Origin of the sequence: Actinoplanes sp. NBC_00393, assembly GCF_036053395.1 — a bacterium.
Classification (GTDB): domain Bacteria; phylum Actinomycetota; class Actinomycetes; order Mycobacteriales; family Micromonosporaceae; genus Actinoplanes.
This window is the reverse complement of record NZ_CP107942.1, coordinates 11,058,601-11,116,271: the sequence shown is the minus strand read 5'-3', so window position 1 is coordinate 11,116,271 and position 57,671 is coordinate 11,058,601. Positions and strand designations below refer to the sequence as shown.

General features: G+C 70.7%; 47 protein-coding genes and 1 pseudogene (2 of these 48 only partly in view). 22 read left to right on the top strand and 26 right to left on the bottom strand.

The window, feature by feature from the left end:
• Positions 1-743 carry the 5' portion of a cytochrome P450 gene (locus tag OHA21_RS51360; protein WP_328468286.1) on the bottom strand. Its footprint begins 478 nt before the window's first position, so only the first 743 of its 1,221 coding nucleotides appear in the window; its start codon is at positions 741-743; its stop codon lies beyond the left edge, outside the window.
• A 103-nt stretch (positions 744-846) separates the two neighbouring features.
• Between OHA21_RS51360 and OHA21_RS51355 the strand changes: the two genes are divergently transcribed.
• From OHA21_RS51355 to OHA21_RS51335, 5 genes are all read left to right on the top strand, one after another.
• Positions 847-1,335, top strand: a complete 489-nt coding sequence (locus OHA21_RS51355) for a MarR family winged helix-turn-helix transcriptional regulator (RefSeq protein ID WP_328468284.1) — start codon at positions 847-849, stop codon at positions 1,333-1,335.
• 81 nt (positions 1,336-1,416) lie between these two features.
• Entirely contained in the window at positions 1,417-2,844 is a 1,428-nt protein-coding gene (locus tag OHA21_RS51350; RefSeq protein ID WP_328468282.1) for an MFS transporter, read from the top strand.
• Positions 2,845-2,892: 48 nt separating this feature from the next.
• Complete coding sequence (locus OHA21_RS51345) at positions 2,893-4,137, top strand: ATP-binding protein (RefSeq protein WP_328468280.1); 1,245 nt, start codon at positions 2,893-2,895, stop codon at positions 4,135-4,137.
• Positions 4,138-4,146: 9 nt separating this feature from the next.
• Complete coding sequence (locus OHA21_RS51340) at positions 4,147-5,517, top strand: LuxR C-terminal-related transcriptional regulator (RefSeq protein WP_328468278.1); 1,371 nt, start codon at positions 4,147-4,149, stop codon at positions 5,515-5,517.
• 75 nt (positions 5,518-5,592) lie between these two features.
• Positions 5,593-6,495 carry a GNAT family N-acetyltransferase gene (locus tag OHA21_RS51335; protein WP_328468276.1) on the top strand — a complete coding sequence of 301 codons (903 nt, stop codon included), beginning with the start codon at positions 5,593-5,595 and terminating at the stop codon, positions 6,493-6,495.
• Here the strand turns inward: OHA21_RS51335 and OHA21_RS51330 are convergent.
• Entirely contained in the window at positions 6,458-7,363 is a 906-nt protein-coding gene (locus OHA21_RS51330) for a winged helix-turn-helix transcriptional regulator (RefSeq protein WP_328468274.1), read from the bottom strand. The two genes, OHA21_RS51335 and OHA21_RS51330, sit on opposite strands and share 38 nt — an antisense overlap.
• A 25-nt stretch (positions 7,364-7,388) precedes the next feature.
• On the opposite strand from OHA21_RS51330, the gene OHA21_RS51325 reads away from it, so the two are divergent.
• Genes OHA21_RS51325 through tuf form a run of 3 tightly spaced genes read left to right on the top strand, consistent with a single transcriptional unit; the run spans position 7,389 to position 10,540 of the window.
• Positions 7,389-8,633 (top strand): MFS transporter, encoded by a 1,245-nt coding sequence (locus OHA21_RS51325; RefSeq protein ID WP_328468272.1) that lies wholly within the window; start codon positions 7,389-7,391, stop codon positions 8,631-8,633.
• A 15-nt stretch (positions 8,634-8,648) separates the two neighbouring features.
• Positions 8,649-9,431 (top strand): caspase family protein, encoded by a 783-nt coding sequence (locus OHA21_RS51320; RefSeq protein WP_328479061.1) that lies wholly within the window; start codon positions 8,649-8,651, stop codon positions 9,429-9,431.
• Positions 9,353-10,540, top strand: a complete 1,188-nt coding sequence (gene tuf / locus OHA21_RS51315; RefSeq protein ID WP_328468270.1) for an elongation factor Tu — start codon at positions 9,353-9,355, stop codon at positions 10,538-10,540. The genes OHA21_RS51320 and tuf overlap by 79 nt, the downstream gene beginning before the upstream one ends.
• 4 nt (positions 10,541-10,544) lie before the next feature.
• Here tuf and OHA21_RS51310 read toward each other — a convergent pair whose 3' ends face one another.
• Entirely contained in the window at positions 10,545-11,000 is a 456-nt protein-coding gene (locus tag OHA21_RS51310) for an acyl-CoA thioesterase (RefSeq protein ID WP_328468268.1), read from the bottom strand.
• On the bottom strand, positions 10,997-11,632 hold the full coding sequence (locus OHA21_RS51305) for a TetR/AcrR family transcriptional regulator (RefSeq protein WP_328468266.1): 636 nt from the start codon (positions 11,630-11,632) through the stop codon (positions 10,997-10,999). Before OHA21_RS51305 ends, OHA21_RS51310 begins: the two co-directional genes overlap by 4 nt.
• A gap of 201 nt (positions 11,633-11,833) precedes the next feature.
• Between OHA21_RS51305 and OHA21_RS51300 the strand changes: the two genes are divergently transcribed.
• Positions 11,834-12,724 carry a sulfotransferase domain-containing protein gene (locus OHA21_RS51300; RefSeq protein ID WP_328468264.1) on the top strand — a complete coding sequence of 297 codons (891 nt, stop codon included), beginning with the start codon at positions 11,834-11,836 and terminating at the stop codon, positions 12,722-12,724.
• Between the two features lie 36 nt (positions 12,725-12,760).
• Positions 12,761-13,249 (top strand): hypothetical protein, encoded by a 489-nt coding sequence (locus OHA21_RS51295; RefSeq protein ID WP_328468262.1) that lies wholly within the window; start codon positions 12,761-12,763, stop codon positions 13,247-13,249.
• Between the two features lie 3 nt (positions 13,250-13,252).
• On the opposite strand, the gene OHA21_RS51290 is transcribed toward OHA21_RS51295, so the two are convergent.
• Both OHA21_RS51290 and OHA21_RS51285 read right to left on the bottom strand, forming a co-directional pair.
• Positions 13,253-14,512, bottom strand: a complete 1,260-nt coding sequence (locus OHA21_RS51290) for a hypothetical protein (RefSeq protein WP_328468260.1) — start codon at positions 14,510-14,512, stop codon at positions 13,253-13,255.
• Entirely contained in the window at positions 14,512-14,793 is a 282-nt protein-coding gene (locus OHA21_RS51285; protein ID WP_328468258.1) for a hypothetical protein, read from the bottom strand. The genes OHA21_RS51290 and OHA21_RS51285 overlap by 1 nt, the downstream gene beginning before the upstream one ends.
• Positions 14,794-14,913: 120 nt before the next feature.
• Here OHA21_RS51285 and OHA21_RS51280 point away from each other — a divergent pair, with 120 nt between their 5' ends.
• From OHA21_RS51280 to OHA21_RS51250, 7 genes are all read left to right on the top strand, one after another.
• Positions 14,914-15,876, top strand: coding sequence for an NAD(P)-dependent alcohol dehydrogenase (locus OHA21_RS51280; protein WP_328468256.1), 963 nt, complete (start codon positions 14,914-14,916; stop codon positions 15,874-15,876).
• A 72-nt stretch (positions 15,877-15,948) separates the two neighbouring features.
• Positions 15,949-16,419: a hypothetical protein gene (locus OHA21_RS51275; RefSeq protein ID WP_328468254.1), complete on the top strand. Its 471-nt coding sequence runs from the start codon at positions 15,949-15,951 to the stop codon at positions 16,417-16,419.
• Positions 16,416-16,727, top strand: coding sequence for a winged helix-turn-helix domain-containing protein (locus tag OHA21_RS51270; protein WP_328468252.1), 312 nt, complete (start codon positions 16,416-16,418; stop codon positions 16,725-16,727). Before OHA21_RS51275 ends, OHA21_RS51270 begins: the two co-directional genes overlap by 4 nt.
• A 327-nt stretch (positions 16,728-17,054) precedes the next feature.
• Positions 17,055-17,882, top strand: coding sequence for a hypothetical protein (locus OHA21_RS51265; protein WP_328468250.1), 828 nt, complete (start codon positions 17,055-17,057; stop codon positions 17,880-17,882).
• A 69-nt stretch (positions 17,883-17,951) separates the two neighbouring features.
• A complete protein-coding gene (locus OHA21_RS51260) occupies positions 17,952-20,390 on the top strand; it encodes a glycoside hydrolase family 127 protein (RefSeq protein ID WP_328468248.1) in 2,439 nt (812 codons plus the stop codon).
• Between the two features lie 10 nt (positions 20,391-20,400).
• The gene (locus tag OHA21_RS51255) at positions 20,401-21,792 is read left to right on the top strand and encodes a glycoside hydrolase family 43 protein (RefSeq protein WP_328468246.1); all 1,392 of its coding nucleotides are present in this window, start codon (positions 20,401-20,403) and stop codon (positions 21,790-21,792) included.
• The gene (locus OHA21_RS51250; RefSeq protein ID WP_328468244.1) at positions 21,789-25,046 is read left to right on the top strand and encodes a discoidin domain-containing protein; all 3,258 of its coding nucleotides are present in this window, start codon (positions 21,789-21,791) and stop codon (positions 25,044-25,046) included. Before OHA21_RS51255 ends, OHA21_RS51250 begins: the two co-directional genes overlap by 4 nt.
• 74 nt (positions 25,047-25,120) lie before the next feature.
• Here the strand turns inward: OHA21_RS51250 and OHA21_RS51245 are convergent, their stop codons facing one another.
• The 4 genes from OHA21_RS51245 to OHA21_RS51230 form a co-directional block, all read right to left on the bottom strand.
• Positions 25,121-25,582: a nitroreductase/quinone reductase family protein gene (locus OHA21_RS51245; RefSeq protein ID WP_328468242.1), complete on the bottom strand. Its 462-nt coding sequence runs from the start codon at positions 25,580-25,582 to the stop codon at positions 25,121-25,123.
• Positions 25,583-25,741: 159 nt separating this feature from the next.
• The gene (locus OHA21_RS51240; RefSeq protein ID WP_328468240.1) at positions 25,742-26,560 is read right to left on the bottom strand and encodes a MerR family transcriptional regulator; all 819 of its coding nucleotides are present in this window, start codon (positions 26,558-26,560) and stop codon (positions 25,742-25,744) included.
• A gap of 121 nt (positions 26,561-26,681) precedes the next feature.
• The gene (locus tag OHA21_RS51235; protein ID WP_328468238.1) at positions 26,682-28,499 is read right to left on the bottom strand and encodes a family 16 glycoside hydrolase; all 1,818 of its coding nucleotides are present in this window, start codon (positions 28,497-28,499) and stop codon (positions 26,682-26,684) included.
• Positions 28,500-28,731: 232 nt separating this feature from the next.
• Positions 28,732-29,742 (bottom strand): aldo/keto reductase, encoded by a 1,011-nt coding sequence (locus OHA21_RS51230; RefSeq protein WP_328468236.1) that lies wholly within the window; start codon positions 29,740-29,742, stop codon positions 28,732-28,734.
• Between the two features lie 127 nt (positions 29,743-29,869).
• Between OHA21_RS51230 and OHA21_RS51225 the strand changes: the two genes are divergently transcribed.
• The gene (locus tag OHA21_RS51225) at positions 29,870-30,724 is read left to right on the top strand and encodes an IS5 family transposase (protein ID WP_328468234.1); all 855 of its coding nucleotides are present in this window, start codon (positions 29,870-29,872) and stop codon (positions 30,722-30,724) included.
• A 169-nt stretch (positions 30,725-30,893) separates the two neighbouring features.
• Here OHA21_RS51225 and OHA21_RS51220 read toward each other — a convergent pair whose 3' ends face one another.
• From OHA21_RS51220 to OHA21_RS51200, 5 genes are all read right to left on the bottom strand, one after another.
• Positions 30,894-31,613 (bottom strand): ABC transporter ATP-binding protein, encoded by a 720-nt coding sequence (locus OHA21_RS51220; protein ID WP_328479059.1) that lies wholly within the window; start codon positions 31,611-31,613, stop codon positions 30,894-30,896.
• Positions 31,610-32,356: an ABC transporter permease gene (locus OHA21_RS51215; RefSeq protein WP_328468231.1), complete on the bottom strand. Its 747-nt coding sequence runs from the start codon at positions 32,354-32,356 to the stop codon at positions 31,610-31,612. Before OHA21_RS51215 ends, OHA21_RS51220 begins: the two co-directional genes overlap by 4 nt.
• Positions 32,353-33,138, bottom strand: coding sequence for a methyltransferase domain-containing protein (locus OHA21_RS51210; protein ID WP_328468229.1), 786 nt, complete (start codon positions 33,136-33,138; stop codon positions 32,353-32,355). Before OHA21_RS51210 ends, OHA21_RS51215 begins: the two co-directional genes overlap by 4 nt.
• Positions 33,135-34,130, bottom strand: a complete 996-nt coding sequence (locus OHA21_RS51205) for an ABC transporter substrate-binding protein (protein WP_328468227.1) — start codon at positions 34,128-34,130, stop codon at positions 33,135-33,137. The genes OHA21_RS51210 and OHA21_RS51205 overlap by 4 nt, the downstream gene beginning before the upstream one ends.
• A 72-nt stretch (positions 34,131-34,202) precedes the next feature.
• Positions 34,203-36,125 (bottom strand): putative bifunctional diguanylate cyclase/phosphodiesterase, encoded by a 1,923-nt coding sequence (locus OHA21_RS51200; protein ID WP_328468222.1) that lies wholly within the window; start codon positions 36,123-36,125, stop codon positions 34,203-34,205.
• A gap of 106 nt (positions 36,126-36,231) precedes the next feature.
• On the opposite strand from OHA21_RS51200, the gene OHA21_RS51195 reads away from it, so the two are divergent.
• Positions 36,232-37,464 (top strand): serine hydrolase domain-containing protein, encoded by a 1,233-nt coding sequence (locus OHA21_RS51195; protein WP_328468221.1) that lies wholly within the window; start codon positions 36,232-36,234, stop codon positions 37,462-37,464.
• Between the two features lie 13 nt (positions 37,465-37,477).
• On the opposite strand, the gene OHA21_RS51190 is transcribed toward OHA21_RS51195, so the two are convergent.
• Positions 37,478-40,411: a M36 family metallopeptidase gene (locus OHA21_RS51190; RefSeq protein ID WP_328468219.1), complete on the bottom strand. Its 2,934-nt coding sequence runs from the start codon at positions 40,409-40,411 to the stop codon at positions 37,478-37,480.
• 184 nt (positions 40,412-40,595) lie between these two features.
• Entirely contained in the window at positions 40,596-41,102 is a 507-nt protein-coding gene (locus OHA21_RS51185; protein WP_328468217.1) for a hypothetical protein, read from the bottom strand.
• A 172-nt stretch (positions 41,103-41,274) separates the two neighbouring features.
• Between OHA21_RS51185 and OHA21_RS51180 the strand changes: the two are divergent.
• Positions 41,275-41,475: pseudogene (locus OHA21_RS51180) on the top strand (hypothetical protein); the annotation flags it as partial.
• Positions 41,476-41,571: 96 nt separating this feature from the next.
• Here the strand turns inward: OHA21_RS51180 and OHA21_RS51175 are convergent.
• The 7 genes from OHA21_RS51175 to OHA21_RS51145 all read right to left on the bottom strand — a co-directional run bounded on the left by OHA21_RS51175 (position 41,572) and on the right by OHA21_RS51145 (position 51,718).
• Complete coding sequence (locus OHA21_RS51175; protein ID WP_328468215.1) at positions 41,572-43,761, bottom strand: molybdopterin oxidoreductase family protein; 2,190 nt, start codon at positions 43,759-43,761, stop codon at positions 41,572-41,574.
• A 461-nt stretch (positions 43,762-44,222) separates the two neighbouring features.
• On the bottom strand, positions 44,223-45,602 hold the full coding sequence (locus OHA21_RS51170; protein ID WP_328468213.1) for a cellulase family glycosylhydrolase: 1,380 nt from the start codon (positions 45,600-45,602) through the stop codon (positions 44,223-44,225).
• Positions 45,603-45,839: 237 nt separating this feature from the next.
• On the bottom strand, positions 45,840-47,390 hold the full coding sequence (locus tag OHA21_RS51165) for a glycoside hydrolase family 13 protein (RefSeq protein WP_328468211.1): 1,551 nt from the start codon (positions 47,388-47,390) through the stop codon (positions 45,840-45,842).
• On the bottom strand, positions 47,380-48,612 hold the full coding sequence (locus OHA21_RS51160) for an ABC transporter ATP-binding protein (RefSeq protein WP_328468209.1): 1,233 nt from the start codon (positions 48,610-48,612) through the stop codon (positions 47,380-47,382). Before OHA21_RS51160 ends, OHA21_RS51165 begins: the two co-directional genes overlap by 11 nt.
• Positions 48,613-48,624: 12 nt before the next feature.
• Positions 48,625-49,455, bottom strand: a complete 831-nt coding sequence (locus tag OHA21_RS51155; protein ID WP_328468207.1) for a carbohydrate ABC transporter permease — start codon at positions 49,453-49,455, stop codon at positions 48,625-48,627.
• Positions 49,452-50,411 carry a carbohydrate ABC transporter permease gene (locus OHA21_RS51150; RefSeq protein WP_328468205.1) on the bottom strand — a complete coding sequence of 320 codons (960 nt, stop codon included), beginning with the start codon at positions 50,409-50,411 and terminating at the stop codon, positions 49,452-49,454. The genes OHA21_RS51155 and OHA21_RS51150 overlap by 4 nt, the downstream gene beginning before the upstream one ends.
• Positions 50,412-50,419: 8 nt before the next feature.
• Positions 50,420-51,718, bottom strand: coding sequence for an extracellular solute-binding protein (locus OHA21_RS51145; protein ID WP_328468203.1), 1,299 nt, complete (start codon positions 51,716-51,718; stop codon positions 50,420-50,422).
• A gap of 167 nt (positions 51,719-51,885) precedes the next feature.
• Here OHA21_RS51145 and OHA21_RS51140 point away from each other — a divergent pair, with 167 nt between their 5' ends.
• Positions 51,886-52,908 (top strand): LacI family DNA-binding transcriptional regulator, encoded by a 1,023-nt coding sequence (locus OHA21_RS51140; RefSeq protein ID WP_328468201.1) that lies wholly within the window; start codon positions 51,886-51,888, stop codon positions 52,906-52,908.
• Between the two features lie 1,104 nt (positions 52,909-54,012).
• Here OHA21_RS51140 and OHA21_RS51135 read toward each other — a convergent pair.
• Positions 54,013-55,098: a substrate-binding domain-containing protein gene (locus OHA21_RS51135; protein WP_328468199.1), complete on the bottom strand. Its 1,086-nt coding sequence runs from the start codon at positions 55,096-55,098 to the stop codon at positions 54,013-54,015.
• Positions 55,095-56,927 (bottom strand): heparinase II/III family protein, encoded by a 1,833-nt coding sequence (locus OHA21_RS51130; protein ID WP_328468197.1) that lies wholly within the window; start codon positions 56,925-56,927, stop codon positions 55,095-55,097. Before OHA21_RS51130 ends, OHA21_RS51135 begins: the two co-directional genes overlap by 4 nt.
• Before the next feature lie 227 nt (positions 56,928-57,154).
• Here OHA21_RS51130 and OHA21_RS51125 point away from each other — a divergent pair, with 227 nt between their 5' ends.
• On the top strand, positions 57,155-57,671 hold the 5' end (the start) of the coding sequence (locus OHA21_RS51125; protein ID WP_328468195.1) for a DUF2264 domain-containing protein. Its footprint extends 1,430 nt past the window's final position; only the first 517 of its 1,947 coding nucleotides appear in the window; the start codon lies at positions 57,155-57,157; its stop codon lies beyond the right edge, outside the window.

Below are 57,671 nucleotides of genomic sequence, written 5' to 3'. Positions count from 1 at the left end.
GTCGTCTCGTGCCCGGCGCCGAGCAGGACGACGGCCATGTCGGTGAGCTGGGTGTCGGTGAGCGGCGGGTCGGCGTCGTGGATGAGCCCGGACAGGATGTCGTCGCCCGGGTCGGCCAGTTTCACGGCGACCAGCTCGCGGATGAACCGGTACAGCTCGCCGGCGGCGCGTCTCCGCTCGTCGGGCGGGGTGGAGGAGTTGAGCGCCACGGCGGTGCGCTGCTGGAACTCGGCGCGGTCGGCGTAGTCCACCCCGAGCAGTTCGCAGATCACCAGGGAGGGGATCGGCTGCGCGTACGCCGGGACCAGGTCGGCCTCGGTGCCGGCTGCCGTCATCGCCTCGATGTGCCGGACCGCGATGTCGCTGATGTGCGACTCCAGGGCCCGCATCCGCCGTACGGTGAACTGGCCGGTCAGCAGTTTGCGCAGCCGGGTGTGCTCGGGCGGGTCCATGAACACGAAGGTGCCGTCGGTTCGTTCGCCCGCCGGTGGCGCGGGGGCGGCCGGCTGGGTGGCGTCGGGATGGCGGACCCGGTCGGAGCTGAACCGGAGGTCGCCGAGCACCGCGCGGGCCTCCTCGAGGCCGGTGACCAGCCAGGCGGACGCGCCGTTGGCCAGGGTCAGCGGCTGGACGGCGCCCCGGCCGCGCAGGTCACGCAGTCCGGCCGGCGGGTCGAAGGGGCGGGCGCCCCGCTCGACCATGTCCGACGGGATGAGCCGCTGCAACGCGACGGGAGTAGTCATCGCTACCTCGATCATCGACGAGCATCACTGCATGGCACCTTAGCCGCCGCCGACGACGAGACGGTTGGTCGCAGATTATCCGTAGCGGAACTACGCTGGTCACATGACCGCGATGGCACCGACCCGCACCGAGACCGACCTGTCCTTCCTGCTGGATCACACCAGCCACGTGCTCCGCACCAGGATGACCGCGGCGCTCGCCGAGATCGGCCTGACCCCGCGCATGCACTGCGTGCTGGTGCACGCCCTGGAGGAGGAGCGGACCCAGATCCAGCTGGCCGAGCTGGGCGACATGGACAAGACCACCATGGTGGTCACGGTCGATGCCCTGGAGAAGGCGGGGTACGCGGTACGCCGCCCGTCGAGCACCGACCGGCGGGCCCGGATCATCGCCGTCACCGAGACCGGCACCCGGATCGCCGAGCGCAGCCAGGAGATCGTCGACGGCGTGCACCGCGACGCGCTGGGCTCGCTGCCCGAGGACGAGCGCGAGGTGCTGGTCCGGGCACTGAACCGCCTGGCCACCGGGCACCTGGCCACCCCAGCGGAGAGCGCCCAGCCGGCCCGCCGCCCACGGGAGCGCACAAAGTAGGTCCGAAAAATATAGTCTACTACGGGACTATCTGTTAGCGTCTCTCCTCAAGAGCGATCTCGTTCCTGGGGAGGAACACTCATGTCGAACTCACGCTGGACCGCGCTCGGCGTACTCTCGGCCGCCGGCCTGATGACCATCCTCGACGGCAGCATCGTCACCGTCGCCATGCCCGCGATTCAGCAGGACGTCGGCTTCACCCCGGCCGGGCTCAGCTGGATGGTCAACGCGTACCTGATCCCGTTCGGCGGTCTTCTGCTGCTGGCCGGCCGGCTCGGCGACCTGCTCGGCCGGCGCGCCATGTTCCTCGCCGGCAACGTGATCTTCACGCTCGCGTCGGTGCTGGCCGGCTTCGCCACCGGCCCGGGCCTGCTGATCGCCGCCCGGTTCCTGCAGGGCGTCGGTAGCGCGCTGGCCGCGGCCGTGGTCCTGGGCATCCTCGTCACCCTCTTCACCGACCCGGCCGAACGCGCCAAGGCCATCGCGATCTTCAGCTTCACCGGGGCCGTCGGCGCCTCCCTCGGCCAGGTCCTCGGCGGTGTCCTCACCGATGCCTTGAGCTGGCCCTGGATCTTCTTCATCAACGTGCCGATCGGGGTCGCCACCGTCGCCCTGGCCCTGGTGGCGCTGCCCCGCGACCGCGGCACGGGCCGGTCCGCCGGGGCCGACGTACTCGGCGCGGTGCTGGTCACCGCCGGCCTGATGCTGGGCATCTACACCGTCGTCAAGGTCGAGCAGTACGGCTGGCTCGCCGCACACACCCTCGGCCTCGGCGCCGTGTCCGTCGCCCTGCTCACCGCGTTCGTGATCCGCCAGGCCACCGCCGCGACCCCGCTCATGCCGTTGCGGATCCTGCGCTCGCGCAATGTGGCCGGCGCCAACCTGGCCCAGATGCTGGCGCTGTCCGGGATGTTCGCCTTCCAGGTCCTGGTCGCGCTCCACATGCAGAAGGTGCTCGGCTACGGCGCCCTGGAGACCGGCCTGGCGATGCTCCCGGCCGCGGTCAGCATCGGCGTGATCTCGCTGTTCGTCTCGGCCCGGCTCACCGCCCGCTTCGGCGCCCGTACCGTGCTGCTGGCCGGCCTGCTCCTGCTGATCGCGGCGATGGGCCTGCTCAGCCGGATCCCGGTGCGGGCCGGCTACGTCACCGACCTGCTCCCGGTGATGCTGCTGATCTCCGGTGGCGGCCTGGTGCTGCCGGCGCTGGCCAACCTGGGCATGTCCGGCGCGCGGGAGAGCGACGCCGGGCTGGCGTCCGGGCTGTTCAACACCACCCAGCAGGTCGGCATGGCGATCGGCGTCGCGGTGCTCGCCACCCTGGCAGCCGGGCGCACCGAGCATCTGCTCGCCGCCGGCCAGGACCAGGCGAGCGCGCTGACCGGCGGCTACCGGCTGGCGTTCACCGTCTCGGCCGGGCTGCTGGCGGCGGCCTTCCTGGTCGGTGTGCTGGTCCTGCGCCGGCCGGCCACGACCCCGGCCGCGGACCGCGAGGCCGCCACTGCCGCCTGATCAAGATCCGGGTCGATACCATCCGGATCGACGCGGACAGGAGACGACATGGCGAGCGGGCAGAGTCTTCCACTGGTCGGGCGCGACGACGAACAGATCGTCCTGACCGGACTGCTCGACGAGGACTCCGCCCGCGCCCTCCTGCTCCGCGGCGCCGCCGGCGCCGGCAAGAGCGCCCTGCTCGACATGCTGGTCACCGAGGCCGGGGCAGCCGGATTCCGCACGCTGCGGGCGACCGGTGTGCCGGCCGAGAGCACCATCGCGTACGCCGGACTGCACCAACTCCTGCACCCCCTGCTCGCCCTGACCGCCGGGATGGACCCCGCACACCGCGGCATTCTCGACGCCGTCCTCGGCGGCGCCCCGCACCAGCCGCCGTCGGTGATGGCGCTCGGCGTCGCCGTCCTCGACCTGCTCGCCCTGGTCGCCGCGAAACGGCCGCTGCTGCTGGTCCTCGACGACGGCCAGTGGCTCGACTCGCCGAGCGCGCAGGTGTCAGCCTTCGTCGCGCGCCGCATCGGCGACCTCCCGCTCCGGCTCGTGGTGGCGGTCCGGGACACCGAGCGGTCCGGCTTCGACGACGCCGGCCTGGACGAACTGGCCGTCACCCCGCTCTCCCCCGCCGCCGCTGCCGACCTGCTCGACAGCCGGTTCCCGGGCCTCGCCCCGGACCTGCGGCGGCTCACCCTGGAACACGCGAGCGGCAACCCGCTGGCCCTGGTCGAACTCCCGCCCAGCCTGACCGGGCGGGACGGCCAGGATCCCCGCCCGCTGGAACAGATCTTCACCGACCGGATCCGTGCGCTGCCCGGGCCGGAACGCGCCGACCTGCTGCGGATGGCCCTGGACGGCGCCGGCCGGCGCTCGTTCGGCACGCACTACGTCCCCCGCCGGATCACGACGGCCCGGGAGACCGGGCTGGTCGAGCCGGTACTGCTGCAGTTCCGCCATCCGCTGGTCGCCTCGGCGGTCGTCGAGGTGGCCTCGCTGAACGACCGCCGGGCCGCGCACGCCGACCTGGCCCGGCTGCACGCGGCCGACCCCGAGCGGCGGGCGATGCACCTGGCCGCGGCGACCGTCGACCCGGACCCCGAGGTCGCCGCGGCGCTGGAGCAGGGGGCCGGCTTGACGGTTCGGCGCGGCGGCGCCGCGACCGCGGTGCAGTGGCTGACGCGCGCGGCGGAGCTGAACCCGCGGCCCCGCGACCGGGCCCGGTTGCTGGCCGACGCCGCCTTCGTTGCCGGGCAGGCGGGACTGCTCGAGCGGGCCGAGACGCTGGTGGCCGCCGCCTAGCCGGACGCGGTGCTGACCGCCGCGTACGTGGCGCTCTACCGGCACGGGGACGTGTCGGTGCACGGCACGGTCGCCGACGCGATCCGGGCCCGGCACGACACGGTCGACGACGCGATACTGGCCCGGCTGGTGAACCTGTTGCTCGCGATCAGCCAGTTCGCTGCTGATCCGGGCACCTGGGCGATCACCGACGAGCTGGTCGACCGGGTCCGCGACCGGCTGCCCGCCGAGGTGCTGCTGTGCCGTGATGCCGGGAGCGACGTGGTCCGGCGCGGCGCCGGCCTGGGCGGACGGCTGCGCCAAGCGGTGGCTGCCACCGGCACGACCCAGCCGTGGGATCTGATGCGCCTCGGCGTCGCCGCGTTCCACGTGGACACGCTCGCCGATCTCCGGCCCTACCTGGAGCGCATGGTCGAGCGGGAACGCGGCATCGGCGCCGCGACCTCGCTGATGACCATGCTGCAGCTGGTGATGCTCGACCACATCGCCGCCGGGCGCTGGGACGAGGCGGTCCGCGCCGGCGAGCAGGGGCTCGCCCTCACCACCGAGCACGGGTACGAGCTGTTCGGTCACCAGTTCCGCGTCTTCCTCGCGGTGGTCGCCGCCGGACGGGGCGAAACCGATCGTGCGGCCGAGCTGCAGACGGCTGTCGACGCCTGGGCCCGGCCGCGCCGGGTCGGCTTCCTGCTGCGGTTCGCCGAGGAGGTCGGCCTGCTGGCCGCGCTGAGCAGCGGGGACTACGAAACCGCCTGGGCGTACGCGGTGGGCGTCACCACGCCGGGGACGTTCCCACCGTACGCGCAGCACGCCCCGCGCACCCTGCTCGACCTGGTGGAAGCCGCGCTGCACACCGGTCGGGACGACTTGGCGCGTACCCATGCAGAAGCTGCGGAGCGGGCGCGGCTCGCCGAGGTCTCCCCGCGCCTGGCCCTGCTCACCGCCGGCGCGCTGGCCATGACCGCACCCTCGGAGGCCGCGTTCCAGGCCGCGGCGGAGCATCCGGCCGGGACCGCCTTCCCGTTCGAACGCGCCCGGATCCGGCTCGCCGAAGGCGCCTGGCTGCGCCGCCACCACAGCATCACCGAGGCGCGGGCGGCGCTGACCGATGCGCTCGGCACGTTCCAGCGGCTCGGCGCGCACCGCTGGGCCGACCGCGCCGAGCACGAGCTGCGTTCCGGGAGGCCCGGCGACGGCCGCGACCTCGCGTCGCTGACCGCGCAGGAGCGGCAGATCGCGGAACTGGCCGCGGGCGGCCTGAGCAACCAGCAGATCGCCGCCCAGCTGAACCTGTCGCCGCGGACCGTCGGCGCCCACCTGTACCGGATCTTCCCGAAACTGGGCATCACCTCGCGGGCGGCGCTGCGCGACGCGCTGCGGTAGCGTGGGCCCGGTACCGCACGGTAGCGGGTCGTCCAGTGGAGTGCGCGCACAGCGCCCGCGTGGAAGGTCCGTCTCATGCCGACCCAGATCAGGCCGTTCCGGCGCGGTGACCGTGATCAGGTCACCGCTCTCGTCAACGCGCACGTCGCCGCCGTGGTGCCGGGTGTCTCCGTCTCCGTCCAGGCCCTGCTGAGCCAGCTCGAACGGGAGGCCGGCGAGTTCATCGTCGACCGGTGGGTGCGCGAGCGGGTCACCCTGGTCGCCGAGCAGCGCGGCCGGGTGGTGGCCGCCGCCCACCTGCTGCGGTACGCGGACGACGACGACACCGGCGAGGAGTACCGCAACGCCGGCGAGATCCGCTGGCTGGTGTGCTGGCCGGACGCGCCGTACTGGCCGGACGCCTCGCAGGCCGGTCAGGCCCTCGCGGTCGCCTGCCACGCCCAGTTCACCCGGTGGTCGGTCACCCGCCGGTTCGCCGAGGGCGCGCTGCCGGTGCCGGGCGTCTACGGGGTGCCGGAGCAGTGGCCGCACATCCGGGAGCTCTATGAACGGATGGGTTTCCGGCGCGAGGGGCGTACCGAGATCGTGCTGGTCGCCGTGGTCGGCGACCTCGCCCGGCCGGCCGCGCCGCTGCCCGGGCTCGGCGTCCGCCGCACGCTCGGCATCAACGGCACCCGGTTCACGGCCACCCTGGACGGTGCGGACGTCGGCTGGATCGAGGTGGACACCAATCTGGACTCCGGTCCGCGGGTCTCCCGGGTGGGCGCCTGGGCCGACATCGGCAACCTGTGGGTCGACCCGGAGCAGCAGCGCCGCGGCATCGGCACCTGGCTGCTCGGGCAGGCCGCCGCGTGGCTGGACCTGGGCGGCGCGACCCGTCTGCTCGATTACGCCGACGAGGACGAGGACGCGTACACCAAGTTCCTGATCGCGTCCGGATTCACCGAGCTGACCCGGACGGTCCGGCAGATGCGGTGATCCGCCGGTCGCGGACCAGGCGCAGCATCTCGTCGACCGAGCCGGCCGGGTCAGTGATCGGGAACTGCACCGCGCGGACCGTGGCGGCCGGGTCGATCAGCAGGGTGAGCCGCTTGAACCGGTCCACCCCGGCGGCCCGGAAGGTGGGCAGCAGCAGACCGGCGGCGAGTTTCTGATCCTGGTCGGAGAGCAGCGGGAACGGCAGGCCGGCGTGCTCGGCGAAGGCGGCCAGCTGGTCGGGGCGCTGGGTGCTGACACCGCGGACGCGGGCGCCGGCCTCGGTGAAGTCGGTGGCGCCGGACGCGTACGTCATCGACTCCAGCGTGCAGCCGGCCGCCCCGGGGATGTCGGTCCAGCGCGGCGGGTAACCCTGTGCGTCCGGGACGAACGCGCCGGGGAAGCAGTAGAGCACGGTCCACGCGTCCCGGAACCCTTCGGTCTGCTCGTCCTGCCGGGTCAGGGTGATCTCCGGCAGCACGCGGCCGACCAGGGCGTGCACCCGCCGGGACTCGGCGGAGCCGGAGGACGCGGTGGCAGTGAGCGAGCCGTCGCCGATCAGGTGCCGGTCGCCCCACTCCTGCAGCGCGATCAGCACCGGGAGCAGGCCCTCACCTTTCGGGGTCAGCAGGTAGTCGTAGCGCGGCGGCCGGTCGGTGTAGCGGCGCCGGTGCAGCACGCCGGCCTCGACCAGCTCGCCGAGGCGCTCGGTGAGGGCGCGCCGGCTCATCCCGAGGGCGCGTTGCAGGGCGTCGAAGCGGGTCACTCCCCCGGCGATGTCGCGGATCACCAGGAACGTCCACCAATCACCCAGCACGCCGACGGCCTGGGCGATTCCGCAGTCCGCGTCGGCGAGGTCGACTCGTCTCACGTGAGCGACTATAGTCCGTTCCAATATGAAACTCACTGTGTTCTGGCGCTGGTGGACGGCCGGCACGGCCAGCGGGCTCGGCACCGCGGTCGGCGGCGTCGCCCTGCCCCTGACCGCGCTGACCGTGCTGCACGCCTCCGCGCTCGAGATGGGCCTGATCACGGCGGCCGGCTATCTGGCGTACCTCCTGATCAGCCTGCCCGCCGGAGTGATCGTGCAGCGCCTGCCCCTGCGCGGCACGCAGGTCGGCGCGGACCTGGTCCGCGCCCTCGCGGTGGTCTCCATCCCCCTCGCCTGGTGGTGGGACGTGCTCACCGTGCCGCAGCTGATCGTGGTGGCGCTGGTGATCAGCTTCGCCGACGTGCTCTTCGACGTGGCGAACCAGACCTTCCTGCCGGAGATCGTCCCGGCCGGGCAACTGCAGGCCCGCAACAGCCTCAACTCCGGCACGCACGCGGCGACGCAACTCGGCGGGCCGTCGCTGGGCGGCCTGGCGGTGCAGGTGCTCGGCTCGGTGCCGACCCTGCTGATCGACGTGGCCAGCTACCTGATCTCGGCGGTTCTGTTGCGGACGCTCCCGGCGCGGCGCGTGCAGAGACCCACCATCCGTACGCCGATGGCCGCCCTCATCCGCGAGGGCTGGCACTACGTGACCCGGCACCCGGTGATGGGCCCCGGCATGTGGGCCGCCACCGCGGTCAACTTCGTCTGCGGCGCCCAGCACGCGCTCTTCGTCTTCTACCTGGTCCGCGAGTTGCACGCCTCGCCCGGCATGGTCGGCCTGCTGCTGGCCGCCGACGGTCTGGGCACGCTGATCGGCGCGGCGCTGACCACCCGGTTCACCGGCCGGATCGGCACCGCCCGCGGCCTCATCGTCGCCGGTTTCGCCGGTGTCGGCGGCGCCCTGCTCATCCCGTGGGGCACCGGGGCCGCCGGCTACCTGGCGTTCGCCCTCGGCAACCTGATCTTCGCCGGTTCGGTGGTGGTGCTCAGCGTGACCACCCGGACCTACCGGATGCTCGCCAGCCCGCCGGAGCTGCTCTCCCGGGTGATCGCCACGGTCAAGTTCGTCTCCTGGGGAGCGATCCCGATCGGCGGGCTCGTCGCCGGCGTCCTCGCCGGACCGCTCGGTGCCCGCACCACCCTGCTGCTCTTCGGCGTGATCACCCTGTGCGCGCCGCTGATCTGGGTGGTCTCGCCGGTCCGCGGGCTGCGCGACCTGCCGATGCCGTCCACTGCGGAGAGCGCGCCGGCGGCCGCGGGCCGATAGCCGCGGGTCGGCGGGCTGCTCAAGGCCGCGGCGCAGGACGCGGAGGACGTCCTGTTCGTCTACTACACCGGCCACGGCTGCCTGGAGTACGACCGTAACGTCCTGCACCTGGCCGGCCCGGAGACCGATCCGGAGATGCCGGAGTTCGGCGGGATCTCCATCGACACCCTGCGCGGCGTTCTGCGCAAGAGCCCGGCGGCCCGCAAGGTTCTCGTCCTGGACTGCTGCTTCTCCGGCCGGGCGACCGCCTCGCTCAGCAGCCAGTCCGACATCGTCCGGGCCCAGATCGACATCGCCGGCACGCTGACCCTGGCCGCCTCCCCGGGCACCCAGGTCTCGGTGGTGCTGCCGGGCGAGCGGAACACCGCGTTCACCGGGCGGCTGTTGCAGCTGCTCCGGGACGGAGTGCCGGGCGGGCCGCCCCACCTCGACGTCGACACTCTGTACGCGACCCTCCATCGCCGGATGCGCGACGCGGGCCTGCACGAGCCGCAGCGGCTCTCCGCCGGGCACATCGACCGGCTCGTCCTGGCGCCGAATCGCGCTTGGCGGCCCGCGCCGGCACAGGCCCGCGAGCCCGTGCCGGCACAGGTTCGAGAGCCCGCGCCATGCCCGCGCCGGCACAGGCCCGCGAGCCTGTGCCCATGCATGTGCCGCCCGCGGCCCGGCCGCAGCCGCAACCGCAGGCCCCACCTCCGCAGCCGCGGGCTCAAGGCCCGGTGGCCCGGTTCCAGCGGACCAAGCCGCACCTCAACATCGGCACGCTCGGTCACATCGACCACGGTAAGACCACGCTGACCGCCGCCATCACCAAGGTCCTGCACGACGAGTTCCCGGACCTGAACCCGTACACCCCGTTCGACCGGATCGACCGGGCCGCGGAGGAGAAGGCCCGCGGCATCACGATCTCGATCGCGCACGTGGAGTACCAGACCGCGGCCCGTCACTACGCGCACGTGGACTGCCCCGGCCACGCCGACTACATCAAGAACATGATCACCGGTGCTGCTCAGATGGACGGCGCGATCCTGGTCGTGGCGGCCACCGACGGCCCGATGCCGCAGACCAGGGAACAGGTGCTGCTGGCCCGGCAGATCGGCGTGCCGTACTTCGTGGTCGCCCTGAACAAGTGCGACCTGGTCGACGACGAGGAGCTGCTGGAACTCATCGAGCTGGAGGCCCGGGAGCTGCTGAGCACCTACGACTATCCCGGTGACGATCTGCCGGTGGTGCGGGTCTCGGCGCTCAGGGCGCTGCACGGCGACCCCCGGTGGGCCGGCAACCTGCTGGAGCTGATGAACGCGGTCGACACCGCGATCCCCGAGCCGAAGCGGATGACCAGCGAGCCGTTCCTGATGCCGATCGAGGACGTCTTCACGATCACCGGCCGCGGCACCGTGGTCACCGGCCGGGTGGAACGCGGCACGCTCGCCGTGAACGAGGAGGTCGAGATCGCCGGCCTCCGGGAACACTCCACCCGGACCGTCTGCGTCGGCATCGAGATGTTCCGCAAGCTGCTCGACGAGGCCCGCGCCGGCGAGAACGTGGGCCTGCTGCTGCGCGGCATCAAGCGGGAGGACGTCGACCGCGGCATGGTCGTCGTGCGGCCGGGCACCGTCAGCCTGCACACCGAGTTCGAAGCGGTCACCTACATCCTCAGCAAGGAGGAGGGCGGCCGGCACACCCCGTTCTTCCAGAATTACCGGCCCCAGTTCTACTTCCGCACCACGGACGTCACCGGTGTCGTCACGCTGCCCGAGGGCACCGAGCTCGTCATGCCGGGCGACTCGACGGCGATGTCGGTGAAACTGATCCAGCCGATGGCTCTCGAGCCGGGCCTGAAATTCGCGATCCGGGAGGGTGGCCGCACCGTCGGGGCCGGCACGGCCACCCGCATCCAGCGATAGACCCCTATTTGGTACGCACCAGAGCACCCGCGATGACCCGGGCCTGCTCGGTCCACGGCTCCGGGCGCATCGTCGCCGGGTCCAGCCGGACGTTGACCCGGCGGCCCTCCGCGTACACCGTCGCGCCGTCGGTCGAGGTGACCCGGAACCGGTAGTCGGCGCTGGTCGTGCCGAGCCGGTCGAGCCAGAAGTGCACGTTCACCTCGCCGGTGCCGCGGACCGGCCGGTGGAAGGTGATCGCATACTCCCGGACCACGTTGAAGGCGTCCGGCGTGGTCGGGCGGCCGCCGGTGAAGGAGACGCCACGCTCGGTCCACCAGAGTGTCAGCGCCCGCTCCACCAGCACCGCGTAGCGGGAGTTGTGCAGCACGCCCATGGCGTCGAGGTCGTCGAAGTGCACGGGCATGGGCACCACATCGCCGTACTCAACAGCGGGGGCTTCTTCGGTGGTGATGGTCATGTCAGCTCCGGGAGAGTCGTCGGATCGGTGGCCAGTGCGCGCAGGTGGCCGAGCAGAGCCCGGCGTGCCTGGTGGAAGGTCGGTGCGGCGCCGAGCACCGGGGCCTGCATGACCGCACAGACTCCGAGGGCCTCGGTCTGGTAGGCGAGCCCGGCCGGATCGACGTCGGCCGCGACGTCACCGACCGCCACGGCATCGGCGGCCACGCCGGTCAGGAACCGCATCCAGTCGGCCATCTCGGTGGCGAGCCGGTCCCGGATCACGCCGGGCCGCGCGTTGAACTCGAAGTGGGCGTTGGCGAAGAAGCAGCCGCCGGGCAGGACCTCCGCCTCGTAGAACGCCAGCCGATGGTCGTGCACCGCCCACAACCGGCGCAGGCCGGCCGGCTCGGCGACCGCGGGCCGGATCACCCGGTCGGTCCACTGCGCCCGCGCGTGGTCGATCACGGCGAGTTGCAGCGCCCCCTTGGAGCGCCAGTGCGCGAACAGCCCGGACTTGCTCACCGAGAGCGCGTCGGCGACCTGGCTCAGCGACAGGCCGTCGAGGCCGGCCACGGTCGCGAGCAGCAGCGCCTGGTCGAGCACCGCGGTGCGGGTGCGCTCGCCGCGGAGGAGCCTGCCGTCCTGGGTCATGCCGCTCAGCCTACAAACCGACCGACCGGTCGTAAAGATAACCGGCGTCACACCCTGGCGAAACTGTGAACTCCCTGAATATCTAATTGCGGTCCCGTCGACCGCCTTGATCATCTGTAGTAACTCAGTCGAAATTGTTGTAAACTCCGGCCACGTTCGACCGGACCGGTAGCGTGCCCCCGACTGCGCAGGTAAAGGACGATGTTCAACCGCACTGTGATGTTCGCCAAGCAGAACGCGCCTGAATCCATTCGCGTCGTGACGCGCCGGACTCTACTCAGAGCGCACAACGCCCGGCTGCGGCTCACCGTTCCGGTGGTCACCCGGAACGAATTCACGAACATTTATCACTGCGCAGTGCGCAAAACCGCGAGCCAGTGGATCAAAGAGTTGTTCAGCGATCCCATCGTGTACCGCCACTCCGGTCTGTTCACCTACGACCCGCGGTTCTACAACTGGAGCGACCCTCGGGTGTGCCCGCCGGACCGCATCGCGCTGTCGCTGTTCTTCCACCGCAAACGGTTCGACAAGATTCCCAAACCGGACAGGTACCGGGCGTTCTTCGTCATGCGCGACCCGCGCGACATGCTGGTCTCCAGCTACTTCTCCACCCGCAACTCACACGCGCCGATGGGTGACGTGCTGGAGGTTCGCAAGGTCCTCCAGGAATTGCCACGCAAAGAAGGCATGCTGCACCTCATCGACGATTTCGCCGCCAAGGGCAGATTCAAGGCCCTCCGGTCGTGGGCCGTGGCGCCGGCTTCCGAGGAGGTCCGCCTGTTCCGCTATGAGGACCTGGTCGGCGACAACCAGGCGAACGAGGTCGATCAACTGATGCGGCACTGCGGAATCACTATTCCGCCGCCCGAGTTGGCCACCCTGCTGTCCCGATACAGCTTTGCAAACATGAACGAGCGCAAGAGCGCCGGAACGGTGTCGCACTATCGAAAGGGCCAGCCCGGCGACTGGCGTAATCACTTCGACGACGACATCACCGAGGCCTTCGAGCGAGCCACCGGGAACCTGGTCGAGCGCCTGGGCTACCCGGCGTACGAGGAGTCGCCGGCACGATCAATCACCCCGCGCGGATGAGGCGGCGCGGATCATAGCCGCCCTACCGTCGGGCGCATGGATCTGCTGCTGGGTTCCCTTTCCGAAGCCGAGTTGGCGCTGGTCCGCGAGGCCGACCCGGGCCGGCTCGCCGACCTGGACGAGGACGCGCTGATCGAGCTGCACACCCGGGTACGCCGCGCGCGCAACAAGCACGTGAAGGTGTACCGCCGCCGGGCCGCCGCCCGGGTGGCCGAAGCGGGTGGGCGCGGAAAGGCACGGCCGCAGAACAGTCGAAAACGGGCCAAGGCCGAGGTCTTCGAGACCATCCTGGCCACCGTGAGCCGTCATCTGGCGCTGGCCGCCCAGGCCAGCGCCGAAAGCTTCGAGGCCGAACGGCTCGCCGACGAGCGCGAGGCCCGCGGCGTGTCCGCGGACCTGCCACCGGTCGTCCGGTTGAAGCCGCAGCGCGACGACCGCCGCCCGAAGTCGGTCGAGCTGCGCAAACGGCACGCCTCGACCCGAGCCAAGGGCGCCCGGCGGCAGGCCCGCAAGGACAGTCGCTGACGCTCACCCGTTGAGCCGGCCGCGGCCCTCCTCCGCTGTGGGTTTGCTGGGAGTTTCCGCCCCATCCTGGTTGCGAAGGCGACCGTCCGACCCGGACTCCCCGTTCGGCCCGCCTGCATCGCGCTCCGCCCGCTCACCCCGAGCCTCCCCGGCCGCGCTGCCACTCTCCTCCGCCGGCTTACTCCCGTTCGGAGGCTGCGCCTCGACGTCCCCGTTCCGGTCCAGCTCACCCCGCGCCTCACCTGAAGCGCTGCCGGTATCCGGCTCGGACGGCTTACTGCCGTTCGGCGGCTGCGCCTCAGCGCCACCGTTGCGGTCCAACTCACCCCGCGCCTCACCCGAAGCACTCCCGGTATCCGGCTCAGACGGCTTGCTCGCGTTGGGCGGCGGCGAAGTGCCGGGACCGCCGTTCTCGCTCAGGCTTCCGCGGGCCTCGCCGGACGCGCTGCCCGTACCCTCGACGGGTTTGCTCGGGCTGGGCGGCGGGGCGGCGGCGCCCTCGGAGCCGGGATCGGATGGCTTGCTCCCGTTGGGTGGCGCGGCGGCGCCCTCGGAGCCGGGATCGGACGGCTTGCTCGCGTTGGGTGGCGGGGCGGCGCCGGCGGGATCGTTCAGTCGGCCGCGGCCCTCTTCCGGGAGCGACGGTGACGGGCGGTTGCCGTTGGGGCCGGGCTCCTCCTGCAAGATCGCGCTTGAGCCGCCGTGCAGGACGTCGTTCTGCTGCAGGACCGGGCGGGCGCGGGCCGAGCTCTGCGCGCTGCGGGCGACTTCGGTGCCGGCTGCCATCTCGGCGCGGGCGCCCTCCGCCTCGGTCTGGGCCAGGTTGTAGGCCTGCACCTTGCGGGCATAAGCCGCCGCGTCGGGCGCCGGGCCGGCCGCGTTCGGCACCGGGCCGGCCGCGTTCGGCGCCGGGCCGGGATCGTTGATCACCTCGCCGGTCACGTCGAGGCCGCCGGCCACCGCGACGTCCCGGGCGCGCGCCATCCGGCCCTGGGCACTGGCGAGCCGGTCGGCGTACCCGGTGAAAGCTCCTGCAGTCTGCTGGATCTCGCCGTGCAAAGCGTCGGCCTTCGCTGCGGCGCCGGACATCCGGCCGTAGAACGTGGCGCCGGCCGCGCCACGCCAGTTCTCCGCGGCGTCCGCACCGGCCGAGCGCAGGGCGGACGCGCTGGCGTTCACCTCGAAGGCGAGGTCGTCGCGCAGCCAGCGGGCGGTCGAGTACAGCTGTCCGGGATCGCCGTCGAGCCGGGTGTCGATCGGCATCAGTAGGCCCCGTCTATGTGCCGGCCGGCGGCGGCGTCGCTCGCGGCGTACGTCTGATTCGCCTCGGCCACCCGCGTGCCGGCCTCCTGGAGGCCGGCGACCAGATTCGCGGAACTCTCGGAGAGCCGGCTGAGCAGCTCCGCGAAGATGGGCGTGGCTTCCCCGGCGTCCGGCATGGCCGGTTTCCCGGCCCGGGCGGCGCCGAGCATCTCGCCGGAACGGCGGAGCCGACTGGAGATCGACTCGAGCAGCACAAGGTCGACTTGCAGGCGATCGGCCATGTTCATCCCCCTCACCGATACGGATGTCCTGATGTACGCCTCCCGGGGCACGTCGGTTCACTCGAGGACCTGCCATCACCACTCAGCGCGGTCACAGCATCACTCATTCACGATGACCGGATGCGTGCGGTGATGTTCCACAGATATGGACCACCCGAAGTGCTCACCCAGGTCGACCTGCCGAAGCCGGAACCCCGCGGTGACCAGGTGCAGATCCGGATGCACGCCACTACGGTCACGTCGGCCGAATGCGGGATGCGGCGCGGCGAACCCCGCTGGGGGCGGGTCATCCTGGGTCTGACGCGGCCGCGAGCCGGGGTACGCGTACTCGGCCTCGAATTCGCCGGCGAGATAACCGCGACCGGCCCGGAAGTCCGGAAGTACCGGACCGGCGACCGGGTCTTCGGCTTCACCGGTTTCGCCGCCGGGGCGGACGCCGAGTACAAATGCCTTTCCGAGAAGGCCTCGTTCACCACGATCCCGGACCACGTCCCGTACTCCGACGCCGCCGCCACGGTGGACGGTTACACCACGGCCTGGCACTTCCTGCACGGCATCGCCCGCCTCCGGCCCGGCCAGAAGGTCCTGGTCATCGGCGCCTCCGGGATGATCGGGACGTACGCCGTACAGGTCGCGGGACGCGTCGGCGCCACCGTCCACGCCGTCTGCAGCGGCCGCAACGCCAAGCTGGCCGAGGAACTCGGCGCGGACCGCGTCTTCGACTACACGACCGAGGAATTCACCGCGTCCGGCGAGCGGTACGACGTCGTCTTCGACACTGTCGCCCGCAGCTCGTTCGCCCGCTGCCGCCCGGTGCTCGCGCCCCGCGGCAGCTATCTGCCGACCACCGGCCTGATCAACAACGCGCTGCACCTGCGCACCGCGCTGACCCGCGGCCCACGGGTCCGGACCGGCATGTCGGTGCGCAAGCACGCCGCCCTGGCCGACCTTCGTGACCTGCTGGACCGCGGTGAGCTGCGGATCGTCGTGGACCGCACCTATCCGCTGAGTGAGATCGTCGCGGCGCACCGGCACGTCGACACCGGCCACAAGGTCGGCAGCGTGGTCATCACAGTGCCTTGAGGAAAGTACTTGCCTACTAGGAAAGCGCGGGCTACTTTCCTAGTAGGCAAGTACATGCCCGAGGAGGAAGCGATGACCATCCCACCCGTCGACGCCGAGCTCGCCCTGGCGGAGGTGCAAGCCCGCCGCGCCCAGGTCGTCGACACCAACCTCGTCCCGGCCTGGTTCTGGTACAGCATCGCCGGCCTGATCATGCTGTTCGTCGCGGCCATGGAGAGCGAGATCGGCTGGCTGATCGCCGTCGGCACCGTGGTCTACGTCCTCGGCCTCGCCGGGCTGATCCTCGCCGTGGTCCGCAAGGCCCGCGTGCAGGTCCGGCCGGAGCTGATCGGCGTGCGCGGCGGCCTCGCCATCGCCGGCTTCACCGTCACGCTGGTCGCGATCGGCATCGCGCTCGGCTTCACACTGGAGGCCCTGGGCGTGCCGCTGCCGGCGACGATCGCCTGCCTGCCGGTCGCCGCCGGCCTGGCGTTCGGCGGCCCGCGGCTGATGTCCTACCTGCGCCGGATGATGCTGTCCCGCCCGCTGGCAGGGCAGCGATGACCGGGACTCCGCGATTCGACGAGCTGATCCACGCGCCCACCCGGCTCTCGCTGGTCAGCCTGCTCGCCGCCACCGAGTGGGCCGAGTTCAAGTTCCTGCGCGACAGTCTGGGCCTCTCCGACTCAGCGCTGTCCAAGCAGCTCACCACCCTTGAGGACGCGGGTTACGTGGAGATCCGCAAGAGCTTCGTGGGCAAGCGGCCGCGCACCTCGGCCCGCCTCACCGAAACCGGCCAGCAGGCCTTCACCGACCACGTCGCAGCCTTGCAGGAGATCGTCGCCCGCGCGGGCCTGGCCGTCCTGCCTTGACCGCCGCCGTCCGGGCTTGAACCCGCGCAGCAAAAGCCAGCCCGCGCCGTAGAAGCCAGCCCGCGCCGCAGAAGCCAGAAGCACAGCCTGCACACCGAAAGCCGCCCGGCCGCCGCCGGGCGGCTTTTCCGCATCGATGGCCGTTAACGCAAAAGCCATCTTGCCGAAAACGTTTTCGTACGTCAGCCTGACTTCCAGGACGGAGCCCGCCGGGGCCATCTCGCGTAGCAGGGGCACTGCCGCGAGCCGATGCCCGGCGACCACCAGCGAACTGCGCACGGGGGTGCACCACAACCCAATAGATCGATGCATGTCTATGGAGGTTCCGTGCGAACACGACTCCTCGCGGCGATCGTCGCCGCGCTGGCGGCAATGAGCCTGATCCCGGCGGCGGCGCACGCCGCCCCGGCGACGTGGAGCCCGCCGGCCAATCTGGTCACTCCGCTGAACCAGGTCTGGCAGCACCAGGAGCAGACCTACAACAACGGCAATCTGTACGGGTTCCGCAACTACGGCTGGGACCAGGTAATGGCCAACCGTGGCTACATCAACTACTGCGTGCGCTGGGACTCCTCGGCGACCGTGACCGCGGCCCAGCGCGACCAGATCCACGCCACGCTGGCCCGGCAGTACAAGAAGTGGATGGACGAGCTGGTCGGGCACAACGCGTGGCCGTACCAGCAGGTGCCGATCAAGGTGGTCGGCTGGGCCGTGCGCAACCGCTCGCAGCTGCAGTGGAGCGACAACTCGGTCGACATCTACGTCAACGACATCCGGGAGAACGCGCCGCAGTGCTCGGTGCCCTGCGGCCGGTTCTTCAACCAGAACGGGACGTACCCGCGCTGTCCCGGCGGCGTCGCCCGGCACTACGACCAGTCACTGTGGCTGACCGACGGCTTCGGCGGCGGCGCCGGCGGCGACTGGGGCCAGCGGATGGGCCGCGAGTACTTCATGAACAACATCAACGCCAACAACCTGCACATCCTGCTGCACGAGATAGGCCACACCTGGGGTCTGGACGACTTCTACGACTGGACCCCGAGCGGTGTCGGCGGCTTCCTGATGCGCGCCGGCAGCGCCACGTCGATCACCGAGTTCGACGCCTGGATGTTCCGCGACTGGTGGCGGCATCTGAAGAGCCGCTACGGCTACTGATCCTCGCGCATACCGAGAGCCCCGGCCGGGTTTCTGTGCCCGGCCGGGGCCGGCGAAAGGCACCCCGACATGGACCAGCCTGCTCTCTCCCGCCGATCCCTTCTCCTAGCCGGCGCCGGTGCCGCGGGCGCCGCCACCGGCTTTCTGCAAGCCGGCGCCGCCGGGGCCGCTCGACCCGACAACGGCGTTTCCGCGTACGCCTTCCCGCTCTCCGCCGTTCGTCTGGGTGCCGGGCCGTTCGCCGGCAACGCTGCCCGGACCCATGCCTACCTGCGTTTTCTCAACGCCGACCGGCTGCTGCACATGTTCCGGATCACGGCCGGACTGTCCTCGTCCGCGACGCCGTGCGGTGGTTGGGAGTCCCCGGCCACCGAGCTGCGCGGCCACTCGATCGGCCACGTGCTCACCGCCCTGGCCCAGGCCTACGCGAACACCGGCGCCGCCGACTTCAAGACCAAGGGCGACTACCTGGTCGCCCAGCTCGCGCTCTGCCAGCGGCCGAACGGTTACCTGTCGGCGTACCCGGAGAGCTTCATCGACCGGGTGGAGACCGGCCAGCAGGTGTGGGCGCCCTATTACACGCTGCACAAGATCGTGCAGGGCCTGCTGGACATGCACCAGCTGGCCGGCAACGCTCAGGCGCTGACCGTCCTGGAAACCAAGGCGGCCTGGGTGCAGGCCCGCAACAGCCGGTTGACGTACGCGCAGCGCCAGCAGATGCTGCGCGTCGAGTTCGGCGGCATCGGCGAGACCCTGTTCAACCTCTATCAGCTCAGCGAGAACCCGGCCCACCTGACGACCGCGCAGTACTTCGACCACGCGCAGGTGCTCGATCCGCTGGCGAACAACGTCGACGCGCTCGCCGGGTTCCACGCGAACACGCAGATCCCCAAGGCGCTCGCGGCCATCCGCGGGTTCCACGCGACCGGGACGACGCGATACCGCGACATCGCCGTCAACTTCTGGAACTTCGTGGTGCGCCGGCACTCGTACGCGATCGGCGGCAATTCCAACGGCGAATACTTCCAGGCGCCGAACCGGATCGCGAGCGAGCTGTCCGACACGACGTGCGAGTGCTGCAACACGTACAACATGCTCAAGCTGACCCGGCAGCTGTTCTTCACCGACCCGTCGCGCGCCGGCGAGCTCATGGACTTCTACGAGAAGGCGCTCTACAACCACCTGCTCGGCGCGCAGAATCCCAGCTCGGCGCACGGTCACCACTGCTACTACGTGCCGTTGCGGGCCGGCGGGATCAAGTCGTACAGCAACGACTACGACAACTTCACCTGCTGCCACGGCACCGGGATGGAGACCAACACGAAGTACGCGGAGAGCGTGTACTTCCACAACGGGCACACGCTCTGGGTCAACCTGTTCGTCGCCTCGACCCTGACCTGGCCCGGCCGCGGCATCACCGTCCAGCAGGTCACCACGTACCCGGAGAGCTCGACGTCGCGGCTCACCATCACCGGGTCCGGGGCGATCGACCTGCGCATCCGCATCCCGGGCTGGACCACCGGCGCCCAGGTGCGGGTCAACGGCACCCTCACCGGCTCGCCGGCGCCCGGCTCGTACCTGGCGATCAATCGGACCTGGGCGAGCGGCGACACCGTCGACATCAGCCTGCCGATGGCCCTCTCGGTGGAGGCCACCCCGGACAACCCGGCCGTCCGCGCGGTCAAGCACGGCCCGATCGTCCTCGCCGGACAGTTCGGCACCACCAACCTGAGCGCGCTGCCCACGCTCGACCCGTCCACGCTGCGCGCCTCCACCGCCCCGCTGGAGTACACGGCCGGTTCGGTGCTGCTGCGGCCGTTCTACAAGACCCACGGCCAGCGGTACTCGGTCTACTGGAACGTCGTCAGCAACACCCCGCGCGAGGCACACTTCCCGTTCGAGGAGGCCTCCGGCAGCGCGGTCGTCGACGCCACCGGCAACGGGTGGAACGGCGTCCTCGCCGGCGCGGCGTCCCGCACGGCCGGGCGGACCGGGCGCGGTGTGCTGTTGAGCGGTTCCACCGCGCACGTCAGCCTGCCGGCCGGGATCCTGGCCGGCGCCGCGTCCTTCACGGTCGCCGCGTGGGTCCGCATCGACACTCTCGCGAGCTGGTCCCGCGTCTTCGACTTCGGCAGCGGGACCGGGTCGTACCTGTTCCTGACCCCGCGCAGCAGCGCCGGCACCGCCCGGTACGCGATCACCACCGGCGGATCCGGCGCCGAGCAGCGCATCGACGCCCCCGCCGCGCTGCCCACCGGCACGTGGACGCACGTCGCGGTCACCCACACCGGCAACCTCGGCGTGCTCTACGTGAACGGCGCCGAAGTGGCCCGCAACAGCGCGCTCACCGTCCGGCCCGGCGCGCTCGGCTCCACCACCCAGAACTGGATCGGCCGCTCCCAGTACGCGGGCGATCCGTACCTCACCGCGGCCGTGGACGGGTTCCGGATCCACAGCCGGGCGCTGTCCGCGACCGAGGTTTCCCAGCTGAACGCCACCGGTCAGTAGAGGAGTCCGAATGTCCGTCCGACGATGGATGGCCGCCGTGTGCGGGGTGATCACGGCGGTCGCCGTGACCGCCGTGCCGGTGCACGCCGCCAACCCGATCATCACCAGCATCTACACCGCCGACCCAGCCCCGCTCGTCGTCGGCAACACCATGTACATCTACGCGGGCCGCGACGAGGCTCCGACCGGAACCAACAACTTCGTCATGCGCGAGTGGCACGTGCTCTCCTCCACCGACGCGACGAACTGGACCCACCACGGCGCGCGGGCGAACATCGCCACCTTCCCGTGGGCCGGCGCCGACGCGTGGGCCAGCGAGGTCGAACCGCGCAATGGCAAGTTTTATTGGTATACATCGGTCAATGGCAACGGTCCGGGCTGGATGAACATCGGCGTCGCGGTCGGTGACAGCCCGCTCGGGCCGTTCACCGACGCCAAGGGCGGGCCGCTGATCAGCGACAGCACGCCGAACTCGTCCGGTCTCAACATCGACCCGACGGTCTTCGTCGACGACGACGGCCAGGCGTACATGTACTGGGGTGGTTACTGGGGCGCCCGCGCGGTCCGGCTCGCCAGCAACATGATCGACACGGTCGGCTCGGTCGTCACCCCGACGGGACTCACCAACTTCTGGGAGGCCCCGTGGATGTTCAAGCGCAACGGCCTCTACTACATGATGTACGCCGCCAACGACACCAGCGGCTGCGTCACCAACTCCAACTACGCCTGCCAGCGGTACGCGACCGCGACCAACCCGCTCGGACCGTGGACACACCGGGGCATCGTGCTCGGGCAGGTCTCGTCGACCACCAACCACGCCGGCATCGTCGAGTTCAACGGCCAGTGGTACCTCGTCTACCACACCGCGGACGCGCCCGGCGGCGGCAATTTCCGCAGGTCGGTGGCGGTGGACAGGCTCTACTTCAACGCTGACGGGACGATTCAGCGGGTGATCCCGACGACCGGCGGCGGTGGGAGCGGCACCAACATCGCGCCGTCCGCGACGGCGTCGACGTCGCACGTGGCCGCGTGGGAGAGCCTTGCCGCGATCAACAACGGCGGCACCCCGGCGAACTCGCAGGACCGGTCGAACCTCGCGTACGGCAACTGGCCGCAGCAGGGCACGCAATGGATCGAGTACCAGTGGCCGACGGCCCGCTCGATCAACAAGTCGTCGGTCTACTGGTTCGACGACAACCAGGGCATCGATCTGCCGGCGTCATGTCAGCTGCAGTACTGGAACGGCAGCAGCTACGTCAACATCCCGGGGTGCGGCGTCGCCGGCAACACCGAGAACGTCATCAACTTCACCGCGGTCAGCACCACACGGCTCCGTCTGCAGATGACCTCGCGGACCGGCCTCTCCACCGGCGTCCTCGAATGGAAGGCCTTCCAGCCATGAGACACCGCTTGCTCGCCATCGTCCTCGTCGCCGCGGGCCTGACCCTGCCGGCGGCCTCCCCCGCGCAGGCCGCGCAGACGATCGGCTACCCCACCTTCACCGGGACCGGGTCGATCCCGGCGCCGCCGGTCGGCTACTCCACCGGCGACACCATGCGGGCCATCTACGACGCCGAGGCGTCCGGCACCGATTTCTGGATGGACCGGCTGCTCGCGCGTACCGGGAATGATCCTGCTGGTCCGTGGCTGATGAGCCGCGGCCGCGCGGCCTTCATGTACACCCACGACCCCGCGGTGATCGGTTTCGGCGGCAACGCCGCCTACTGGGACAACATCAGCAGCCAGGGCGCGTACGCGATCACCGCGTCGCCGGGCACCTTCACCGAACAGCCCGCCCAGCGCCGGCAGACACCCAGCCATTGGCGCAGCGTGCACACCGGCGGCTCGGTGCGGCTGGACGTCACGAAGTTCATCACCCACAACAACGTGCTGGTCACCAACGTCGCGGTGGTCAACACCGGTAGCGCGTCGACGACCGTGAACCTTCGGGCCACCTCGCCCTACGCCACCACGGTCAGCGGCAGTGAGCTCACCGGCACCCGGGCGGTCAAGAACAACCTGACCACGCTCTACCCGCGGCTCTCCGGCGACAGCTTCGCCGCCGCGAGCGGCGCGCTCACCAGATCGGTCACGGTGCCGGCCGGGCAGACGGTCACCGTGAAGGTGCAACTCGGGCTGGTCGCCAACGAGATTCCCCAGTCGCGTACGGAGTACGACTCCTACCGTGCGGCGTCGGCGGCGGACGCATTCGCCACCCATGTCCGGGCCTACAACCGGTGGTGGGCGGACAACGTGCCCTACATCGACGTGCCGGACGCGGCGATCAAGAAGAACATCTACTACCGCTGGTGGCTGATGCGCTTCAACCACCTCGACGCGGACATCCCGGGGCAGGACTTCCAGTTCCCGCAGTCGATCGAGGGCGTGACCGGGTACAACAACGCGATCGCGCTGACCCAGCCGATGCACATCGACGACCTGAAGTACCTGCGCGATCCGTCGCTGTCCTACGGGCCCTACCTGGCGGTCGGGCAGTACTCGGCGAACGGCCGGTTCATGGACAACCCGGGTGACCCGGAGAACTGGTCGAACTCGTACACGCAGTACATCGCCGAGGCGGCCTGGCGGGCCTATCAGATCCACGGCGGGCAGCCGGCCATGCTGCGCAACTTCGCCCGGTACGCCGAGGGTGACGCCAAGGGTCAGCTGGCCACCTACGACACGAACAACAACGGGGTCATCGAGTACGACTGGGGCGCGATGACCGGCAACGACGCGGACGCGGTGTCGTTCCACTGGCGGGCCGGCAACCTGGACCGGGCCGAGACGGCGTACGTGTGGTCGGCGGCGAACGCTGCGCGGGACGCCTACTCGCTGATGGGCAACACGGCGAAGGCGACCGAGATGCAGACCCTCGCCGACCGGATCAAGAACGGCGTGGTCAACACGCTGTGGAACCCGTCGCGGCAGCTGCTCGAGCACAAGCACGTGTCGACCAACACCCATGTGCCGTGGAAGGAGATCAACAACTACTACCCGTACTCGGTCGGCCTGATGCCGAACACCGCGCAGTACCGCGAGGCCCTGCGCCTGTTCGCCGACCCGGCGGACTACCCGATCTTCCCGTTCTACACCGCGAACCAGCGGGACAAGGCCGCCGCGGCGGCCGCCGGGAACCCGGGCAGCAACAACTTCTCCACGATCAACTCGACGGTGCAGTTCCGGCTCTACTCGTCGGTGCTGCGCAACTACCCGAACTCGTGGATGACGAACGAGGACTACAAGAAGCTGCTCTACTGGAACGCCTGGGCACAGTACGTCGGCGGCAACACGGCCTGGCCGGACGCCAACGAGTTCTGGGCCGACTGGAACGGCAGCTCGATCAACTACCGGTCCTGGATCCACCACAACATCCTGGGCAGCAGCAACTGGACGATCATCGAGGACGTGGCCGGGCTGCGCCCGCGCAACGACACGCAGATCGAGCTGTCCCCGATCAACATCGGCTGGTCCCACTTCGCCGTCAACAACCTGCGCTACCGCAACGCGAACCTGTCGATCGTCTGGGACGACCCGGCCGACGGCGTCACCCGGTACAGCGGGGTCCCGCAGGGCTACTCGATCTTCCTGAACGGGACGCGGGTGGCCACTGTGGATCGGCTCACCCGAGTCGTCTACAACCCGACTAGCGGAGCGGTCTCCGTCGGCGCCGGCACCGTCTCCTACAGTGCGGCCTTCCCGTCGCTGCAGGCACCGCAGAACGTCAGCCAGAGCAGTGACCGGATGGTCGGCATCTTCGCCAAGGCCGGCGTCGACCTCACCTCGACCGCGCCGAACCTGGCGGCGGGCGCGACGGTGTCGGCGTCGTACACCACCTCGGGCACGACGGTCGCCGGCGCGATCGACGACCTGCCCACCAACTCGCCGCTGTGGGGCACCTACGGAACCCCGAACGCCACCGACTGGTACGAGCTGAACTTCGGCGCCAACCGGACGGTCAACGAGGCGCGGCTGTACTTCCGCAACGACCGGGCCGGCAACCGGTACCGGCCGCCGTCGGCGTACACCGTGCAGTACTGGAACGGCACCGCCTGGGTGGCCGCGGCCTCGCAGGTCAAGACGCCGGGGACACCGCAGTCGAACTACAACCGGGTCACCTTCACCCCGGTCAGCACATCCCGGCTGCGGATCTCGTTCACTCAGCCGTCCGGCACCGCCAAGGTCGGCCTCACCGAGGTCAAGCTGTACGGCCAGGGCACCGTCCCGGCCGACCCGAACCTGGCGTCGACCGCCGCGCCCAGCGCCTCCTACACCTCGGCCTGGGAGAACGTCGCGGCGCTCAACGACGGCATCGATCCGCCGTCCTCCAACGACACGGTCAACCCGCGCTGGGGGACGTGGCCCAACACGGGCCAGCAGTGGGCCGAGCTGACCTGGTCGTCAGCGCAGACCCTGCGCTCCGCCCAGGTCTACTTCTTCGACGACGGCCAGGGCATCGACCTGCCCGCGTCGTGGAAGCTGCAGTACTGGACCGGCTCGGCCTACGCCGACGTCCCATCAGCGAGCGGCTACCCGGTGGCCGCCAACCAGTACAACAACGTCACCTTCGGTGCCATCACCACAACGCGTCTGCGGGTGGCGCTGACCAGCGGCACCGCCTCGGTCGGCCTGCTGGAGGTGAAGGCCTTCGCCTGAGCCCACGGGCTCGGTCCTCACAGGGCCGGGCCCATCAGGCAGCCGGGCTCGGCCCTCATCGGGGGCCGAGCCTGTCAGGCGGCCGGGGTCAGCCGGAAGACGCGAATCCGCCGGTGGGCGGCCCGGGTCCGGTAGTTGTCGTAGCCCGGCCACTGGTCGGTGATCAACTGCCAGAGGCGTTCCCGCTCCGGGCCGTCGGTCTCACGGGCGGTCACCGGGATGTCACGGCCGTCCAGGGTCACCCGGGCCTGCGGGATCGAGCGCAGGTTGTAGGACCACGCCGGGTCGTGCTCGCCGCCCCAGTTCGAGGCGATCACGATGAAGTCGTCGCCGTCCCGAACGTACTGCAGCGGGTTGCTGCGCGGCAGGCCGGACTTGCGGCCGGTTGTCGTGAGCATGAGCGACGGGGCCATGCCCAAAGCGACGACGCGGCCACGGGTCAACCGGCCCAGCCAGCGGTCGACGGTGACCAGCCGACGCGCGACCGGGGTGAAAACCGGCCACGAACCGGCGGCACGCCACAACCTTCTCCACACGGTGGATCATCATCCACCCCCTGCGGTGTGAAGAAAAGCCACCGTTTCTCCGCACGGTCCCGGGACCACCTGCCCGGGCCCGGCGGGCGCGCTGAGGCCCGGACCCGGCAGGCGGCCGCGTGGTGCGGCGTAACGGCGTAGTTCCGCGGAGCGCGGCGATCACCCGTACGAGATAGGGAACTGCACCTCGGTGAGCAACTCCTCCTGGGTGACCGACTGGGGGTCGTTGAGGTAGAGCTCGCGCGGCGGGCCGGCGTGCTGGTGGCCGTGCTCGGCGATCCACCCGGTCACGTAGTGATAGGCCGGGGAGATCTCGGCATAGGGGCCGCGGTGCACGGTGGTGGCCATCGGACCGCCGGGGATCTCGGCGGCCCGGACCTGGCCTTCCGGAAAAACCGTGCCGGGCGGGACCGGGATGCAGATCTCGATGTCGCCGGCGGTCTGCTCGTCGATCACGTCGTGGAAGACGATGAACGGCATCCCGCTGGGAGCGACGCCCACCCCCGTGATGGCCTCGATCAGCGTGCCGAAGCCGCGCTGGACGTCGGCGGCGACCGCGTTCATCGCGGTGTGCAGGCGCAGCGCGGCGACCTGCTGAGGCTCGACCTTCTTGACAACGACCTGGTACGGCATGACGCCTTCTCCTCGCTCGATGAGCCGCTCGAGGAACCGCAACATCCGCTCCTGCTCCGCGAGCCGCTCCAGCAACCGTTCCCGGTGCATGGCCAGGCGCTTGCCGGTCCGCTCCGGATCGTCCTCGGCCAGCACCTCGCGGATCTCGTCGACCGGCATGCCGGTGGACCGCAGGATGCGGATCGCCTCGGCACGATTGGCCTGCACACGGCCGTAATACCGATATCCGGACGACGGGTCGACGTGCAGCGGCCGCAACAGCCCCTGCTCGTCGTAGAAGCGCAACGCTTTGATCGACAGCCGCGTCATGCGAGAGAAACGGCCGATCGGGATCAGGTCGGTCATGGGTTCCTCCTTCCCGGCATCAAGCCTCGGGTCTCCCCCAGGGGACGAGTCAAGCCCGGCCGGAAAACCGGCCGGGCCCGAGTGGAGCCCGGCCGGAGAACCGGCCGGGCCCGCAAAGGCGTCAGAGCGAGACGACACGCCCGCCGAGCGTCACGACCAGCTTGCCGTCGGAGGCGAACGACCAGGCCAGGGCACCGGTGTACGACGCGCACCGCGACCCGTTGCTGCCGGACCAGAACTGGTTCGAGCTGTCCGAGTTGCCGATGATCCGGTCGTTGGTGCCACTGCCGCTGCGGCAGGACGTGTTGTTCCGGAACACGTGTGAGCCCTCGTCGAAGTTGAAATTGCGCTCGGCGTTGTCGATCGACAGGTTGTTGGAGATCGTCATCGAGCCCGGGTTGCTGTTGTACGTGAACCCGTGCTTGCCGTTCTTGAAGGCGATGCTGCGGCGCACGATGTGGTTCACGCCGATGTCCTCGCCGCCCAGCTTGTAGCCGTTGCGGTCACCGGCCCCGGCCTGCCCACCGTTGGAAAGGGTGCCGTTGTTGTAGGCGATCGAGTCCTCGATCGTCACCACGCCGATCGGCCCGGTGTCGGTCTTGGTGTAGAGGTCCCAGCCGTCGTCGATGTTGTTGTGCGACACCGTGTAGCGGAAGACGTTGCCGGAGCCGACCGTCAGCTTCGCGGCGAACCCGTCCGCGTCCTCGCCGTCGGAGTCGGCGTTGTCGTGCGACTCCGAGGAGAGCACCAGGTTGTTCGCCGGCCATTGCGAGTTCGGGGTGTCCGAGGCGATCCGGGAGATCTGCAGACCGCTGTCGCGGTTGAAGCGGGTGATCGTACGCTCGACGATGTTGTTGCTGCCGCCGATGAAGATGCCGTTGTCGCCGGCGCGCTCGACGATCAGGCCGTTGACGTGCCAGAAGTTGCCGTTGATCGCGAGGCCGCGGGCCGTGGTGTCCTCGGCCTGGGCGGAGAAGTTCAGGATCGGCTTCTCACCGGGGTAGGCGAAGATCTTCTTCAGCGCGCCGGCCGAGCCGTTGTTGCCGGGCGCGACGGTGATCGTCGAGGCCGAGTTGTAGGTGCCGCCGCGCACGTAGATCGTGCCGCCGGCCGCGATCCGGGTGATCGCCGACGCGAGCGTGGTCGGGGCCGCCTCGGTTCCGGCGGCGCTCGCCGAGCCGTTCGGCGCCACGTAGAGAGCGCCGCTGGTCGGCGGCGGCGTCGACGTCGAGGGGCTGGGGGACGGCGGCGTCGACGTCGAAGGGCTGGGGGACGGCGGCGTCGAGGGCGACGAGCTGGTGGGCGGGCTCGACGTGGGCGGCGTGGTGCCGCCGGTCGTGACGACCACGTCGTCGAAGCCGGCCGAGGCGTGACCGGTCTGCAGACCGATCCGGCCGGTGGAGGCGACCGAACTGGTGCCGGAACCGACCGCGGCGCCGTCGATGCTGCCGCTGATCGAGGTTCCGGAGACGGTGAGGCTCAACGTGTACCAGGAGCCGGTGGAGACGGTCCGCGACGAGGTGCCCAGCACGGTCACGTTTCCGCTGTTCACCGCCTGCAGCTGGGCCTGGCCGGGCAGCAGCGCCAGCCGGTAGAACGTGGTCGAGCTCTTCGCCCGGGCCAGCAGCCCGACGAAGCCGCCCGACCCGAACGACAACGGCTTGACCTTCGCCGAGACCGTGTAGTCGCTCCAGGCCGCGTCACCGGCGAACTGCCGGGCGTTCTCGCTGCCGGCGTTCGACTGGCGCAGCGTCTGCGAGCCGTCGGCCACGACCGACCAGGTGCCGCCGGACTTCGACCAGCCGCTGGTGCTGCCCGATTCGAAATCGGCGCTGAACACGGTCGCCGCCTCGGCGCTGGTCACCGTGGCGATCAGAGCCGCGGTCACCACGGTGGCGATTCCACCTACACCGGCCCATCGGCGCAGTGTTGGAGCCATGGGTGTTTCTCCTGTCGAGGAATGGAATCCGCCGGGCAGGGACGAGCCCATTGCTCAATCGCGATGAAATGCGTTTCCGCAGCGTACGGCACGTCCGGGGAGTGGGGATCCGGCGGGTCCGGGGACGGATATTCCGTGTTGGAATCTGCCACCGCCGAGATAACCGAGTCAACAGAATCGATTTGCAGGTTTGTTGCAGAGGGGCCCTTAGGCCCCTCTGCCAGCGTTTTTCTCAGGCCTTGCGGCGGGGCGATCCGGCCAGATAACCATGGGGGTACGGCAGAGGCAGCTCCCCCGCCGCGGTGAGCCGCTCCATGCTCTTGTCGTCCAGCGACCAGCCGGACGCGCCCAGGTTGTCGTCGAGCTGCTCCAGCCGCTTCGCCCCGATGATCGGCGCGGTGACGCCCGGCCGCTGCATCAGCCAGCGCAGCGCCACCTGCGCCGGGCTGTGCCCCACCTCCTCGGCGACCGCGATCAGCGCGTCGGTCACCGACCAGGTGCGCTCGTCGACGCTCTTCTGCCAGTCACCCAGCCAGGGCTGCTTGTTGCCCTCCCAGCGGGTGTCCGCCGGCGCCTCGGTCATGCCCCGCCGGTACTTCCCGGTCAGCCAGCCACCGCGCATCGGCGACCACGGGATGATGCCGACGCCCTCGTTGCGGCTCACCGGCACCAGCTCCAGCTCCACCTCCCGGTCGATCAGGTTGTAGAGCGGCTGCATCGCGACGAACGGCTCCCACCCGCGGTACCGCGCGACGTCGACCGACTTCTGCAACTGCCAGCTCGCGTAGTTGCTCACCCCGAGGTAGCGCACCTTGCCGGCCCGGACCAGCGTGTCGAGAGTGGACAGCGTCTCCTCGACCGGGGTCGCCTCGTCGAAGCAGTGCACCTGGTAGAGGTCGATGTAGTCGGTCTGCAGCCGGCGCAGGCTATCGTGCACCGCGGACACGATGTGCTTGCGCCCCGCGCCGATGTGGTTGGCCCCGCCGACCCCGGTGCTCCAGAAGAACTTGGTGGCGATCACCAGGTCCTCCCGCTTCTGCCCGGCCAGCCATCTACCGATGATCTGCTCGGAGGCGGTGCCGGCGTACACATCCGCGGTGTCGATGAAGTTGCCGCCGGCCTCGACGAACCGGTCCATCAGCCGGTGCGAGGTCGCCTCGTCGGCCTCCTTGCCGAACGTCATCGTGCCGAGGCACAACTCGCTGACCCGCAACCCGCTGGCTCCCAGATACCTGTGTTCCATGACCACCATTCTTAGGGCGACCGGCAGTAGGCATCCACGATCCGGACAACTGGGCACCCCGAGATAGCAAACAGGCACGGGATGTTGATCATCAGAGTTCTCTACGCTCAGCGATCGACGGAGTCCCGTGCCTGCGCTGCCATCATCGTTGCTCGAACCGATCTTCGTCCAGTTCGCCGCGCTGTGTCCCGAGCGACCCGGCTTCGACCCGGCGCATCCCCTCGGATGTCACCGCCGGGCAATCCCGAACCGGGTCGTGTTCGAACTGGTCATTGCCGCCCTCGTTCACGGATCGGGTTACGAACGGGTGGCCACCGCGCAGTGCTCGGATCGCACGATCCGCCGGCGCCTGCACCGGTGGGCGCAGGCCGGGCTGGGCGAGCAACTCCACGAACTGGCCCTGGACGCCTATGACCGGATGATCGGCCTGGACCTGGCGGACGTCAGCGCCGACGGCGCGATCACCAAGGCGCCGTGCGGCGGCGACCGGGCCGGACGGTCCCCGGTCGACCGCGGCAAAGGCGGCATGAAACGCTCGACCGGCGTCGACGGCTACGGCATCCCGCTCGGCCTCGTCGGCGCCCCGGCCAACCGGCACGACTCGCCGCTGCTGCGCGACACCTTCGAACAGTGCAGCACCCAGCTGCGCCATCACTGGCCCGAGCAGGTCACCGCGCACCTCGACCGCGGCTACGACAGTAAACGCACCCGCGAGCTACTCGACGAGATCGGCTTCGATGCCGAGATCGCCCGCAAGGGCGTGCCCGCCCCGATCCAGATCGGAAAGCGCTGGGTGGTCGAGCGGACGAACTCGTGGATGAACGGCTTCGGCAAGATCCGCCGCTGCACCGACCGCAACGCCCAGATCATCGACTTCTACCTGTACCTGGCCGCCGCCATCGTCACGATCCGTCAACTCATCCAACGAGCACGGACCCTCTACCGATGGGAAACCCGGCCCACCACCCGCCGACTCAAGTGAGACACCTATTGCCGGTCGCTCTTATGCCATGGAACCGGACCGGCAGCCCCCGGATTCCGGACCTGAGAGCCGCGCGAAGCGGCCGGGCGCGGACCTCGCCGGTGACGCCGGGCGCATGACGAGCACGTTGCTGCGCCGGTGGCCGTCCGCGCTCGGACTGACCGCCGCCTCAGTCGGGCAGCAGCAGGTCGTGGAGGTGGGCGACGCATTCCGCGACCGCCTTCAGGTCGGCGTTGTGGCCGAACGAGCGAGGCCGCGGGATGTCCACCTCCAGGACCTTGCGGACCCGGCCCGGGCGGGGGCTGAGCACCACCACCCGGTCGGCCAGCAGCACCGCCTCCTGGATCGAGTGGGTGACGAACACCGTGGTGGCCGGATGGGCGCGATGCAGCTCCTGCAGCTGGCCGGCCAGCTCCTCGCGGGTCAGCGCGTCCAGCGCGGAGAACGGTTCGTCCATCAGCAGGACCCGGGGCTGCTGGATCAGCGCCCGGCACAGGGCGACGCGCTGTTGCATGCCGCCGGACAGCTCGTACGGATGGCGGTCGTGGAATCCGGCCAGGCCGACCGCGTCGAGCAGTTCGACGGCGCGGGCGCGGTGTTCCGCGCGGGGCAGGCGGCGGATCTCCACCGGCAGCATCACGTTGTTCAGCGTGGTGCGCCACGGCAGCAGCGCCGGCACCTGTTGCATCAGGGCCACCGGGGATCCGCCGACGGTGACCCGTCCGGCGCTCGGTTCCAGCAGGCCGGCGATCAGCCGCAGCAGGGTCGACTTGCCGCAGCCGGACCGGCCGATGACCGCGACGAACTCGTTCTCCGCGATCCGCAGGTCGATGTCGCGCAGCGCCTCGACCTGGCCGAAGCTGCGGGACACCCCGGTCAGCCCGATCATCCGCTGATCGCCCGGGCCCACGGCACCAGCCACCGTTCCAGGGCCACCACCAGGTAGAACAGCACCGTGCTCAGCACCGCGAGCAGGAAGATCGCGGCGAACGCCAGTGGGGTGTCGAACGACATGCCGGACAGCACGATCACCGCGCCGAGCCCGCTGGTCGGGTTGTTGATCTCGGCGACCACCGCGCCGATCACGGCGAGCGAGATGGCCACCTTCAGGCCGACGAAGACCTGCGGCAACGCCCACGGCAGCCGGATCTTGACGTACGCCTGCCACGCGCTCGCCGACAGCGACCGGCTCAGCTCCCCCAGCTCGGCCGGGGTGGAGCCGAGCCCGGCCATCGTCGCCACCACGACCGGGAAGAAGCAGATCAGCACGACCAGCACCACCTTGGGCCGGGCCCCGAACCCGAGCCAGACCACCAGCAGCGGGGCGACCGCGACCTTCGGCACCGAGTTCAGCGCGACCAGCACCGGCATGGTGGCCCGCTCCAGCGATCGCCAGGCGGTCAGCAGCACCGCCAGCAGCAGCCCGGCCACCACCGCGATGCCGAAGCCGGTCACCGTACCGGTCAGCGTGGCCGCGGTCTCGCGCAGGAGGTAGGCCGGCTGGGCCCGGAACGCGGCGACGATGTCCGGTGGCGCGGGCAGGAAGAACGAGCGGATGCCGAAGATCACGGTGGCCGACCACCAGAGCGCGATCGCGCCCACCACGCCGAGGACCGGCAGTCCCCACTTCACCGGCGGCCCATCGTCGAATAGGTGAAGTGGCTGCGGATCACCAGGGCCGGGTCGCCGGCCAGCTCACACAGCCGGTCGAGGTCGGCCTCGGTGAGCCCGGCCGCCCGCAGACCCGCGCCCACCTGGGCGACGTTCACGGCGATGAGCTGCGCGCCGGCCGTGCCACCGGCCCAGGATTCCGCGCGGATCTCGGTCCGCACGTCGCCGAGGCCGGCGGCGAGCATGGCGGCGTGGGTGCGGCCACCCCAGGCCGGGTCGGCGCCGTTGGCCGGCAAGAGCTTGCCGACGACGATGCGGTGGTAACGCTCGACCAGGTCGGCGGCGGCGACGTCGGGCGCGGCCAACACCACTGCGGGGTACGCCGAGACCCACTCTTCGACCAGCAGGATCCCGCCCGGGGCGAGGGCGTCGGCGAGACGGCCCAGGATGGTGGCGCGTGCGGGCAGATGCGCCAGGACGAGGCGGGCGTGGATCACGTCCCACGACGGCTCGGGGACGGGTTCGCTCGTCAGATCGTGGCGCAGCACCGCGTACCCCTGGTCGATCGGCAGGTGACGCGGGTTCAGGTCGGTGGCCAGCACCCGCCCGTGCGGCCCGGCCCGGGCCGCCAGCCAGCCGGCGACGCTGCCGCCGCCCGCGCCCACCTCCAGGCAGCGCCGGCCGGTGAGGTCACCGATGCCGGCCAGCCGCTCGAAGGTGAACGGGTCGAGCATCTCGGCGAGCAGCACATGCCGCTGGGCCGCGGCCGGGTCGTCGTTGTCGAAGGAGTAGGCGGCTCTCATCCGGTCGGCACCAGGTCGAAGTCGACCACCGAGTCCGGGGTCATCGTGGCCGGGACGAGCCCGCCGCTCTGCAGGGTCTGCAGGGCCTTGGCGACGCGATCCCGGTCGATCACGCCGGACGTCTTCACGTACGGCGCCATCAGCAAGATCTCGCCGACCGCCGCGGTCAGGTCCGCGGCCGGCTGCGCCTTCTTCATGATCTGCGCCGCCTCGTCGGGATGCTCCAGGGTGTACTGGAGTCCTTTCAGCGCGGCGTCGCGGAACCGTTCGGTCAGGTCCGGATTCCCGTCGATCACCGAGGCCGGGGCGACCAGCCCGTTGCCGAACAGCTCCGGCAGATATTTGCTGTACGGCAGGACCACGGTCTTCTTCCCGCCGGCCGCTTTCTCGAGCCCACGCGCCCCGATCAGGAAGGTGCTCAGCGCGTCGACGCGTCCGCTGGCCAGCAGCGCCGGCAACTGGGGCGGGGCCGCGTTGACCCACTCCACCTTCGACTCGTCGATGCCGGCGAGTTTCGCGTACGCCGGGAAGAGCAACTGGTTGACCGAGCCGGTCGCGGCACCCAGCTTGTGCCCCTCCAGCCCGCGCGGCTCGGTGATGCCGGAGCCCGCCAGGCTGATGATGGAGACCAGCGACTGCTGGTGGATCGCGGCGAAGGCGCGGATGTCGGTGTACTCGCCCTTGCCCGCCGTGATCCAGGTCCCGGTCAGGTCGAGGTTGGCGAACTGGGCCTGCCCGGCGGCGAGGACCTTGAGGTTCTCCCCGGTGGCGGCGCCGAGCCGGATGGTGACGTCGATCCCGGCGTCGCGGAAGTAGCCCTTCTCCTGGGCCACCCACGCGAACGCGTCCCGGCCGACCGCGCCGAACGCGGTCAGATAGGTGACCTTGTCGGCCTGCGGTGACCCGTCCCCGGAATCACCGGAGTCGCCACATCCGGACATCAACAGTGCAATGAGCAGGACTGTTACGAACGGTGAACAGATGCGCCTCATGCCACGAACCCCCGTTCCGGCGGCAAATCCACCGAAACGATACGCCTCGATATGCATGATCGGCGGAAACTGTCAGGCCGGTGACTCCACCGTCCGCCGGCCGAGCCGCTCGGTGACCGCTTCGGCGGGCATCGGCTTCGCGTACAGGAAGCCCTGCGCGACGTCGCAGCCCAGCTCGCGCAAGGCCGACGCCGTGGCGGCGTCCTCGACACCCTCGGCCACCACGGTGAGACCGAGGTTGCGGCCGAGCTCGACGGTCGACTCCACCAGCGCGTGATCGCTGCGGTCGTTCGTCATGTCCTGCACGAACGAGCGGTCCACCTTCAGCTCGTCGAGCGGCAGCAGCTTGAGGTACGTCATCGACGAGTACCCGGTGCCGTAGTCGTCGATCGAGGTGCGCACGCCCAGCGCCCGGATCCGGCGCATCGCCTCGATCGCGGTGGCCGGGTCGCTCATCACGCTGTGCTCGGTGACCTCGATGCACAGCTGGTCGCCGGGGACACCGGTCTCGGTCAGCAGCTCGGCCACCCGGTCCGGGAACGACTCGTCGAGCAGGCTGCGGGTGGAGATGTTGACCGAGACGGCCACCCGGTGCCCGCCGTCGAGCCACTCCCGGGCCTGGGTGAGAGCCACCCGCAGCACCCGGTCGGTGAACCGGTGGATCAGGCTGGTCGTCTCCAGCACCGGGATGAACTCGCCCGGCGACACCCAGCCCTTCGTCGGGTGCTGCCAGCGGGCCAGCGCCTCGACGCCGGCCACCTCGCCGGTGTCCATCGCGATCTTGGGCTGGTAGTGCAGGGTCAGCTCGCCCCCGCTGTCCAGGGCCCGGCGCAGGTCGCCGAGCAGGGTGAGCCGGGCCGCGGTGTCCTGGCCGTGGTCGCCGCTGAACCGGTGGAACCCGAGCCGGTGCTCCTTGGCCTCCCGCATCGCCATGTCGGCGTGCTGGAGCAGCGTGGTCACGTCGTCGCCGTCGCGCGCGGTGGCGGCGCCGATGCTGACCTCCAGGTCGACGGTCACCTCGCCGATCAGGAACGGCTGGTCGAACGCGGCGGTGAGCCGGGCGGCGAGCGCCTCGCCGAGCGCGCTGTCACCGTCGCGCAGCAGCACGGCGAACTCGTCGCCGCCGATCCGGGCCACCACGTCGTGCTCGCGCATCGAGGCGCGCAGCCGCTCACCGGCCTCGATCAGCAGCAGGTCGCCGATCTGGTGGCCGAGCTGCTCGTTGACGTCGCGGAACCCGTCCAGGTTCACGGTCAGCACGGTGGTGTCGGTCTCGCCGTCGGCCGACGCCAGCCCGGCCCGGGCCGTGAAGGCGGCCCGGTTCGGCAGGCCGGTCAGCGCGTCGGTCGCGGCCATCGTCTCCACCCGGCGCCGGTGCGAGCGGATCGAGAAGAGGAACAGGGCCAGCACGATCAGGCCGACCACGAAGCTGGCCACGCCACCCCACCACAGCAGGCGCGACTCGTGCTGGGCGGCTGCCTGATAGCGGGCGTGCGCGGCGAGGTGCAGGTTCAGCTCGGTCAGCACGTCACCCATCAGCGACGCGGAACGCGGCTCGATCACCGTCTCCAGCGTCGCCCGGGCGCCCGCGGTGTCACCCCGGCGGAGCTGCGCCAGGTAGGTGTCGATCGCGGGCTGCAGTTCGGTGCGGCTCTGCGCGATCGAAGCGGCCCGCTGCTCATGGTCCCGGTCGACGCCGGCCATCTTCACCGTCGCGGCGCGCACCAGGACGCCGACCTCGACGACCTGGCGGCGTTCCGGACCGGTCGGCTCGTCCAGGGCGCTCTGCAACAGCGCCGTCTCCCAGCCGGCCAGGAAAGCCACCTGCTGGTAGGCGTCGGTGTTGCCCGAATCGGCGGCGACCCGGTCCAGTATCCCGGCCTGCCGCCAGCCGCCGACGGCCGCGTAACCGGAGAGGACGGCCAGCACCAGGGACAGTCCCCCGGCCACCCAAGCCGACGCCCAGCGCCGTCCCGTGCGGGTTGAACCCACCATGCCTCCCCCAGCCACACCTTCGTCAAGGCGCAGATCGGCACCGCGTGCGGTGACATGACCGGAGCCACGGTGCAGCACGGGTGCAGGTTTGGCATGATCGGCAGTCGTGCCGATCACTCGTCGCGGCGTGCTCGGCGCCGGCGCCGCCGCTGCCCTCACGCTCACCGGCTGTGGTGATCGCGCCCGGTTCGTCTCGCCGGCCGCGCCGTCACCTTCGCCGTCCGGTTCACCGCCGGCCGCACCCGAGCCGTTCGATCCGGCGCCGCTGCGCAAGGTGCTCACGAAATACCTGAAGCCGACGAAGGCCAACCCGCGCCACCCGACCTACGCGGGAGCGGTCGCCCTGGTCACCGTGAACGGGAAGGTGACCGCGAAGGTCGCGGTCGGGCACGCGCTGCGCTACGGCGCCGGGGCGGTCGAGCTGCCGGCCGCCCGGCGGGTGGCGATGCGCGCCGACTCGATCTTCGATCTCGCGTCGCTCACCAAGATCTACACCGCGATTCTGCTGCTCCAGCAGGTCGCCAAGGGCCGGATCGATCTGGACGCGCCGGTGGCACGTTACCTTCCGGCCTTCACCGGCAAGGGCAAGAGCAAGGTCACCGTACGGATGCTGCTCACCCACACCAGCGGACTGCCGGTCGGCGCCCCCGGGACCCTGCTCACCACCCCGCTGGTCAAGGGTGCGGTGCCCGGCGACGCGTACCGGTACTCCAGCGCCGGCCTGATGGTGGCCGCCGAACTGGTCGAGAAGGCGACCGGCACCGGCCTGGCCGCCGCGCTCAAAGCCGGCATCACCGGCCCGCTCGGCCTGCGCGACACCGGCTTCACCCCGCTGAAGTGGCTGAGCCGCGCGGACCGGGCGACCCGGCTGGTGGCCACCGACGCCCGCACCTCCCGCGGCCTGCTCCGCGGCATCGTGCACGACGACGTCGCCGCCCGGGCCGGTGGCGTCATCGGCAGCGCCGGCATCTTCGCCACCGCCGCCGACGTGGCCGCCGTGACGAACGCGCTGCTGGACGGCGACCTGCTCCCCGCCGACCTGACCCGGCAGATGCTCACCAACCAGAACCGGGGCCGGCCCGCGTACGACCCGGACCGCCCGGGCCGCCCCTCCGACCACGGGCTCGGCGTCACCCTGCGGCAGCGCTGGTTCATGGGCGGCCTCACCACCCCGGCCACCTTCGGCCACACCGGCTTCACCGGAACCTCGGTGCTGGCGCACCCCGGCCGCCGGCTGGTCCTGGTCCTGCTGACCAACCGCGCCCACCCCAACTGGAGCTGGGCGAATCCCGACCCGATGCGAGCAGAGGTGGCCGACGTGCTCGCCGGCCACCTCTGATCAGTGCGAACTACTACTTCGTGTACGCCTGGAACTCCGCGATCCGCACGTTCTGCGCCTGCGGGCTCGCCGTGGTGCAGTCGGTGTTCGCCCGCGGGTCGGCGTCCTGCTCACCGGCGAACTCGGGCGAGCCGGTGCACTGGTTGGTCACGACCTCGATGCGCAGGTGCGTGGCCGTCGTCGACGGGATGTCGAACGACTTCAGGATGAGGTGCGGGGCCCGCGGCCGCGGCGCGACCGCCGGGAAGGCGTCCCGCTTGCTGGTGTAGACCGTCCGGAAATCGGTCGCCGCCGTGCAGGCGACGGTCGCCGAGGCGGTGCAGGCCAGCACCTTGAACTGCCGCAGAGCGGAGAACCGGTTCTGCGCCCCGGCGTCCACGTCACCGACGACCGGCGGGCGCAGCAGCGCGCTCACCTGGACCCGGCGGACCCGCTGCGCCTCGCCGGCCAGGTCGACGGTGACCTGCCTGCCGGCCACCGCGGCGCCGAGCGACGCCCAGTTGGTCGCCTCGTCGTCGTCCGCGATCCGGGCCAGGTTGATGCCGTCGCCGCTGACCGTCGCGCCGGACGTGGCCGAAGCGAGGTTGCGCGGCAGCTTCACGGTCAGCGTCCGCGACTGGCCGGACCGGAACGACGTGTCGTCCACCCGGGCGTGCCCGTGTCCGGGCGCCTGGGCGATGAACCCGTACGTGCCGGCCACCAGGCTGACCTTGTCGGTGAGCGGCGTCGCCGGGTCGGTGTCGGCGACCGGGACCGCCCGGGCCTGGTAATCACCGACGAACAGCTTGGCACCGGCCACGACCCTGCCGTTCTCGTCCACCGGGCGGAAGGTGACCGTCGCCTCCTTCGCGTACGGCGAGGTGAAGCCCGGCCGCGGATCGGGGTCAGCGGCGCCGTTGCTGAGCGCCGTCTCACCGAGGCCGCGCTTGGCGAACGCGTTCCAGATCAGGTCCTGGTTCTTGCCGCCGAAGCGGACCCGGTCCGCGCCGAGCAGCGCGTCCCGCGCGTCGACCTGGCTGTTGGCGCTGTTGGCCAGCAGCAGGAACGAGTCGAGGACGAGCTGGATCCAGCGCCGGTTGCCCGGGCACTTGGTCACCGCCACCTTGCCGTTGGCGCAGGCCTTCTGCAGTGCGGCGTTGCCGTCGCCGTACCGCTTGAGGAACGCGGCGCGGACGTCGTAGTTGGCCGCGCTCCACACCTCACCGGAGGCGTGCACCTGCAGCCCGACGAAGTCGTAGTCGACCGAGCTGTAGTTGAGCGGGCTCCTCGTCATGTTGTAGTTGCGGATGCCGGCGTTCGAGTCGCCGGTCACGTACTCGCCGATCGTGAAGCCCCGGCTGCCGCGCGGCGCGTAGCCGTGCTCGGCCAGGTACTCCACCGACAGCAGGTCCGACCAGCTCTCGCTCATGCCCTGCGGCGAGCTGAGACCGGCGTCCGGCCCGGCGATCATCCGGTTGGTGATGGCGTGGGTGTACTCGTGGGCGATCACCGACATGTCGTAGTCGCCGTCGACGCACGGCGGGTAGAAGACGCCGGCGATGGGCTGCCACAGGTACATGTTGGTGATCGGCGCCACCCCGTCCTCCGGGGTGATCTGGTTGGCGTTGTTGCGGGCCTCGAAGTTCGGCGGGCCGCCGCTGATGCCGCCGGCCTGCGCGTTGCCCTGCTCCGGATCGTTGCCCAGCCCACCCGGCCGCAGGTTCTCGTCCTGCATGTTCCAGGTCGCTTCGGTGAAGCCCAGGTGGTACGACCAGTCGTGCATCCGGTTGTGCTGCGCGAACAGGTTGGCCCGGGCCGCGTCGATGTCGTTGCGCTGCGGCGTGTCGAACGCGGTCGGCGCGCACTGCTCCCGGTACCACTGGTTGGTCCACGGGTACTGGTAGTCGCGGTTCGGGCGAGGCGTGGCCAGCTCGGTGCCGACCGTGAACGGGTCGTTGGAGTTCCAGTTGTGCACCGCGAACGCGTTGTTGCCGCTCGTCGTGTGGGTCGACGCCTCGGTCGCCGGGTCGACGTCCCAGGGCAGCGGCGAGGCCGGGTTGCCGACCACCTCGTCACAGCCGCGCTGCGGCGCCCAGCACCAGGTCTTACGGGTGTCGGCCGACGAGTAGTCGGTCCGCGGCGAGTTCGGGAAGACGTCCCACTCCGGGCTGTCGCTGTGCGAGTCGACGATGCTCTGGCGGACCAGGACCGAGCCGTCACGGGCGTCCACGTGAGTGGTGAAGGCGACCGGCTCCGCGCTGGTCAGCCCGTCGCCGAGGGTGACCTGGTAGGCCGCGCGGGCCCCCTGGTCCGCGGTCGGCACCGCGACGAGTTTGGTGTTGAGGATCGTCCCGTCCGGGATGCCGGCGTCGGTCCGGGCGATGCGCTCGGCGTCGGCGGCGGTGATGGTGGCGGGTTCCGGTGCGCCGGCGTCGCGGGAGAGCGAGGAGCTCACGTACCACACCTGGCCGCCGCGGACACCCACCGAGAGCAGGCCGTCGACGCCCGCGGGAAGATCACCGAACTTCTGCCGCAGGATGACCGCGGCGCCCTCGCCGAGCGGCGCGCTGGTCAGCACCTCGAGTGCCGCCGCGCCCTCCGCGGTGAGGCCGAGCACGTCCAGGTTCGCCGCGACGTACGCCTTAGCGGCCGCCACCGGGTCCGCGGGCAGTCCCGTGGCCAGCGGTTCCTCGGAAGCGGTCAGCGCCGCCGGCGTGCCCAGCGCGTTCCACCGGGCGTCGGCGCCCACCTCGGCGGCCTGCGCCTTCTGCTGCGACGTCGGGGCGACCCGGCCGCGGCGATTGTCCTTGATCTTGTCGTGGTGCTCTTCGCCGTGCACCTTGACGCTCTCCGCGGCCCGGGATGGGCCCGATGGCGCCGCGTTCCCGCCGGATCCTGCGGCAAGCACGAGCACTGCTGCGACGACTGTTGCGGTGGTGCCCGCCAACGCACGGGATGGTGTGCGCACGGTACCTCCTTTTTGGACGGCAATAACCGGTCGCCTCGATCCGACCCCACAGCCGAGGGGTGACGACATGGGCCGAACGGTCCAAAATCGAGACGTGTCGATAAGATCATCATCGATCGGTGCACGTCCGCCAACGGCAGCGGGCCCGGGGATTCGATCCCCGGCCCCGCGTGCACAGCAATCGTCAGAAGTTGACCTTGACGCCGACCTTCTTGCAGGCCGCGGTGAGCGCCGTGCCGGACTTCTCGAACGCCGGGTCCGAAGCGGCCTCCACCGGATCCGGAGCGGCGGCGGCCTTGGCCGACTGCGCGGCCACCTCTTTCATGGCAGCGGCGACCTTGCTGTCCGCGGTGCCCACGACCGCGGTCAGCGCCTGATCCATGTCGGTCAGCAGCGTCTTGTAGTCGGCCGGCGACGGCTCAGTGCCGTTCTGAATCGCGTCGGTGATGAGCGTGGCCATGTCGGCCGACATCTTCTTGGCGGCCGCACCGGCCTCCTTGCAGAGCGCCTTGTCGTCCGCCGGAGCGGCAGCCTCGGTCGCCGGGGCGGTGGTGGCCTCGGCCGCAGCCGTGGTCGCGGCAGCCGTGGGCGCGGCGCCCGCGGTCGTCTCGGCATCGTCGCCGCCGCAAGCGGAGACGGTCAGCAAAAGAGCGCCGGACAGGACGGCGGTAAATACACGTGTACGAATCACAGGCGGGGACGGTAGCCGATGGGTACGACAAGATCAACTGCCATAGCGCCCAAGGTCGTTTGAGGCGGCCGCAGCCGGGCATTCCGGACCGCGACACGACGACCCCGACCGGAGGTGGATGATGAGCGACCAGCTCGATCCGGAACTGTCCAGCACGCTGGACGCGGACACCGATCCCGAGCAGCTGCGCAACGGCGGCCCGCCGCCCGCCGACGGCGGCATCATGACCACCACCGGTGGCACCGCCGGACCGGCCAGCTTCCCGAACCGGCCGGTCTCCGGCCCGGGCGTGGCCAACACGACCACCGGCGACGCCACGACCGGCGCGCTGCGGACGCCGGCCGACGAGTACACCAGCGACACGGCAGGCTGAGCCGACGAGTACACCAGCGACACGGCAGGCTGAGCCGACGAGCACCCCAGCGACACCGCAAGCTGAGCCGGCGATCACATCCAGCGGAACCGCGGGCTAACCGGCCGGTTTCACCTCGACCGGGATGCCGTTGAGGACGCTGTTGCCGGAGAGCGGGTCGATCACCAGTTCGTCGGTGAGCAGGTTCGAGTTCACGCCCGGGTGGGCAGCCGCGACCGCGAGCCGGGTTCCCGGCAGGTCGTGGCCCCACCCGTGCGGCAGGCTCACCACGCCGGGCATCACCCGGTCGGTGACCTCGACCCGCGCCGACAGCCCGCCGGCCCGCGAGGTCACCTGCGCCTCGTCGCCGTCGGACAGGACCAGCCGGGCCGCGTCCAGCGGGTGCACCTGCAGCGTGCACCGGTCCCGGCCCTTCACCAGGGCCGGCACGTTGTGCCCCCAGCTGTTGTTGGAACGCAGGTGGCGGCGACCGATCAGGACCAGGTCGTCGCGCTGCCGGTCCAGCGCGGCGTGCAGCCGGGCGACGTCGTCGCCGATCGCCGGCACGAAGAGTTCGACCGTGCCGCTGGGCGTCTTCAGCACCTCGGGGATGCGCGGCTGCAGCGGGCCCAGGTCGACGCCGTGCGGGCTGGCCAGCAACCGGTCCAGGGAGAGCCCGTCCGGCCGGGCGCCGAAGCCGTCCCCGTACGCCCCGGCACGCAACGCCACATCCAGGAGCCGCTCGGCCGGCCCGTCCCCACTGACCTGATCGCGTTTGCCGGCGGCGCCGGCCTTCTCGAGCGCCCCGGCGAGCAGCATCTCGTGCAGCTGCGCCGGATCGGCACTCGCACCCCGGCCGCTGGCCAGCAGGATGAGCCGGGCCAGGATGTCGCACTCGTCCATGCCGGCCGGGTCGGCCGGGAGGACCGGCGGTGAGTACGCCGCGAAGTTGCGCACCGACAGGGCCAGGAACGCGAAGTCGTAGTGCCCCTTGCGCGTGCTGTCGGCCGGCGGCAGCACCACGTCGGCGTGCCGGGTGGTCTCGTTCAGGTACGGATCCACGCTGACCATGAAGTCGAGCCCGCCGAGCGCCCGGTCCAGCCGAGCGCTGTTCGGCGTGGACAGCACCGGGTTGCCGGCCACCGTCACGAACGCCCGGATCTGCCCGTCCCCCGGCGTCTCGATCTCCTCGGCCAGCGCCGCCACCGGCAGCTCACCCTTGATCTCGGGCAGCCCGCGAACCCGGCTGCGCCACCGCCCGGTCGCGAACCCCCTACCACCCGGCCGGCTGTTCGGCCGCAGGTGCGGGGCCAGCGGGAACATCACCCCGCCGGGCCGGTCCAGGTTGCCGGTGAGCACGTTCACCACGTCGACGAGCCAGCTGGTCAGCGTCCCGAACTCGACCGTGCAGGTGCCGATCCGCCCGTACACCGCTGCGGTCGGCGCGGCCGCCAGCTCGCGGGCCAGGCCGCGGATCCGCTCGGCCGGCACGTCGCAGACCGTCGCGACCCGCTCCGCCGGGAACGCCGTCGCCAGCTCCCGCACCTCCTCGACCCCGGTCACGTGCTCAGCGAGCCGGCCTAGGTCGGTCAGGTCCTCGGCGAACAGCGTGTGCACGATCCCGAACAGCAGGAACGCGTCCGTGCCGGGCCGGATGAACAGGTGCTCGTCGGCGTGCTCGGCCGTCCGGGTCCGCCGCGGGTCGACCACGATGAACCGGCCGCCGCGCGCCTGGATCGCCTTGAGCCGGCCCGGGAAGTCCGCCGCGGTCGCCAGGCTGCCGTTCGACTCCCAGGGGTTGGCACCGAGCATCAGCAGCAGGTCGGTGCGATCCACATCGGGCACCGGGATGGACAGCGGATGCCCGTACAGATAGCCGCACGACACGTGCTTGGGCATCTGGTCGACCGTGCTGGCCGAGAAGATGTTGCGGCTACCGATCGCCTTGAGCAGCGGCGTCAGGTAGAGACCGCCGGACATGGTGTGGGCGTTCGGATTGCCGACGTAGACGCCGACCGCGTCCCGCCCGTACTGCTCGATGATCGGTTTCAGTCCGGCCTCGATCGCCGCGAACGCCTCGTCCCACTCCACCTCGACATGCCGGCCGTCGCGGCGCACCAGGGGTTTGCGCAGCCTGTCCGGGTCGCCGGAGAGCTGGCCGAACGTCGCGCCCTTCGGGCACACGAAGCCGTGGCTGAACACATGCTCCCGGTCGCCGCGCGCGGCGACCACCTCGCCTTCGGCGATGGTGAGCTCCAGGCCGCACGCGGCCTCGCACAGCGGGCAGGTCCGATACGCGGTGCGCATGGCGATCCCAACCTTCGGTGGTTACTCGCCAGTATCCTGTCACGGATCCACGATGATCGGTTCCCAGCTTTCCGGTACGCGCGACGACTGTCTCAGAAGCAAGCGCCGTCCCCTGAGTGCAGCGCGACCAAGCAGCCACTCCCGGCCGCCCGGCGACCGCCGGGCTCACCCTCGGGTCCGGCTGACCCCCAACGCTGCCAGAACGCCCGGAACACGACGCTGGGCGTCAGCCGGTTCAACCGGCTGACGCCCAGCGCTGTGAAAACGCCCGCGACACGACAGTGGGCGTCAGCCGGGCCAACCGGCTGACGCTCAATGCTGTTCGAGCGGGCGGGCGGCGACCCCGGGGTCAGCCCGCCACCTGCATCAGCCCGGCGGCCGCGCTGTGGCCCGGACCCGCGCCTGGCTCGCGCGGACTCCCGGGAACGGCCACGGTTCGGCGGGGCGGCGTAGGTCGTACCTCAAAGGGTTGCTGTGCAGTTGACCGTGGGGTTGCTGTTGGTTCCGGTCCATGAGCCGAGGAAACCGAAGGCGGCGCTGCCGCCGGCGGCGAGCCTGCCGTTCCAGCTCGCGTTGCGGGCGGTGACCGTGGAGCCGCTGCTGGTCACGATCGAGCCCCAGTGGCTGGTGACGGTCTGGCCGTTGGCGTAGGTCCAGGTCACGGTCCAGCCGTTGATCGCCGCGCTGCCCGCAGTGATCTTGACTTCGCCCTGGAAGCCGCCGGGCCACTGGCCGGTGACCGCGTAGGTGGCGGTGCAGGCGCCGGTGGGCGGGCTGCTGGGGCTGGGCGACGACGGCGGCGGGTCACTCGGCGGGTTGCTCGGTGACGGGGAGGACGGGTTGCTCGGCGACGGGGACGAGGAGCCCCCGAAGATCGTGGCCTGCTTGGCGGTGGCCTTGATCCCGTTGACGCCGTTGAAGATGCGGTCGCCCCAGGTGGTCAGCTGGGCCGGGTTGAAGTTGGTGGCCATGTCCAGGATCGGGTCCGTGTTGCCGGCCCACGACCAGCCCAGATAGCCGAGATCCCGCTTGACCGACTCGGCCAGGATCGTCTCGTGGTCGACCTGGCTGGAGTCGAACCGCCAGCCGAACTCGCCGATCACCAGCGGCCAGCCGCGGCTCTCGAAGTGGTCGAGGTAGGCGGTGATGGACGCGGCGGTGTTGAACACCGCGTACATGTGGATGGAGAGCACCGTGTTGTCGCGGGTGTCGGCGTCCAGGACCGCCTGGGCGTTGTCGCGCATGACGTACTGCCAGTCCTGGCCCCAGTTCGGCGCGTCGATCATGAGCAGGTGCTCGAAGCCGTTGGTGCGCATCTTCTGGATGGCGGCGACGGTCGCGGCGGTCCACTGGCCGGCGTTGGTGTTGCCGATCGGCTCGTTGCCGATGTTGATGACGACGTAGTCCTCCTGGCCGGCGAGCACGCTCTTGAGCCCGATCCAGTAGTCCGCCGCCTGGTCCAGGCTGTACGCCGCGGCGTCCTCGCCGTACCCGGTGGTGTCGTGGTTCTCCAGCACGCAGATCAGCTTGTTCGCCTTACACAGGTTGATCACGTTGGTGACGTCGGCGGCGCTGTTCGCGGTCCACCGGCCGCCGCTGAGCACGACCCGTACGGTGTTGGCGCCGGCCGCCTTGATGTCGGCGAACGAGTTGGTCTGGCCGGTGTACCAGGTGTGCATGTGGTTGATGCCGCGCATCACGAACTTCTGGCCGTTGGCCTCCACGATGTCGGTGCCGGACACGTGCAGGCCGGTGGCGGCGTACGCGGGGGCGACGTGGAAGAGGACGGCTGCGGCGGCCGCGAGCAGCGCGGCGCCGAGGGTGGCGAGTCGGCGTTTCATTGACCTACCTCAAGACGGGGGACTCTTGGGAGCGCTCCCATTCAAGCGCGCATCCATTGACTCACGTCGTTAACGGGATGGCAATGTGCCGGGAGAAAGGGCGTGCCCGTCCGGGCACGGGGGAACCGGGACGGGCACGCACCATCCATGATCTTGGATGGTGAGCGATTTGGCAACCCTTCCGCCGGAATCGGGCTCTTGGCGCCGCTCCTGAGGTTACGGGATGAAATCGACCTCTTACTCCACGGCGTACCAGGCCGCCGTGGCCCCCGGGAGAGTGTCGCCGGCCAGGGCCGGACCGCTGGCCAGCAGCAGCGTGCCGCCGCGGACCTCGGCCGGCAGTACCGCCGGGTCGTCGCCCACGTTGACCACGCAGACGAAACCCGGGCCACGGCGGAAGGCCAGCACGTCGTCGCCGCTGGCCAGCCAGGTCATCCCGTCGTCCCCGAGCTCCTTGCGCAGTCGCAGCGCCGAGCGGTAGAGCGTGAGCATCGAGTCCGGGTCGCCGGTCTGCTGCTCGACGCTGAGCCGGGCCCACTCCGCCGGCTGCGGCAGCCAGGACGCGGCGCCCGGCCCGAAGCCGTACGACGGCGACGTGCCGGACCACGGCAACGGCACCCGGCAGCCGTCCCGCCCCGGGTCCGCTCCCCCGCTGCGGGCGAAGGTCGGGTCCCGCCGCACCTCGTCGGGCAGGTCCGTCACCTCCGGCAGACCGAGCTCCTCGCCCTGGTAGACGTACGCCCCACCCGGCAGCGCGAGCATCAGCAGCGCCGCGGCCCGCGCCCGCCGATAGCCGAGCGCCCCGCCGCCGTACCGGGTGACATGCCGGACCACGTCGTGGTTGGAGAGCACCCAGGTCGCCGGGGCGCCCACCACCGACAGGTAGCCGATGCTGTCGTCGATCGCCGCCCGCAGCGCCCCGGCCGACCACGGCGCCAGCAGAAAGGTGAAGTTGAAGGCGGTGTGCAGCTCGTCCGGGTGCAGGTACCGGGCGAGCCGGCTGAGGCTCTGCACCCACACCTCACCGACGAAGACCCGGTCGCCCGGATAGCTGTCGGCCAGCGCCCGCCAGGACCGGTAGACGTCGTGCACCTCGTCGAGGTCCCAGTGCGGGTGCCCCTCCGGCGCCGGGCCGGTCGCGATCTGCCGCTCCCCCAGATCCGGCATCTGCGGGTCCTTGGCCAGCCCGTGCGCCACGTCGATGCGGAACCCGTCGGCGCCCAGGTCGAACCAGAACCGCAGGATGTCCTCGAACTCGGCACGCACCTCCCCGTTGGTCCAGTCCAGGTCGGGCTGTTCCGGGGCGAACAGGTGCAGGTACCACTGGGAGTCGACGCGGGTCCAGGCGCGGCCGCCGAACATGCTGATCCAGTTGTTCGGGGGCAGGTCGCCACCGTCGCGGAACAGGTAGCGGGCCCGCTCCCGGCTGCCGGGTGGCGCGGCCAGCGCCTCGACGAACCAGGGGTGCATGTCGGAGGTGTGGTTCGGCACCAGGTCGAGGATGATCCGCAGGCCCAGGTCGTGGGCGTCACGGATCAGCGCGGCCGCGTCGTCCAGGGTGCCGAACCGCGGGTCCACGTCCCGGTAGTCGGCGACGTCGTACCCGTTGTCGGCCTGCGGCGACGGGTAGAACGGGTTCAGCCAGACCGCGTCGATCCCCAGGTCACGCAGGTACGGCAGGCGGGACCGGACACCCGGCAGGTCGCCGATCCCGTCGCCGTCGGAGTCCGCGAAACTCCACACGTACACCTGGTAGATGACGGCGCTGCGCCACCACTCACCGGGCATGGTCCATCCGCTCGCGCAGCTCCTCCTGTTCGAACTGGGCCAGGTCGGCCGCGGCGGCCTCGTCCCGGGTCAGGTTCTCGCCGCTGCGCGGTTCGAACAGGTGGATCCGGCTGGTGTCCACCCAGAACTCGCCCTCGTGGTTCTCCCGCAGCCGGCTCATCGCGTCGATCGAGACGATCAGCTGGCTGCGCAGCGCCTCGCTGTCCAGTTCGGCGGCCAGGTCGGCGAGCTGCTGGGCCACCTCCGGGTTCGACTCGAACGGGATGTACGCGTACTGCGAGTCCCCGAGCCACTCGGTGACGTCCACCCGGGCCCGGAACAGGGTGCCCTTCGCCCGTTTCGTGTCGTCCAGCGCCCGGGCGTCCTCGAAGTGCTCCGGCCGGATCCCGGCGATCAGCAACTGCCCGTCGCTGACCTTGTCGGCCGCCACGGCGGGAACGTCGGTCTCCAGGAACGGCAGCTTCAGCCGGCCGCCCTCGACCGTCGCGGGCAGGAAGTTCATCGGCGGGGAACCGATGAAGCCGGCGACGAACATGTTGACCGGCTGCTCGTACAGCTCCCGGGGGGACGCCACCTGCTGCAGCAGGCCGCGGCGCAGCACCGCCACCCGGTCGCCCAGCGTCATCGCCTCGGTCTGGTCGTGCGTGACGTACACCGTGGTGGTGCCCAGCCGGCGCTGCATCCGGGAGATCTCGGTACGCATCTGCCCGCGCAGTTTCGCGTCGAGGTTGGACAGCGGCTCGTCGAAGAGGAACGCGTTGACCTGCCGCACGATGGCCCGGCCCATGGCGACCCGCTGCCGCTGCCCGCCGGAGAGGTTGGCCGGCTTGCGGTCCAGATGCTCGTTGAGCTCGAGCATCGCGGCCGCGTCGCGTACCCGTTTCTGGATCTCGTCCTCCTTGAGCCCCTTCTGCAGGCGCAGCGGGAAGGCGATGTTCTCGAAGACGGTCAGGTGCGGGTAGAGCGCGTAGTTCTGGAACACCATGGACAGGTTGCGGTCCCGGGGCGCCTTCTCGTTGACCCGGTCACCGCCGATCACCATGTCGCCGGAGGTGATGTCCTCCAGACCGACGATCATGCGGAGCAGCGTCGACTTGCCGCACCCGGACGGGCCGACCAGGATCATGAACTCGCCGTCGGCGATGTCGAGGCTGACGTCGTTGACGGCTTTGAAGCCGTCGCCGTACTCCTTCACGATGTTGCGCATCTCGATGGCAGCCATAGCGGGTCCCTTTCAGCCCTTGACGGCGCCGGACGTCAGGCCGGCCACGATCTTGCGTTGGAAGAGCAGGACGAGGATGACGACCGGGATGGTGACCACCACTGCGGCGGCCGCGATCGGCGCGGTCGGCTGAGAGAACTGCGAGGCGCCCTGGAAGAACGCCAGCGCCGCGGGCACCGGCCGGGCCGCCTCGCTGGAGGTCAGGGTGATGCCGAAGATGAAGTCGTTCCACACCGCGAAGAAGGTCAGGATCGCCGCGGTGAAGACACCGGGCGCGGCCAGCGGGACGATCACCCGGCGGAACGCCTGCCAGGCGGTGGCGCCGTCGACCTGCGCGGCCTGCTCCATCTCCCAGGGGATCTCCCGGAAGAACGCGGCTAGCACGTAGACCGCGAGCGGCAGCGAATAGGAGAGGTACGGGATGATCAGGCCGAGCCACGTGTCGTAGAGGCCGATGGTGCGCCACAGGTTGAACAGCGGCGTGGCGATCGCGATCACCGGGAAGACGGTGATCGCCAGGGCCACCCCGAGGACCGCGCGCTTGCCCGGGAACTCCAGGCGGGAGATGGCGTACGCGGCGAGCGTCGCCAGGATCACCGAGATCGTGGTGGCGATCAGCGCCATCCCGACCGAGTTGCGCAGCGCCGTGGTGAACAGGTCGGAGGCGAACACCGTACGGTAGTTCTCCCAGCTCCACACGGTCGGCAGGAACGAGTTGTTGGTGATGTCGTCACCCTCCTTGAAGGAGAGCGAGACGATCCAGAAGACCGGGATGATCGCGTACGCGATGACGAGCAGCGCCCCGACCACCCAAGCGATCTGGACCTGACGGCTGGCCTTCACTTGCGATCCCCCCTCGTCTGCGACAGGTCGGTCTTGAACACCTTGAGGAACAGGAACGCGATGAGGACGACGAGGATCGCGAGGATGACACTGACCGCCGAGCCGAGGCCGATCATGACCCGGCTGATCGTCTGCCGATAGGCCAGGAAGGACAGCGTCTCGGTGTTCTGCGCACCGGCGGTCATGATGAAGATGCTGTCGAAGATCCGGAACGCGTCCAGCGTGCGGAACAGCAGCGCCACCATGATGGCGGCCTTCATGTTCGGCAGGATGACCCGCTTGACGCGCTGCCACGCCTTGGCGCCGTCGACCTTCGCCGCTTCCAGGTAGTCGTCGGGGATCTGCGCCAGACCGGCGAGCAGCAGCAGCGACATGAACGGCGTGGTCTTCCAGATCTCCGCGACGCAGACCGCGAACAGGGCCGACCACGTGCCGCCGAACCAGTCGAACTCACCGAGCCCGAGCATCGGGTTGACGAAGCCGTACGTATTGCTGAAGGCGTAGGCCCAGGCGTACGCGGAGACCACGGTGATGATCCCGTACGGCACCAGGATGGCGGTCCGCAGCGGGGTACGCAGGTACAGCGCCCGGTGCATCACCATGGCCAGCGCGAACCCGAGCACCAGTTCCACCGCGACCGTGACGACGGTGATGAACGTGGTGATGCCGAACTGCTGCCAGAACAGCCCGTCGGTCAAGATCATGCCGTAGTTGCTCAGGCCGATGAACTCACGGCCGCTCGGGTCGGTCAGCCGGTAGTCGAACAGGGACAGCCAGATCGCGTTCAGGATCGGATAGCCGGTCACCGCCACCATGACGATGAACGCGGGCCCGGCCAGCAGCCAGCCCAGGTTGCGTTCGTGACGGGACCGGTCGGTGAGCCGGACCTTACGGCGGGCGGGTTTGGCGGACGGGGCGTCTTGCGAGGCCGCGGCCGCGGACGTCGTGATGCTCACAGCCCCTCCTAGATCAGTCGCCGGTTGGACAGGACGTCCTCGAGCAGCTGGTTCGCCTCTCGGGGAGTGGTCTGCGGGTTCAGGTCGTCCGGCGGGTGGAAGCCGGCCTGGATGGAACCGGTGACGTCGCCGTAGTACGGGCTGACCGGCCGCGGGGTCGCCTCGTTCATCCCGTCGCGGATCTGGTCGGCCATCGGGAACATCTCGCGGATCTCCGGATCGTTGAAGACCTCGCCGAGCGCCGCCGGGTTGCCCGCGCTGATCATGAATTCCTTCTGGCTCTGCGCAGTCCTGAGGCAGCGGATGGCCTCGACGGCAAGGTCCTGCTTGTCGCTGAACGCGCTGATCGACAGGCCCAGTCCGCCGGACGGCGCGGCGCTCGGCGTCCCCGCTTCGACTCGCGGGTACGCCGCCCAGCCGACATCGTCCTTGAAGTCCGGTGGCAGCGAGCCCTCTTCGATCGCGGTGTCGAAGGCCGCCCACACGTACGGCCAATTGACCATGAAACCGCCGTTGCCGGCCTGGAACGCGGCCCGCGAGTCCTCCTCGCCGGCGGTGGTGAAGCCGGCCGGCGCGGCCGGCGAGACGGCCAGATCGTGCATGATCTTCACCGCGGCGGCACCGGCCTCGCTGTCCAGCTCTCCCTGGACCTGATCAGCGGGTACGTTCTGTGAGCCCTCGGCCAGGATCGACCCGCCGGCCGAGGCGACCAGCGCGTTCACCCAGACCATCAGGCTCTCGTTGCGGCGGCCCTGGCCGGCCAGGGTGACCCCGGCCTTGGTCGCGCCCTGGATCAGCTGGTCCCAGGTGACCGGCCCGGCGGCCGGGTCGACGCCGGCCTTCTGCAGGACCGACTTCCGGTACCAGAGCAGTTGGGTGTTGCCGTACAGCGGCGCAGACCACATGGCGTCGCGGAACAGCGACTGCTCGAGCGGTCCCTTCAGGATCCCCTCGGAGAATTCCTGCCGCTCGGCGTCGGTGAACTGCCGCAGGAATCCAGCATTGGCGAACTCCGCCATGTAGGGCGGGTCGACGCTGACGATGTCCAGCGAGCGGTCCTCGGCAGCGAGCCGGCGCAGCAACTGCTCCCGGCCACCGGCCGCGGTGTTCGGGAGCCGCTGGATGTTGAAGTCGTAGGCCCCACCGGACTCGGCCGCGCACCGCTCGGCGACGTCCTGCTGCGGACCGTCGGCGATGAAGTAGCTCAGAGTCGTGGAACCGCCGTCGCCGCCACCACATCCGGTGAGCGCCGCGGCAAAGAGGGTAAGTGAGGTGACAGCCGCGGTGCGGATCCGTCGTCTGGGCACGGTGCCATCCCTTCGTCGATGAAGGCGGCGTACTGAAATCGCTTACAACAAATTCACACTCATGTGATCTAGATCTCATGTCAAGGCGATCCGCGTAGTCTGGAAAACAGCGTTCTCGAGTTGCGAATCTCGATCTGGAAGCGCTTCCAGATTGCTACCCTCGGGAGGTGCCGACGTCCGCGAAGGTCAACATGGCCGACGTCGCCCGGCGCGCAGGGGTGTCGATGGCGACGGCGTCACGCGCTCTCAGCGATCACCCGCACGTGGCCCCGGCGACGCGCGCCCGCGTGCTGGCCGCCGCCGAGCACCTGTCCTATGTGATCTCGCCGGAGGCCTCCCGGCTGGCCGGCGGCACCACCGGACGGGTCGCCGTCGTCGTCCCGCACATCTCCCGCTGGTTCTTCGCCTCCCTGCTCGAAGGCCTGGAGGCGGTGCTGCGCGAGGCCGACCTGGACGTCCTGCTCTACCACGTCGGCGACGCCGACGACCGGCGCGCGTTCTTCCAGCGACTCCCGGCCCGCCGCAAGGTCGACGCGGTCGTGGTGCTCGGCATGCCGGTCGCCGAACCGGAACGCGAACGCCTCGGCCTGATGGGCGTCCACATCGTCGCCGCCGGCGGCCAGGTGGAGAGCTACCCGTCAGTCTCCGTCGACGACCACGCCGCCGGCCGCCGCGCCGTCGACCACCTGATCTTCCTGGGCCACCGCCGGATCGGCATGATCGCCACCGAGGACCCCTCCGAGCCCGGCTGGCCGGCCATCCACGGCCGCACCCGCGCGTACCACGACGCCCTGACCGACGCCGGCATCCCGGTCGACCCCCGCCTGATCGTCGAGGTCCCCTGGGGCGGCGCCGCCGGCGCCGACGCGATGGCCCAGCTCCTCGGCCTGCGCGAGCCCCCGACCGCCGTCTACGCCCACTCCGACGAGGTGGCCCTCGGCGCCATCCGCACCCTGCGCCGGGCCGGCCTCAGCGTCCCCCGCGACGTCTCGGTCGCCGGCATCGACGACCACCCCCTCGCCGAACTCACCGACCTCACCACGGTCGCCCAGCCCGTCCGCGAACAGGGCGCCCTGGCCGGCCGCATGGTCCTGTCCCTGCTCAGCGGTTCGGACATCACCGCCGGCATCACCGTCGGAACCCGCCTGGTCATCCGCGGCTCGACCGGCCCGCCGCGCCGCCGGCCTTAGACCCTCACCGGTACGGGTCCGCATCGCCCTACCGGAGCCGACCCCGTCCCCGGAGTCCCCGCGAGCCAGGCGTTACACCGGGCCCCACCGCGACCGCCGGGCTCACCCTCCTGGTCACCCAGGCCAGCCGACGCTTCACTCCTGCCCTCCAGCGCCGCCCACCCTCCACCCGCAGCCACCCCGACCAGCGCCACCGACTCACTCCCACCCGCCAGCACCGCCCACCCTCCACCCACAGCCACCCTGAAACGTGCGCCACCGACGCTCACCGGACCCAGCCGTCGCTCAGACATGCAACAACCACCCCGAAACGTGCGCCACCGACGGCTCGCTCGAGCCAGCCGCCGCCCAGACACGCAACAACCGCCCTGAAACATGCGCCACCGACGGCTCGCTCGAGCCAGCCGCCGCCCAGACACGCAACAACCGCCCCGAAACATGCGCCACCGACGGCTCGCTCGAGCCAGCCGCCACCCAGACATGCAAAACCGCCCTGGAGCATGCGCCAGCGACGGCTCGCTCGAGCCAGCCGCCACCCAGACACGCAACAACCGCCCCGAAACATGCGCCACCGACGGCTCGCTCGAGCCAGCCGCCGCGCAGGCAGGTAATGCTGCCGTGCTCCGGGATACGAGCGCTGCCGACGGGCGTCGATCTTGGCTGGCTGGCTCCAAGGGCTGTTTCCAGCGCGTTGGGACAGCCCTGACGACCAGCCAGACCCACCTGGCTGGCGCTCAGTGCTGTCTCAACCGGCTCCAAACAGCCCTCACGGCCAGCCAGACCCACGTCGTCTTGCTTCCGTCGATCTTCGGAGATCTGCCACGCGTGTAGATATGCGAGGTCATTGCTGGCCCAAGATCGACATCGGTGGCGTTGGAGCCTTGGGGCGGACGGCGGACGGCGGACGGCGGGCGCGGACGGCGGGCGCGGACGGCGGACGGCGGGCGCGGACGGCGGACGCGGACGCGGACGGCGGAGGGCGGCGGGCGCGGGCGGCGGAGGGAGGAGGACGCGGGCGGCGGAGGGCGGCGGCTGGGCAGGGGCCGGCGCGGGGCAGGTTTGGGGAGAGGTTGTGGTGCGGGCGGTGGCTCGGTCGGGTGAGGGCTACGGGGTGGAGGGTGGGGCGGAAGAGCCGCGGATGCGCAGGGCTGGGCTTATGACGATGCGGTGGGCGGGGCGGCCGGGGTCGGCGAGGCGGTCGGCGACGAGGCGGACTGCGGCGCGGCCGATGGAGCGGCGCGGGGGGCGTACGGCGGTGAGGGGTGGGCTGGACATGCCGGCGACCTCGTCGTCGTAGGCGACGACGGACAGGTCGCCGGGGACGGTCAGGTGGCGTTCCTCGCAGCGCTGGACCAGGGCGATGGCCTCGGCGTCGGCATGCACCAGCAGGGCGGTCGTCCCGCCGGCCAGGGCCTGGTCGAGGACGGCGTCGAGGGCGGCCTGGCACGACGGCAGCCGGGCGTCGGGGACGCGGGCGTCGACCGTCGTGGCGGAGAGGCCGCAGTCGGTGACCGCTTCCTGCCAGCCTCGGCGTACGTGGGGTCCGGTCGGGCTGTTCTCGGCCAGCACCAGGCCGACCCGGCGGTGGCCGAGTGAGGCCAGGTGGCGCACGGCCATCGCGGCGCCCAGCGCGTGGTCGGTGACGACCGATTCCATGGCGGCGTGGTGCGGGCCGGCGGCGGCGGTGCGTTCCAGCAGGACGACCGGGATGCCGGTGCCGGCCAGCCAGTCGATCGTGGCCTGCGCTGTCGGGGCGTCCATCCGGGGGGCCACCACCAGGGCGTCCACCCCCTGCTGGTCCAGCAGCCGGGCCAGTTGCGGGCGGTCGTTCTCGGTCTCGTACGACGAACCCCGCAGAACCACCCGCATGTCCAGTTCCCGGGCGGCCTCCTCGGCCCCCTGTGCCACGTGCGGCCAGTAGTAGTCGAGCGACGGCACCAGCATGCCCAGCGACCGGCCGGGCGAGGGCTCCGGGACGTCGTCGGTGCTGGGCAGGGTGACCCCACCGTGCACGCGGCGGACCAGGCCTTCGGCGGCGAGCTGGGCGATGTCGCGGCGGATGGTGACGGCCGACGAGCCGAGCGTCTCGGTCAGGTCGGAGACCCGGAGCACCCCGTCGCGCTGCAGCACCTCGAGCAGCCGGGCCTGGCGGGCGGCCTGCAGGGGCCCGCGTTGTTCCGAAGTGCTCACCGGTGCTCCTCACACGTCAGTTCGAGACTACCGATCGGGCCGAGCGCCGTGACGTCGATGTCCAGCCTGGTCAGCCGGGGGCCCCAGACCTCGCGCAGCAGCGGGTCGCCGAGCTCGCGGATCACCAGCCCGGCGGGAACCGGCGGGTTCCAGGTGAGGCGCAGAACGCCGGCGACGTCCGCCCGGCCCGCGCCGAGCGTGACCGGCCCGGCGAGCAGCAGGTGCAGCACGGTCGGTTCGGGGTCGTCGGCCGGGTCCAGCAGCCAGGCGTCGCGCACGGTCACCCGGCCGGTGGCCCGGTCCAGCCGGGTGGTGCGCAGCCAGGAGCGCACATCGGTACGCGGGTACGCCCCGGCCAGGTCCAGCACCATCCCGTCGTCGCCGGCTCGCACGGACCGCGCCGCGTACTCCCGGCCGTGCCCCTGCAGGGTGCCCCGGATCGTCGGCACGTTGTGCCAGTCGCTGCGCATCGTCCAGATCCGGTAGCGGTCCGGCCCGAACGTCTGCGCGGTGTAGGTCGGCCGCCCCGCGTCGACCAGCACCGGCGCCCCGTCGACCGCGACCACCACGCTGCCCACGTCGTCGTGGTTGTGGTGCTCCCCGTTGTGCCCGCCCTTGACGGCGAGGGTCAGTCCGGCCGCGCTGCCCGCTTCGGGACGGGCCACCAGCACCTGTGTCGATGAGAGCCACACCTCTCGCGGCAGCGGGGCCGGGCCCGGTTCCGCGGCCAGCCACGCCGGGTCGGTCAGCGCCCGCAGCAGCCGGCCGAGGCCTTCGTTCTCGTGAGGTGGGCGGTGGTGCGCGGCCGCGTACGCCTCGGCGTCCCGGTCGCCGACGCGCCGGGCGGCGCGGTGCAGGGCGGCCCACGGCAGGTCCGGCGAGGGGCGGGCCGAGCTGTCCGCGTGGTTCAGGTGCCAGGGCCCGCCGAGGTGCATCCGGTGCGGGAAGGACACCGTCTGCCACAGCGGCCCGGCAGGCAGGTCACCCATCACACCCCTGGTTGCGTACGCCAGAACGTCCGCCGCCTCGAGCAGCCGGCAGGCGCCGTTCCACCAGTAGCCGTAGCCCTCATCGATCGCGCCGTCGGCGGGCAGCGCGTCCGCGTACCGATCCAGCCCTGCGACCGTCAGGTCGATCAGCGCCGTGCGCCGCGCCGCATCGGTTTCCAGCCGCAGCGCCGCGACCAGGACGTTGCCCTGGATCCACGGGCTCCAGTTGTGCACGTCGCCGTCGAGGCCGAGCCAATGCCAGTCACGCCGCGTGACGAACGGCGTCAGCACGCGGCGATCCACCTCGTAGCGGATCCGCTCGCGCAGGCCGGGCACCCGCGTGGCGAGCTGCTCGCCGAGCAGGTGGTCGATCCAGGCCAGTTGCGCGGCGACCTCGCCGGCGCCCAGGTCGAGGTAGGGGTCGGTGATGGTGGGCAGGACCGAGCCGTGCCGCCGGTACGTGTCGTCGTGCGCCGGCCAGCACCAGGTGCTCTGCTCGCAGAGCAGGGTCACGCCGTCGGCCACGTCGTCGATCCAGTCCTCACCGAGGGTGACGGCAGCCAGGACCGCCGCGCGGCTGAGCCGCTGCTGGCGGGCGAAGACCACCTGCTCGTACGCATCCCGGTCGCCGTCGCGGAAGTAGCGGGCGTAGCCGCTGGCGAGCGGGACCGGCCAGGGCGCGCGCCGGTCGGCTGCCGCCCGCTCCCGCAGCCCGGGCAGCTGCACGGCGGCCCAGACGCCGCGGTCCCGGGCCGGTGGAACCGGCAGGCAGTCCTCCGGCGGGCGCAGCAGCTCCGGCGTGAGTGGTGGCCAGGCAGCGGAGAGCGGACCGGACAGCACTCGAGCACCTCCCGCGATGATCGGATCTGATCGTATTAGATCGTTCGATTAGCGTCGGCACAAGCTGACCGTCGGTCCATATTGGCCTTCACGGAGGCATATGAGCAGGTGGAACCGGAAAGATTGCTTCTGATCGAACGGGTTCGGTCTTGGCATTGACATGATTGATTGTGAGCGTTTAACTTTCCCGAAACCGGAGCCGTTCACCACCCCTCGGAGCGTGACGCGTGCCCGACATCCCCCTGCAGAGCCGCGACGACTGGCTGCGGCTCGCCGACCGCCTCCTCATCGCCGCACGACAGCACGCCTCCCCCGGCCACGCCCGCATCACCCCACCGGGCCCGGCCGGCGGCTACGGCCACGACGTCGACGGCCTGGAGGGTTTCGCCCGCACGTTCCTGATCGCCGGCTTCCGCATCGCCGGTTCGCCCGGCGACACGGAGGCGCTCGCCGACTGGTATGCGACCGGCATCGCCACCGGCACCGACCCGGCCGCCCCCGACCGCTGGGTCCGCCTCGACGAGCATTCGCAGGCCAAGGTCGAGGCCGCCTCGCTGGCGCTGATCCTGGACCTGACCCGCCCCTGGATCTGGGACCGTCTCACCCCGTCCGTGCAGGAGCGGGTGGTGGACTACCTGGCGCCCGCGGTCGGCGACGACACCTATCCGCGGATCAACTGGGTCTGGTTCCGCCTGGTCGTGCAGACCTTCCTGCGCTCGGTCGGCGGTCCGCACTCGCTCACCG

Bases quoted from the DNA above. Each gene is read 5' to 3' on its own strand.
- OHA21_RS51350 (WP_328468282.1), top strand. From the start codon at position 1,417: ATGTCGAACTCACGCTGGACCGCGCTCGGCGTACTCTCGGCCGCCGGC.
- OHA21_RS51285 (WP_328468258.1), bottom strand. From the start codon at position 14,793: ATGGCCGATCGCCTGCAAGTCGACCTTGTGCTGCTCGAGTCGATCTCC.
- OHA21_RS51210 (WP_328468229.1), bottom strand. From the start codon at position 33,138: ATGAGAGCCGCCTACTCCTTCGACAACGACGACCCGGCCGCGGCCCAG.
- OHA21_RS51175 (WP_328468215.1), bottom strand. From the start codon at position 43,761: ATGCGCACCGCGTATCGGACCTGCCCGCTGTGCGAGGCCGCGTGCGGC.
- OHA21_RS51335 (WP_328468276.1), top strand. From the start codon at position 5,593: ATGCCGACCCAGATCAGGCCGTTCCGGCGCGGTGACCGTGATCAGGTC.
- OHA21_RS51240 (WP_328468240.1), bottom strand. From the start codon at position 26,560: ATGACCGACCTGATCCCGATCGGCCGTTTCTCTCGCATGACGCGGCTG.
- OHA21_RS51270 (WP_328468252.1), top strand. From the start codon at position 16,416: ATGACCGGGACTCCGCGATTCGACGAGCTGATCCACGCGCCCACCCGG.
- OHA21_RS51205 (WP_328468227.1), bottom strand. From the start codon at position 34,130: ATGAGGCGCATCTGTTCACCGTTCGTAACAGTCCTGCTCATTGCACTG.
- OHA21_RS51290 (WP_328468260.1), bottom strand. From the start codon at position 14,512: ATGCCGATCGACACCCGGCTCGACGGCGATCCCGGACAGCTGTACTCG.
- OHA21_RS51160 (WP_328468209.1), bottom strand. From the start codon at position 48,612: ATGGCTGCCATCGAGATGCGCAACATCGTGAAGGAGTACGGCGACGGC.
- OHA21_RS51250 (WP_328468244.1), top strand. From the start codon at position 21,789: ATGAGACACCGCTTGCTCGCCATCGTCCTCGTCGCCGCGGGCCTGACC.
- OHA21_RS51200 (WP_328468222.1), bottom strand. From the start codon at position 36,125: ATGGTGGGTTCAACCCGCACGGGACGGCGCTGGGCGTCGGCTTGGGTG.
- OHA21_RS51305 (WP_328468266.1), bottom strand. From the start codon at position 11,632: ATGACCCAGGACGGCAGGCTCCTCCGCGGCGAGCGCACCCGCACCGCG.
- OHA21_RS51235 (WP_328468238.1), bottom strand. From the start codon at position 28,499: ATGGCTCCAACACTGCGCCGATGGGCCGGTGTAGGTGGAATCGCCACC.
- OHA21_RS51170 (WP_328468213.1), bottom strand. From the start codon at position 45,602: ATGAAACGCCGACTCGCCACCCTCGGCGCCGCGCTGCTCGCGGCCGCC.
- OHA21_RS51260 (WP_328468248.1), top strand. From the start codon at position 17,952: ATGGACCAGCCTGCTCTCTCCCGCCGATCCCTTCTCCTAGCCGGCGCC.
- OHA21_RS51300 (WP_328468264.1), top strand. From the start codon at position 11,834: ATGTTCAACCGCACTGTGATGTTCGCCAAGCAGAACGCGCCTGAATCC.
- OHA21_RS51355 (WP_328468284.1), top strand. From the start codon at position 847: ATGACCGCGATGGCACCGACCCGCACCGAGACCGACCTGTCCTTCCTG.
- OHA21_RS51280 (WP_328468256.1), top strand. From the start codon at position 14,914: ATGCGTGCGGTGATGTTCCACAGATATGGACCACCCGAAGTGCTCACC.
- OHA21_RS51310 (WP_328468268.1), bottom strand. From the start codon at position 11,000: ATGACCATCACCACCGAAGAAGCCCCCGCTGTTGAGTACGGCGATGTG.
- OHA21_RS51295 (WP_328468262.1), top strand. From the start codon at position 12,761: ATGGATCTGCTGCTGGGTTCCCTTTCCGAAGCCGAGTTGGCGCTGGTC.
- OHA21_RS51230 (WP_328468236.1), bottom strand. From the start codon at position 29,742: ATGGAACACAGGTATCTGGGAGCCAGCGGGTTGCGGGTCAGCGAGTTG.
- OHA21_RS51275 (WP_328468254.1), top strand. From the start codon at position 15,949: ATGACCATCCCACCCGTCGACGCCGAGCTCGCCCTGGCGGAGGTGCAA.
- OHA21_RS51220 (WP_328479059.1), bottom strand. From the start codon at position 31,613: ATGATCGGGCTGACCGGGGTGTCCCGCAGCTTCGGCCAGGTCGAGGCG.
- OHA21_RS51345 (WP_328468280.1), top strand. From the start codon at position 2,893: ATGGCGAGCGGGCAGAGTCTTCCACTGGTCGGGCGCGACGACGAACAG.
- OHA21_RS51165 (WP_328468211.1), bottom strand. From the start codon at position 47,390: ATGCCCGGTGAGTGGTGGCGCAGCGCCGTCATCTACCAGGTGTACGTG.
- OHA21_RS51255 (WP_328468246.1), top strand. From the start codon at position 20,401: ATGTCCGTCCGACGATGGATGGCCGCCGTGTGCGGGGTGATCACGGCG.
- OHA21_RS51325 (WP_328468272.1), top strand. From the start codon at position 7,389: ATGAAACTCACTGTGTTCTGGCGCTGGTGGACGGCCGGCACGGCCAGC.